This window comes from Brevibacterium sp. UCMA 11754 (assembly GCF_021532275.1).
In the GTDB taxonomy this organism is placed as follows: domain Bacteria; phylum Actinomycetota; class Actinomycetes; order Actinomycetales; family Brevibacteriaceae; genus Brevibacterium.
The window spans coordinates 173,015-230,685 of the sequence record NZ_JACBOT010000024.1; the positions used below are offsets into that span (position 1 = coordinate 173,015).

The 57,671-nt window shown below is 64.1% G+C and carries 48 protein-coding genes and 2 pseudogenes (2 of these 50 running past the window's edge); 7 read left to right on the forward strand and 43 right to left on the reverse strand.

The annotated features are described in order from the left end of the window. The 8 genes from HX613_RS12810 to HX613_RS12845 all read right to left on the reverse strand — a co-directional run. Positions 1 to 964: the 5' portion of a M20 family metallopeptidase gene (locus tag HX613_RS12810; protein ID WP_235345682.1), read on the reverse strand. It extends 383 nt beyond the left edge of the window; only the first 964 of its 1,347 coding nucleotides appear in the window; the start codon lies at positions 962 to 964; the stop codon falls past the left edge of the window. 94 nt (positions 965 to 1,058) lie between these two features. Next, positions 1,059 to 1,859 carry an SseB family protein gene (locus tag HX613_RS12815; RefSeq protein WP_235345683.1) on the reverse strand — a complete coding sequence of 267 codons (801 nt, stop codon included), beginning with the start codon at positions 1,857 to 1,859 and terminating at the stop codon, positions 1,059 to 1,061. Between the two features lie 4 nt (positions 1,860 to 1,863). Beyond that, complete coding sequence (gene priA / locus HX613_RS12820) at positions 1,864 to 2,601, reverse strand: bifunctional 1-(5-phosphoribosyl)-5-((5-phosphoribosylamino)methylideneamino)imidazole-4-carboxamide isomerase/phosphoribosylanthranilate isomerase PriA (protein WP_204232399.1); 738 nt, start codon at positions 2,599 to 2,601, stop codon at positions 1,864 to 1,866. A gap of 76 nt (positions 2,602 to 2,677) precedes the next feature. Beyond that, positions 2,678 to 3,307, reverse strand: coding sequence for an imidazole glycerol phosphate synthase subunit HisH (hisH, locus tag HX613_RS12825; RefSeq protein WP_235345684.1), 630 nt, complete (start codon positions 3,305 to 3,307; stop codon positions 2,678 to 2,680). Continuing rightward, positions 3,304 to 3,906, reverse strand: coding sequence for a hypothetical protein (locus HX613_RS12830; RefSeq protein ID WP_235345685.1), 603 nt, complete (start codon positions 3,904 to 3,906; stop codon positions 3,304 to 3,306). Before HX613_RS12830 ends, hisH begins: the two co-directional genes overlap by 4 nt. After that, a complete protein-coding gene (gene hisB / locus HX613_RS12835) occupies positions 3,903 to 4,499 on the reverse strand; it encodes an imidazoleglycerol-phosphate dehydratase HisB (protein ID WP_235345686.1) in 597 nt (198 codons plus the stop codon). The genes HX613_RS12830 and hisB overlap by 4 nt, the downstream gene beginning before the upstream one ends. Before the next feature lie 101 nt (positions 4,500 to 4,600). Continuing rightward, a complete protein-coding gene (locus tag HX613_RS12840) occupies positions 4,601 to 5,734 on the reverse strand; it encodes a histidinol-phosphate transaminase (protein ID WP_235345687.1) in 1,134 nt (377 codons plus the stop codon). Between the two features lie 9 nt (positions 5,735 to 5,743). Continuing rightward, the gene (locus HX613_RS12845; protein ID WP_235345688.1) at positions 5,744 to 6,076 is read right to left on the reverse strand and encodes a LysM peptidoglycan-binding domain-containing protein; all 333 of its coding nucleotides are present in this window, start codon (positions 6,074 to 6,076) and stop codon (positions 5,744 to 5,746) included. A gap of 234 nt (positions 6,077 to 6,310) precedes the next feature. Here HX613_RS12845 and lexA point away from each other — a divergent pair, with 234 nt between their 5' ends. Continuing rightward, complete coding sequence (gene lexA / locus HX613_RS12850) at positions 6,311 to 7,066, forward strand: transcriptional repressor LexA (RefSeq protein ID WP_235345689.1); 756 nt, start codon at positions 6,311 to 6,313, stop codon at positions 7,064 to 7,066. Positions 7,067 to 7,232: 166 nt separating this feature from the next. On the opposite strand, the gene HX613_RS12855 is transcribed toward lexA, so the two are convergent. Next, complete coding sequence (locus HX613_RS12855; protein ID WP_235345690.1) at positions 7,233 to 9,200, reverse strand: ATP-dependent DNA helicase; 1,968 nt, start codon at positions 9,198 to 9,200, stop codon at positions 7,233 to 7,235. Then, entirely contained in the window at positions 9,197 to 10,672 is a 1,476-nt protein-coding gene (hflX, locus tag HX613_RS12860; protein ID WP_235345691.1) for a GTPase HflX, read from the reverse strand. The genes HX613_RS12855 and hflX overlap by 4 nt, the downstream gene beginning before the upstream one ends. Positions 10,673 to 10,782: 110 nt before the next feature. On the opposite strand from hflX, the gene HX613_RS12865 reads away from it, so the two are divergent. Then, positions 10,783 to 11,397 carry a class I SAM-dependent methyltransferase gene (locus HX613_RS12865; RefSeq protein ID WP_235345692.1) on the forward strand — a complete coding sequence of 205 codons (615 nt, stop codon included), beginning with the start codon at positions 10,783 to 10,785 and terminating at the stop codon, positions 11,395 to 11,397. 48 nt (positions 11,398 to 11,445) lie between these two features. On the opposite strand, the gene HX613_RS12870 is transcribed toward HX613_RS12865, so the two are convergent. From HX613_RS12870 to HX613_RS12925, 12 genes and pseudogenes are all read right to left on the reverse strand, one after another. Next, positions 11,446 to 12,468: a diaminopimelate epimerase gene (locus tag HX613_RS12870; protein WP_235345693.1), complete on the reverse strand. Its 1,023-nt coding sequence runs from the start codon at positions 12,466 to 12,468 to the stop codon at positions 11,446 to 11,448. Positions 12,469 to 12,514: 46 nt separating this feature from the next. Then, a complete protein-coding gene (gene miaA / locus HX613_RS12875; protein WP_235345694.1) occupies positions 12,515 to 13,471 on the reverse strand; it encodes a tRNA (adenosine(37)-N6)-dimethylallyltransferase MiaA in 957 nt (318 codons plus the stop codon). A 12-nt stretch (positions 13,472 to 13,483) separates the two neighbouring features. Next, positions 13,484 to 14,137: a hypothetical protein gene (locus HX613_RS12880; RefSeq protein WP_235345695.1), complete on the reverse strand. Its 654-nt coding sequence runs from the start codon at positions 14,135 to 14,137 to the stop codon at positions 13,484 to 13,486. A gap of 1 nt (position 14,138) precedes the next feature. Next, positions 14,139 to 15,639, reverse strand: a pseudogene (gene miaB, locus HX613_RS12885) (tRNA (N6-isopentenyl adenosine(37)-C2)-methylthiotransferase MiaB). Between the two features lie 39 nt (positions 15,640 to 15,678). Further along, positions 15,679 to 16,425: a regulatory protein RecX gene (locus tag HX613_RS12890; protein ID WP_235345696.1), complete on the reverse strand. Its 747-nt coding sequence runs from the start codon at positions 16,423 to 16,425 to the stop codon at positions 15,679 to 15,681. Continuing rightward, positions 16,406 to 17,524 (reverse strand): recombinase RecA, encoded by a 1,119-nt coding sequence (gene recA / locus HX613_RS12895; protein WP_235345697.1) that lies wholly within the window; start codon positions 17,522 to 17,524, stop codon positions 16,406 to 16,408. Before recA ends, HX613_RS12890 begins: the two co-directional genes overlap by 20 nt. A 326-nt stretch (positions 17,525 to 17,850) precedes the next feature. Next, the gene (locus HX613_RS12900; RefSeq protein ID WP_101619758.1) at positions 17,851 to 18,078 is read right to left on the reverse strand and encodes a DUF3046 domain-containing protein; all 228 of its coding nucleotides are present in this window, start codon (positions 18,076 to 18,078) and stop codon (positions 17,851 to 17,853) included. After that, a complete protein-coding gene (locus HX613_RS12905) occupies positions 18,078 to 18,407 on the reverse strand; it encodes a helix-turn-helix domain-containing protein (RefSeq protein ID WP_143922548.1) in 330 nt (109 codons plus the stop codon). Before HX613_RS12905 ends, HX613_RS12900 begins: the two co-directional genes overlap by 1 nt. Positions 18,408 to 18,603: 196 nt before the next feature. Beyond that, complete coding sequence (locus HX613_RS12910; protein WP_235345698.1) at positions 18,604 to 19,128, reverse strand: CinA family protein; 525 nt, start codon at positions 19,126 to 19,128, stop codon at positions 18,604 to 18,606. Positions 19,129 to 19,132: 4 nt separating this feature from the next. Further along, positions 19,133 to 19,807: a CDP-diacylglycerol--glycerol-3-phosphate 3-phosphatidyltransferase gene (pgsA, locus tag HX613_RS12915; RefSeq protein ID WP_235345699.1), complete on the reverse strand. Its 675-nt coding sequence runs from the start codon at positions 19,805 to 19,807 to the stop codon at positions 19,133 to 19,135. A 127-nt stretch (positions 19,808 to 19,934) separates the two neighbouring features. Continuing rightward, positions 19,935 to 22,857: pseudogene (locus HX613_RS12920) on the reverse strand (DNA translocase FtsK). A 300-nt stretch (positions 22,858 to 23,157) separates the two neighbouring features. Further along, positions 23,158 to 23,703: an ArsR/SmtB family transcription factor gene (locus HX613_RS12925; RefSeq protein WP_235345700.1), complete on the reverse strand. Its 546-nt coding sequence runs from the start codon at positions 23,701 to 23,703 to the stop codon at positions 23,158 to 23,160. 158 nt (positions 23,704 to 23,861) lie between these two features. Here HX613_RS12925 and HX613_RS12930 point away from each other — a divergent pair, with 158 nt between their 5' ends. Further along, the gene (locus HX613_RS12930) at positions 23,862 to 25,151 is read left to right on the forward strand and encodes an MFS transporter (RefSeq protein WP_235345701.1); all 1,290 of its coding nucleotides are present in this window, start codon (positions 23,862 to 23,864) and stop codon (positions 25,149 to 25,151) included. A gap of 234 nt (positions 25,152 to 25,385) precedes the next feature. Here HX613_RS12930 and HX613_RS12935 read toward each other — a convergent pair whose 3' ends face one another. Further along, positions 25,386 to 26,045, reverse strand: coding sequence for a response regulator (locus HX613_RS12935; RefSeq protein ID WP_235345702.1), 660 nt, complete (start codon positions 26,043 to 26,045; stop codon positions 25,386 to 25,388). Next, entirely contained in the window at positions 26,042 to 27,895 is a 1,854-nt protein-coding gene (locus HX613_RS12940; protein WP_235345703.1) for a sensor histidine kinase, read from the reverse strand. Before HX613_RS12940 ends, HX613_RS12935 begins: the two co-directional genes overlap by 4 nt. 142 nt (positions 27,896 to 28,037) lie before the next feature. On the opposite strand from HX613_RS12940, the gene HX613_RS12945 reads away from it, so the two are divergent. Both HX613_RS12945 and HX613_RS12950 read left to right on the forward strand, forming a co-directional pair. After that, a complete protein-coding gene (locus HX613_RS12945; RefSeq protein ID WP_235345704.1) occupies positions 28,038 to 29,537 on the forward strand; it encodes a CitMHS family transporter in 1,500 nt (499 codons plus the stop codon). Between the two features lie 13 nt (positions 29,538 to 29,550). Continuing rightward, the gene (locus tag HX613_RS12950; RefSeq protein WP_235345705.1) at positions 29,551 to 30,012 is read left to right on the forward strand and encodes a universal stress protein; all 462 of its coding nucleotides are present in this window, start codon (positions 29,551 to 29,553) and stop codon (positions 30,010 to 30,012) included. 9 nt (positions 30,013 to 30,021) lie between these two features. On the opposite strand, the gene HX613_RS12955 is transcribed toward HX613_RS12950, so the two are convergent. The 4 genes from HX613_RS12955 to aceB all read right to left on the reverse strand — a co-directional run bounded on the left by HX613_RS12955 (position 30,022) and on the right by aceB (position 35,873). Then, positions 30,022 to 31,407 (reverse strand): heterodisulfide reductase-related iron-sulfur binding cluster, encoded by a 1,386-nt coding sequence (locus HX613_RS12955; protein WP_235345706.1) that lies wholly within the window; start codon positions 31,405 to 31,407, stop codon positions 30,022 to 30,024. 107 nt (positions 31,408 to 31,514) lie between these two features. Continuing rightward, positions 31,515 to 32,735, reverse strand: coding sequence for an FAD-binding oxidoreductase (locus HX613_RS12960; RefSeq protein ID WP_328284962.1), 1,221 nt, complete (start codon positions 32,733 to 32,735; stop codon positions 31,515 to 31,517). Further along, positions 32,663 to 34,123 carry an FAD-linked oxidase C-terminal domain-containing protein gene (locus HX613_RS12965; protein ID WP_235345708.1) on the reverse strand — a complete coding sequence of 487 codons (1,461 nt, stop codon included), beginning with the start codon at positions 34,121 to 34,123 and terminating at the stop codon, positions 32,663 to 32,665. The genes HX613_RS12960 and HX613_RS12965 overlap by 73 nt, the downstream gene beginning before the upstream one ends. Before the next feature lie 145 nt (positions 34,124 to 34,268). Next, on the reverse strand, positions 34,269 to 35,873 hold the full coding sequence (gene aceB / locus HX613_RS12970) for a malate synthase A (RefSeq protein ID WP_235345709.1): 1,605 nt from the start codon (positions 35,871 to 35,873) through the stop codon (positions 34,269 to 34,271). Positions 35,874 to 36,190: 317 nt separating this feature from the next. Here aceB and HX613_RS12975 point away from each other — a divergent pair, with 317 nt between their 5' ends. Beyond that, positions 36,191 to 38,041: an L-lactate permease gene (locus HX613_RS12975; RefSeq protein ID WP_235345710.1), complete on the forward strand. Its 1,851-nt coding sequence runs from the start codon at positions 36,191 to 36,193 to the stop codon at positions 38,039 to 38,041. 157 nt (positions 38,042 to 38,198) lie between these two features. On the opposite strand, the gene HX613_RS12980 is transcribed toward HX613_RS12975, so the two are convergent. The 4 genes from HX613_RS12980 to HX613_RS12995 all read right to left on the reverse strand — a co-directional run bounded on the left by HX613_RS12980 (position 38,199) and on the right by HX613_RS12995 (position 43,760). Then, positions 38,199 to 39,845, reverse strand: a complete 1,647-nt coding sequence (locus HX613_RS12980; protein WP_235345817.1) for a ribonuclease J — start codon at positions 39,843 to 39,845, stop codon at positions 38,199 to 38,201. Between the two features lie 34 nt (positions 39,846 to 39,879). Further along, the gene (gene dapA, locus HX613_RS12985; protein ID WP_198398283.1) at positions 39,880 to 40,803 is read right to left on the reverse strand and encodes a 4-hydroxy-tetrahydrodipicolinate synthase; all 924 of its coding nucleotides are present in this window, start codon (positions 40,801 to 40,803) and stop codon (positions 39,880 to 39,882) included. 166 nt (positions 40,804 to 40,969) lie between these two features. Continuing rightward, positions 40,970 to 41,731 carry a TetR/AcrR family transcriptional regulator gene (locus HX613_RS12990; RefSeq protein ID WP_235345711.1) on the reverse strand — a complete coding sequence of 254 codons (762 nt, stop codon included), beginning with the start codon at positions 41,729 to 41,731 and terminating at the stop codon, positions 40,970 to 40,972. Positions 41,732 to 41,762: 31 nt separating this feature from the next. Beyond that, positions 41,763 to 43,760, reverse strand: a complete 1,998-nt coding sequence (locus HX613_RS12995; RefSeq protein ID WP_235345712.1) for an NADH:flavin oxidoreductase — start codon at positions 43,758 to 43,760, stop codon at positions 41,763 to 41,765. A gap of 149 nt (positions 43,761 to 43,909) precedes the next feature. Here HX613_RS12995 and HX613_RS13000 point away from each other — a divergent pair, with 149 nt between their 5' ends. Continuing rightward, positions 43,910 to 45,205, forward strand: coding sequence for a heparan-alpha-glucosaminide N-acetyltransferase domain-containing protein (locus HX613_RS13000; RefSeq protein WP_235345713.1), 1,296 nt, complete (start codon positions 43,910 to 43,912; stop codon positions 45,203 to 45,205). Here the strand turns inward: HX613_RS13000 and HX613_RS13005 are convergent. The 11 genes from HX613_RS13005 to HX613_RS13055 form a co-directional block, all read right to left on the reverse strand. Next, positions 45,168 to 45,626, reverse strand: coding sequence for a tetratricopeptide repeat protein (locus HX613_RS13005; RefSeq protein ID WP_235345714.1), 459 nt, complete (start codon positions 45,624 to 45,626; stop codon positions 45,168 to 45,170). The genes HX613_RS13000 and HX613_RS13005 overlap by 38 nt on opposite strands. Then, positions 45,626 to 46,375, reverse strand: a complete 750-nt coding sequence (dapB, locus tag HX613_RS13010; RefSeq protein ID WP_235345715.1) for a 4-hydroxy-tetrahydrodipicolinate reductase — start codon at positions 46,373 to 46,375, stop codon at positions 45,626 to 45,628. Before dapB ends, HX613_RS13005 begins: the two co-directional genes overlap by 1 nt. Before the next feature lie 40 nt (positions 46,376 to 46,415). After that, on the reverse strand, positions 46,416 to 47,003 hold the full coding sequence (locus HX613_RS13015; RefSeq protein WP_235345716.1) for a GNAT family N-acetyltransferase: 588 nt from the start codon (positions 47,001 to 47,003) through the stop codon (positions 46,416 to 46,418). Between the two features lie 121 nt (positions 47,004 to 47,124). After that, positions 47,125 to 47,751: a superoxide dismutase gene (locus tag HX613_RS13020; protein ID WP_235345717.1), complete on the reverse strand. Its 627-nt coding sequence runs from the start codon at positions 47,749 to 47,751 to the stop codon at positions 47,125 to 47,127. A 192-nt stretch (positions 47,752 to 47,943) separates the two neighbouring features. Beyond that, positions 47,944 to 49,110 carry an acyl-CoA dehydrogenase family protein gene (locus HX613_RS13025; RefSeq protein WP_235345718.1) on the reverse strand — a complete coding sequence of 389 codons (1,167 nt, stop codon included), beginning with the start codon at positions 49,108 to 49,110 and terminating at the stop codon, positions 47,944 to 47,946. After that, positions 49,107 to 50,834 carry a thiamine pyrophosphate-binding protein gene (locus HX613_RS13030; RefSeq protein WP_235345719.1) on the reverse strand — a complete coding sequence of 576 codons (1,728 nt, stop codon included), beginning with the start codon at positions 50,832 to 50,834 and terminating at the stop codon, positions 49,107 to 49,109. Before HX613_RS13030 ends, HX613_RS13025 begins: the two co-directional genes overlap by 4 nt. After that, entirely contained in the window at positions 50,831 to 52,957 is a 2,127-nt protein-coding gene (locus HX613_RS13035; RefSeq protein WP_235345720.1) for an acetate--CoA ligase family protein, read from the reverse strand. The genes HX613_RS13030 and HX613_RS13035 overlap by 4 nt, the downstream gene beginning before the upstream one ends. A 4-nt stretch (positions 52,958 to 52,961) precedes the next feature. Beyond that, a complete protein-coding gene (locus HX613_RS13040) occupies positions 52,962 to 54,125 on the reverse strand; it encodes a Glu/Leu/Phe/Val dehydrogenase dimerization domain-containing protein (protein ID WP_235345721.1) in 1,164 nt (387 codons plus the stop codon). A gap of 112 nt (positions 54,126 to 54,237) precedes the next feature. After that, positions 54,238 to 54,879, reverse strand: a complete 642-nt coding sequence (locus HX613_RS13045) for a TetR family transcriptional regulator C-terminal domain-containing protein (RefSeq protein WP_235345722.1) — start codon at positions 54,877 to 54,879, stop codon at positions 54,238 to 54,240. Between the two features lie 141 nt (positions 54,880 to 55,020). Beyond that, a complete protein-coding gene (locus tag HX613_RS13050; RefSeq protein ID WP_235345723.1) occupies positions 55,021 to 56,274 on the reverse strand; it encodes a M16 family metallopeptidase in 1,254 nt (417 codons plus the stop codon). 68 nt (positions 56,275 to 56,342) lie between these two features. Then, positions 56,343 to 57,671, reverse strand: partial view of a polyribonucleotide nucleotidyltransferase gene (locus tag HX613_RS13055; RefSeq protein ID WP_235345724.1) — the 3' portion only. It continues 891 nt past the right edge of the window; the window shows 1,329 of its 2,220 coding nt (coding positions 892-2,220); its start codon lies off the right edge, out of view; it ends in the stop codon at positions 56,343 to 56,345.

Consider the following 57,671-nt stretch of genomic DNA (forward strand, 5'->3'; position numbering starts at 1 on the left):
GCTCATCCCATGTCACCTCGACCCCGGTTCCGGTCATGAGCGCCGCTCCCTTCGCCGCATCCTCGACGCGCTCCGAGAGCTCCTTGAGCGTGGCTGGGAACTTCGACCGCACATAGCACTGAACGGTGGCCGATTCGGTGATGATCGAGGGTCTGGTCCCGCCTTCGGCGATGACGGCGTGCAGTCGAGAGATCGGCGGCATCTGCTGCCGGATCAGCCCCAGCCCTTGGTAGAAGAGATTGGCAGCGTCGAGTGCGTTGCGGCCCATGAACGGCTGCGCCGAGGCGTGGGCGGCGACTCCCGTATAGGTGACCTCGAGCAGCCGCCTGCCCAACCACACCTGATCTGCACAGTCGTACCCGTAGCCGTGGACCATGATGGCCGCGTCTATGCCTTCGAAGGCACCCTGGCGAGCCATGACCTCCTTGCCGGAATGCCCCTCCTCCGCGGGCGTGCCCAGCAGCACCACCGTGCCGGGAACTGCTCCAGGATCCTGCTCGCAGAGGGAGTGAAGGGCAAGGAATGCTCCCACCGCCGAGGTGGCGATGAGGTTGTGCCCACAGGCGTGGCCGATCTCGGGCAAGGCGTCGTATTCAGCGAGGATCGCGATCGTGCGTCCCTGCCCGGAACCTGTGGTGGCCCGCAGGGTGGTCTCGACGCCGAAGAGCCCGGTCTCGACCTCGATTCCACGATCACGCAGCACTGCGGCGATGGCGGCGACGGATTCGTGTTCGTCGTAGGCGGTCTCTGCCAGGGAATGGATCGTGTGGAGCAGTCCGTCGAGTTCCGGCTTCGCCTCCGCGAGCCCGGCTGCGATGCTGGCTGCACTCGTTGCAGGGGCTCCGGAGCACGCTGAGGTCCAGGCTCCCACCTGCTCGGCGCGGGCACGGGTCTCGGCAGCGATCTCGTCGACGTAGCTCTCGTCGGGGACGGTGGGACGACTCAGGTCGCGCATCGGGTTCATGGGGACCAAGCATAGAAGATGAGGGGCAAGCGCACATGCCTTTTCCCGCTATCTGGTACCCGACCGAACGGCACGGGCGTGTCGACGCGAACGCTCAGGACTCGGCGAGCTGGAGCGCCATCGAATCCACTCGCTCGACGATGGTCGCATCGGCGGCCAGCGCCGCCTGGAACCGCTTCATCTCCTCGGCCGGAACCTGGGAGCGCACACCCAGCCTGATGCCGACCTCCGGCCCCTCGACGTGCACGCGTGCACTGCCGGGGCTGAGACTGATCTGAGCCACCCACGGAAACTGTTCGGCGATGGCGACGAGCGCCTGCCCCACCTCGGCGTCGGCCCAGGCCGGGGTCCACTCACCGCCCTGAACGAACGCGAACATCGCGGGGCGACGCAGCAGGAACGAGGTCTCGGCTCCCGGGTCGAGGACGACGAGCTGAGAATCGGCTTCGATCGCCCCGAGGACGAGCCGCTCCGATTCGATCGGCACGGGCCGAGCGTCGCGATGCCATGCTGTCAGCGGAGGGATCGAGCAGAATCCGGGGGTGCATTCGCGTCCGTCCTCGGCCTGCAGCCGGACCATCGCCATCTCCGAGGAGTTGTCGACCATCAGCCCGCTCTCGCCGACCTCCTGGTCGACAGCCATCGGAACGATCGGGGCATAGAGACGCGCCTCCGACAGGGCGGTGACGACGTTGCGGTGCAGATTCGGATCCAGGGGGTTCCGGCTCACCGAGGTGAGGGCCTCGAGGAGCCCGGCATCGGCCAGTCCCGAGTCGCCCGAGAACGGATTCGGGCGCAGATCGCGCCCCGACCATGACACTCCCGCCGAGTCGGAGTGGCCGGATGTTTGATGCCTCTCCGGCGACTGGGACCGATCGTCCGGATCCGATGTCACTTCTTCAGCCTCCAGCGACTTCGAGGGCTTCTTCCAAAGTGAACTTTCCGGCGTAAAGGGCCTTGCCCACGATAGCCGAGTCCACACCGAAGGGAACCAGCTCGCGCAGGTTGCGCAGATCGTCGAGGCTTGAGACTCCGCCCGATGCCACGATCGGCTTATCCGTCTTCTCTGCCAGAGACTTCAGCAGCTCCACATTGGGTCCCTGCAGCGTGCCGTCCTTGCGGACGTCGGTGACGACATATCGGGCGCAGCCTGCCTTCTCAAGAGTCGAGAGAACCTCGTAGAGGTCTCCCCCGTCCTTGGTCCAGCCGCGGGCTGCGAGAGTTGTTCCGCGCACATCGAGACCGATGGCGACCTGATCGCCGAAACGAGAGATCATGTCGGCGGTCCAGTCCGGGTTCTCCAACGCGGCAGTGCCGATGTTCACCCGCTCAGCACCGGTGTCCAGTGCGCGCTCGAGGCTCTCGGTGTCGCGGATGCCGCCGGAGAGCTCGACCTTGATGCCGACAGCCTTGACGACCTGGTTGAGCAGATCCGAGTTCGATCCGCGACCGAATGCGGCGTCGAGGTCAACGAGGTGGATCCACTCAGCTCCGCGGCTTTCGAAGTCCTGGGCCGCGTCGATGGGAGAACCGTAATCGGTCTCCGTGCCGGCTTCACCCTGGACGAGGCGAACGGCTTTGCCATCGGCGACGTCAACGGCGGGAAGGAGGACCAACTTGTTGGGGGTTTGAGTCATTGTGACCTTTCTCAAGAGGCTGTCGAGACTGATGTGAACAGATTGGAACAGGTGAAACCAGAGGGTTCGGACAATCCTAGTGGCGAGTCGCGCCCGCTCCGGGGAAAGTGCCGACCCAGTTGCGCAGCAGACGCGCGCCCGCATCGGATGACTTCTCGGGGTGGAACTGGGCTGCCCACGTGGTGCCGTCCTCGACGGCGGCGATGAATCTGCTGCCATGGGTTGCTGTGGTCACCATGGTGTTGGGTGGAGTGTCGGTGGCCGCATATGAGTGGACGAAGTAGAAACGCTCCTCGGCCACACCGTCGAACATCTGTGAGGACCTCGGTGCGCTGACCTGCGACCATCCCATATGTGGAACGACCGGAGCCTCGAGCGCGGTGACGGCGCCGGGCCACAGTCCGATGCCTTCCGTCTTCACCCCGTGCTCCGCTCCGCGGGCGAAGAAGACCTGCAGCCCCACGCAGATGCCGAGCAGAGGCCGCTGGCTTCCGTGCCACGAGCGGATGAGATCATCCCCGCCGACTCGCCTCAGTCCGGCCATCACTGCCGAATAGGCGCCGACGCCGGGAACGAGCAATCCGTCTGCGTCATCGATCATGGCACGGTCTGCTGTGAGCACGACTTCGGCACCGGCCGCTTCCACCGCGCGGACAGCTGAGCGGACGTTTCCTGCCCCATAGTCGAGGACAGCCACCGTGCTCATCTCTTCGCTCCCTTGGTCAGGACGCTGTAGATCCTCCACAGGGAGAAGCCGAGGACGATCGCGCCGAAGGCGGCGACCACCCAGGCCATGGTGTTCCCGCTGAGCCCGATCGTGATGCCGAAGGCGGTGATGAGTCCGGCGAGTACTGCCGCGACGATCCACAGCAGTGCCGTCCGGGCCACGGCGGCCCGGCCAGGAGACATCGTGGCGGCACTGGCCTGCAGCTTCGTCATGGAAGAGGTGGGAATATTGCCCTCGACCTCGTCGGCTGACACGATTTCGAGCAGGAGCTGCTCGAGGACGTCCGGAAGGTTCTTCAGCGCCAAACCTGCCGGCACATCCGATTCGCGGGCACCGTGGCGGAAGTGACCGGCATCGATCTGCTCCTCACTGCGGGCCAAGAGGAGGACCTCATGCTTGCCGGAGAGTTTCGAGATCGCCGCGGCCGCCTCGTTGCCCGCCTGGACATCGGTGTCGGCCAAGACGATCCCGGTGAAGTCCCCGATGGGAACAATGGTTCCCTTGATGTTCGAGAGTACGCATGCAGCGGCCAGCTGCTCGGCAACTCCGAACGGCGTCACGATGACGGTGGTGCTCACAGGACTCCCTTCGTGCTGGGTACCGAGCTATTGCGCTCATCGGGTTCGACTGCCTCACGCAGAGCCCGGGCGAAGGCTTTGAACTCGGCTTCGACGATGTGGTGAGGATCCCGGCCACGCAGCAGGTCGAGGTGCACGGTGAGGCCGGCGTGGAAGGCAATGGATTCGAGGGAGTGCGAGGTCATCGATCCTGTGAAGTGTCCGCCGATGAGGTGGTACTGCTGGCCCTCGGGTTCTCCTTCGTGTACGAAGTACGGGCGACCGGCCACGTCGACGACGCAGCGGGCCAGAGCCTCGTCCAGTGGGACGGCGGCCAGCCCGTAGCGGCGGATGCCGGACTTGTCGCCCAGTGCTTCGCTCAATGCCTGGCCCAGGACGATTGAGGTGTCCTCAACCGTGTGGTGGACGTCGATGTGTGTATCGCCGTCGGCCTTGATCTCCATATCGATGAGTGAGTGCTTCGACAGTGCTGTGAGCATGTGGTCGAAGAAGGGAACACTCGTCGAGATGTCGGACTGACCGGTTCCGTCGAGGTTGATGGAAACGGTGACCGAGGATTCCGAGGTCGTACGGGAGCGTTGTGCCTGCCTCATGAATGGCCTTTCGTAGGAAGGGTGGGTGCCGCCTGAGGACCATTGTCCCCCGACTCGAGCGAAGTGGTGTGACTCAGCGTGCGCATCTCAGCGAAGTCGCCTCAGTTGGAGGACAGCAGAATGCCGGGGTCGGCTGCCAGGATCTCGTCGACTGCGGTGAGGAACGCGGTGGTCTCCTCCTCAGTGCCGGCATTGACCCGTGCGTGGTGGTCGATGCTGATGTCGCGGATGAGTATTCCGCGATCAAGCAGCTTCTGCCACAGTTCATGCGGTGAGGCGATGTTGCCGAACAGGACGAAGTTCGAATCGCTGGGATAGACCCTGAACCCGGCGTTGCTCAGGTGTTCCGAGATTCGGTCGCGAGCGTCGATGAGCCGGTCCACGTTCTCCAGGAGGACGTCTGCGTGTTCCAAAGCGGTGCAGGCCAGCACCTGGGTGATTTCCGAGAGGTGGTAGGGCAGACGCACCAGGCGCAGGACATCGATGAGCTCCGGGGCCGCGATCGCGTAGCCCAGGCGCAGACCTGCGCAGGCGAAGGCCTTGCTCATCGTCCGCGATACGACCAGACGGGGACGACCTTCCAGAAGCGTCATCGCCGAGGCTCGTGCGGGCCTGGAGAACTCGGCGTAGGCCTCATCGACGATGACGATGCCCGAGCAGTTGTCGTAGGCGGCCTCGATGACGTCGAGACCGATCGATGTTCCTGTCGGATTATTCGGTGTGCACAGGAAGACGATGTCTGGATCGGCTTCGGCAACCTCGGCGCCGACGGTTTCTGCATCAAGCGTGAAGTCGTCGCTGCGCGCCGAGGACTGCCAGGTGGCACCGGTGCCCGTAGTGATCAGGGGGTGCATGGAGTAGCTGGGAGTGAATCCAAGGACCGTGCGACCCGGTCCTCCGAAAGCCTGCACGATATGGGAGAGGACTTCGTTCGATCCGTTTGCCGCCCAGATCATGTCGGGACTGAGTTCGACGGTCTGACCGGCTCGGTCGTTGACTCCGTGCAGATAGGTGACCAGATGTTCGCGCAGGTCCTCGAACTCACGGTCGGGGTAGCGGTTGAGTCCGGCGAAGTGACCGTCGACTGCCGACCGCATGCTTTCGACGACCACGCCCGGAATCGGATAGGCGTTCTCGTTTACGTTCAGCTGCACCGGCACATCCAGGTGCGGAGCCCCGTAGGGCTTGAGGCCGACTAGGTCCGAACGCACTGGCAAAGACTCGTTATTTCCCACCGCATCAGTCTAGCGTCGGGGCACATCCAGGGTCTGACCCGGGTGCACCACAGGCGAGGACAGATGGTTGATCTCCACGATCTCGGACACGACATCGCGAGTGTCGCGTTCGATTCCGAGGTTCGACGCGACGGCCCACAGCGACTCACCTTCGCCGACGACGACCGCCTCGGTGTCGATTCCGATGTCCTCTGTCTCTGCTCCGGCGGCGGCCGAGAACGACTGTGTGGCGACGAAGAATGCTCCGCCGATGATGACGAGAGCGCACACCATGGTCCGAAGCAGGCGCATCGCCTGGCGTCCACGAGCAGTGAAACGCAGTTCCTGGTTCTGTGCAGACATCGCTTAACCTCTTCCCTTCGTACGATTCCACCCGTAATAGGTAGAACGTCTGTTCTATTCAACATGCCAATCGAACATATGTCCAGTCCAACTCGAACATTTATGCGACAATGAGAGAGAACCAGCGTTGTTGATTGATCTGAAAGAACCATCTCAGGCGGCACTGACACGAGAATTCTCGACGTGAGGATCCAGCGGTGAGGCCGGCGGGAATAGAACGAAGGGGAACGAGCAATGGTTCAGAACAAACGAGGGAGGGGCCGTCCCCGCAATGAGGACGTCGCCAGCGAGATCGCGGCCGCCCGCAGCGATGACGAGGACGTGTCGATTCCGGAAGGCTCCACCGGCGAGGGCGATTTCCGTCTGACCCCGCGACAGCGACTGGTCCTCGAGACCATCGAACGCGCAGTCGTCACCAACGGCTACCCGCCGAGCATGCGTGAGATCGGCAAAGCCGCCGGACTCGCCTCACTCTCCAGCGTGGCCCACCAACTCTCCCAGCTCGAACGTCTCGGCTATGTCCGCCGAGACCCGAAGCGCCCGCGTGCCATAGAAGTGGTCAATCCCTTCGAAGAGGAAGAGGCAGAGCGCGCCAAGTACGAGGAGCTGGCCAACAACACCGTTCAGGTTCCTGTCGTCGGTCGCATCGCCGCAGGCGGGCCCATTCTGGCCGAACAGGAGATCGACGACGTCTTCTCTCTGCCGACACAGGTCGTGGGCTCGGGTGACATGTTCCTGCTCAAGGTCGTCGGTGACTCGATGATCGACGCAGCCATCTGTCACGATGACTGGGTGGTCGTGCGCAAACAGCACACCGCCGACAACGGTCAGATCGTCGCGGCGCTGCTCGATGGCGAGGCGACCGTGAAGACCCTCAAGCGCAAGGCCGGGCAGCAGTGGCTGCTTCCCCACAACAAGGACTACGAACCGATCGACGGCACCTATGCCCAGATCATGGGTCTCGTCGTCTCGGTCATTCGTCGCCTCTGACATAACCGCCAGGGCCCGAGGATCCTCAGGTCTTTTGACCGCTGAAGTTCCAACGCACTGTGCCCCGTCCGATGTCGGACGGGGCACAGTGCTGTCTGATAGAGCCGAGTGCTGTTAGACGGAGCCAAGTACTGTCGGACGGGGCACAGTGCGTGTCAGACTCCGGTCATTTCTCCGTTGCTGCCAGACGTTTTAGGCTGCTCTTCACGAGTGCCGAATCCGTCGTCGGCCACATCGTCGGCATCGAGTTCACCAGATAGCCGCCGTACCGAGCCGAGCGCAGGCGCGAATCAAGGACCGCGACAACTCCCCTGTCCGAGGTCGACCGGATCAGGCGGCCCGCGCCCTGTGCCAGGCGCAGTGCGGCATGAGTGGCGCTGACGGCCATGAAGCCGTTGACTCCCCGATCGTCGGCGTCTCTCGACCTTGCCTGCATCAATGGGTCATCGGGCCGGGGGAACGGAAGCCTGTCGATGATGACGAGACGATTGGTCCGGCCCGGTACGTCCACTCCCTGCCACAGTGACATGGTGCCGAACAGGCAGGCCTGGTCATCTGCGGTGAACTGAGAGACGAGAGACGGCAGTCCGTCGTCGCCCTGGAGAAGGATCGGAAGGTCCGATTTCGCCCTCAGGTGTTCGGCTGCGGCATTCGCAGCCGCGCGTGAGGAGAACAGCCCCAGCGCACCGCCCTTCGATGCGGTGACCAGTGCCTCAAGCTCATCAAGCGCCTGTTCGCTCAGGCCGCTGCGCCCCGGGCGCGGCAGGTGTGCTGCGACGTAGAGGATGCTCTGCTTGCCATAGTCGAACGGTGATCCCACATCGAGGCTGTCCCATTTGGGTGCGTCGGGACCGAACAGTCCCAGCGACGCTGCGACCGCGTCGAAGTTGCCACCCAGTGACAGAGTCGCCGAGGTGGCCACCACCGTTGACTCTTCGAAGATCCCTGACCGCATGGTGCCGGCAACACTCAACGGCGCGACCACGAGGTTTGTGGTCTCGCGCTCGCGGAAGGTGCTTCGAGACAGCCACACGACGTCGTTCTTGCCCGGGGAGCAGAAGCGCTCGGCGAGTTCGAAGATCTCCTGACAGCGGGCCTTGGCCATCTGACGACCGGCGTCGGAGTCTTCGGTCTTGCCGCCGATGTCGTTGATGATCTGGCGAGCGGAGTCACGAATCTGGGCCAGCGCGAGGGACAGCGCCTCGTTCATGTTCATGATCAGTCCCTCGCCGACACCGCTCTGGGCTCGTTCGAGTGCCGCAGCCGCTGAATCGAGCAGCGCCACGACGCCGTCCTGAACGATGGTGTGCTTGCGCACAGAGCTTGTGGCCGCCGCGAGCATGCTGGTGTTGATCTGACCCGACAGGGCGTTCGTGACCCTGTCCTTGAGCTCATGGGCCTCGTCGATGATGATGACGTCGTGCTCGGGCAGCACCGTGTTCTCGCCGAAGGCGTCGATGGCCAGCAGCGCATGGTTGGTCACGACGATGTCGGCCTCGGCCGCGTTGTTGCGGGCCAGCTCTGCGAAGCATTCCGTGTACAGCGGGCAGTTCGACCCGAGGCAGTCGAAGGCGTTGACAGAGACCTCTGACCACGCCCTGTCGCTGACTCCCGGCAGCAGATCGTCGCGATCTCCGGTGTCCGTGGTCTTCTCCCATGTCCGAATCCGCTGGATCTCCTCGCCCAGGCCCGACCGGTCGCTCTGCTTTCGTCCGGCCTCCGCATCGGCACCGAGGTCGAAGAGCATTCCCTCGCCCTCATCGGGATATCCGCCGGAGAGTTTGTGTTTGCAGACATAGTTGCGTCGGCCCTTGAGCAGGGCGGCCCTCGGCAACGGGTCGAGGGTCTTCTTGACTGCCTTGAACAGTCGCGGCAGATCCCTGTGGATGATCTGTGTCTGCAGGGCCAAGGTGGCCGTGGACACGATGACGCGCTTGCCCGTCCGACTGGAGTACTCGGCCGCGGGCACCAGGTACGCCAAAGATTTTCCTGTGCCCGTGCCGGCCTGAACCAAGAGGTGGATGCCCTTGTCCACCGACGAGGCGACCGCCTCGGCCATCGCTGTCTGACCTTTCCTGGTCGAGCCGCCGATGGCCCCTACGGCGGACTCGAGCAGATCTTCGACGGTGCTCACTCGCCGATGACCAGGTCCGGACGTCGGAAGTCGGCGAGTTCCGCGGCCAGCTCTGCCGGAACCTTCGCCTGCATGGCGGTTCCCTCGGCACCGTGCTCCTCATGCTCGACCGTGCCCAGGGCATAGATCTTCGACACGAGATCGCCCCGTTCATAGGGAACGAGCACTGTGACGTCGATGTTCGGCGAGGGCAGCATCGCCTCGATCGTTTCGACGAGCTCAGCGATTCCTTCTGTGGTCACAGCGGAGACGAATCGCGCTTCCGGGTACTCGGCGTGGAGTCCTGTCACCACTGCTTCATCGGCGATGTCGGCCTTGTTGAAGACGAGGAGTTCGGGAATGTCTCCCGTGTCGACGTCTTTCAGCACTTCCCGGACGGCGTGAATCTGTCCGTGCGGATCGGGGTGCGAGGCATCAACGATGTGCAGAAGCAGATCCGAATCCGAGGCCTCCTCCAATGTCGACCGGAAGGCTTCGACCAATTGGTGCGGAAGGTTCCGGACGAAACCGACGGTGTCTGTGTAGGTGAAGGTGATGCCGTCAGCGGTGCGGGACTGTCTGACGGTCGGATCCAGGGTCGCGAAGAGCGCATTCTGGACCATCACCTCGGCGTCGGTGAGCTGGTTGAGCAGTGAGGACTTGCCGGCGTTGGTGTAGCCGACGATTGCCACCGAGGGGATGTGATTGCGGGCGCGGTTCTTCCGCTTCGTGTCCCTCGACGGGGCCATCCCGGTGATCTGTCGGCGCAGCTTGGACATTCTGGCCCTGATCCGACGACGGTCGAGTTCGATCTTCGTCTCACCGGGACCGCGCGAACCGATTCCGGCACCGCCGGCAACTCGGCCACCCGCCTGTCGGGACAGTGATTCGCCCCAACCGCGCAGGCGCGGCAGGAGGTATTCGAGCTGAGCCAGTTCGACCTGGGCCTTGCCCTCTCGGGACTTCGCGTGCTGAGCGAAGATGTCGAGGATGAGAGCAACACGATCGACGACCTTGACCTTGATGACGTCTTCGAGTCCGCGTCGTTGGCTGGGCGCGAGTTCGGAGTCGATGATCACGGTGTCAGCACCCACGGAGGCAACGATCTCGGCCAGTTCGGCCGCCTTGCCCTTGCCGAGGTAGGTGCCGGGGTCCGGGGTCTCACGTCTCTGGATGATCGCGTCGAGGACCTCTGATCCTGCGGTCTCTGCGAGGGCGGCGAGCTCCCTGATCGAGTTCTCGGCATCGGCCTGCGTCGTATTCCACAGTCCTGCGAGGACGACCTTCTCCAGGCGGACCTGACGGTATTCGACCTCAGTGATGTCTTCGAGTTCGGTGGATAGGCCAGCGACTCGTTTGAGTGCGGCCCTCTCAGCCAGATCGAACTGCGAGGCATCGTCGACGTTTGATTCGTTAGTGCCCAGCGCCTGGGCGCCTCGTGCGAGAACGCGGTCGAGCATCGCGTCCCGACGTTCTTTGTCAGTGGACGTCATTCATTCCTTTGTTCGCTTCCACTCTCTGCGGCACTGCTGCCGCGCGGAGAGTTTCCTCTCGGATCAGAGAGGTGTCCATCAATTCTCCCACAGCCGTCTAGACTGTAACGGTGTCAGAGCACTATTTCACCGAATCGCCCAGCAGCGAGGCCAAAACACGCGAGCTCACACTCGACCTCGCGGGCCGTGAAGTCACGGTCGAGACCGTCTCGGGGACCTTCTCCCCCACCCGCTTGGACCTGGGAACCGCGGTTCTGCTGCGACATCTGCCGGTGCCAGAACCGGGTGACATCCTCGATCTGGGATGCGGCTGGGGCCCCATTTCCTTGGACGCGGCGCTGAGTGCCAAGGACGCCGAGGTCGATGTCCGGGTGTGGGCACTCGACGTCAATTCCCGATCCCTTGAAGCCACTTCCAAAAACGCGAAGCGTCTTGGGCTGAAGTCGGTCCGTCCCGTCACCGCCGAAGAGGTCCCATCCGACCTGCAGTTCAGTGCGATCCGTTCGAATCCGCCGATCAGGGTTGGCAAGGAGGCTCTGCATGAGCTGCTGACCACCTGGCTGCCGCGGCTGGCTCCCGGTGGGCGTGCCGATCTCGTCGTGTCCAAGAACCTCGGTGCGGACTCGCTCCAGAAGTGGCTCATCGAGACTCTGGGAAGTGGATTCAGCGTCGTTCGCACCGGATCATCGAAGGGTTACCGGGTCCTCACCGTCGATCGCGACTGATGGCCGCGTCGGTGTGGCCAGCTGGAGTTCATCGGCGGCTGGCGCGTGTCAGCTGATTGTGCCGCTGGCGACCAGGACTGCCGGACCGGAGAGGGTGACGCTGCCGCGTGTACCATCCTCATTCGGGGTGATGCCGATGCGCAGCTGGCCCCCGGGAACATCCACCCGCCATTGCAGAGGCGATGCTGGACCTGCCCAGTGGTGCGCGGCGATGGCAGCAGCACAGGCTCCTGTGCCGCAGGATCGAGTCTCGCCGACTCCGCGTTCGAACACCCTCATGCGCAGTGCGCCCTCTCCCCCTGCCACATCGCTGCGCGCGGGTTCCATCACGATGTATTCGATGTTCGACCCCTGTGGCGGTACCGGGTCGAGGACGGGTGCGTCCCGCAGCTCAGCGCTTTCGAGCTCAGCCGACTCCGCGAGTGCGACCACGGTGTGAGGGTTTCCTGTCTCGACCCGCATGCCGGGGCGGGGTACTTCGATGCCGGACGTCGAAACCAGAACGTCATCGCTGTCGTCGAGAGACCACTCGCCCATGTCGATCATGTACCAGGCGTCGCCTGCGGAGCCGGGCAACGTCCGCGCTGACGGGGCTGACGGGGCTGACGGGGCTGACGGCGCTGTCGCGATGGAGTCTCCGGCCTGCTTGCCCAATGCCGGGTTGAGGACAGTGCGCACAGTCTTGATGCCATCACGCGTGCCGACGAGGATCTCTCTGGCGTCAGCCGCAACTCGTCCGGTCGTCACGAGCACGTGGGCGAAGACCCGCACTCCGTTGCCGCACATCTCGGAGAGGCTGCCGTCGTGGTTGTAGTAGTCCATGAACCATTCGGCTCCGGCCTCGGCCTGTTCCTGGGCACCGGGAATCCCGCTGCTTGCGGAGCGGACGATGCGGATGACCCCGTCGCTGCCCAGTCCCGACCGACGATCGGCCAGGAGCGCGATCGTCTCCGGATGCATCTCCAGATCGCTGTCATCGTCGGCCAAGAGGACGAAGTCGTTCTGTGTGCCGTGCCCCTTGATGAAGACGGTGTCTGCGATGTCGGCGAATGGTGACTGGGAGGAACTCATGGTCTCATCCTATCGGTGACAGACCCGCACGTGGCACAGTATGCATTCACCTCTCGGGATCTGCCGTGTCTGCGATGGTCGCTGTCGTGTCTGCAAGGACTTCGAGGGCCTTGGCCGCATTGGCCCCATGGTCACCGGCAGTCGCGTCGATCCAAGCGATGCGCGGGTCTCTGCGAAACCACGTGTCCTGTCGGCGGGCGAACTGCCGAGTCCTGATCGTCGTCTGCTCTTGGGCGGCGTCTTTGTCGAGTTCGCCGGCCAGATACTGCTGGATCTGTGCATATCCGATGGCACGGGACGCGGTCCTGCCTTCGGCCAGACCGCAATCGAGGAGATTGCGCACCTCATCGACCCATCCCTGCTCCCACATGGTTCCCACCCGGGTCGCAATCCTTGCGTGCAGCGTCGTGCGCTCGACGCTCAGTCCCAGATGGAGAGTCGGCTCGATAGCCTGGTAGTCGGGTAGCTGAGCGCTGAAGGGGCGTCCGGTCAGCTCGATCACTTCGAGGGCGCGCACGATGCGTCGGGAGTCGTTGGGGGTGATCTTCGCAGCCGCGGCCGGGTCGACCTCCTGCAGATGCCGGTGCCTGCCCCAACGATCGGCTTCGACCTCCGATTCGATCCGCGCCCGCACCTCGGCGTCGGTGCCGGGAAACTCCATCAGATCGGTCGCTGCACGCGCGTACAGTCCTGACCCGCCCACAAGGATGGGCCGTTTCCCCCTGGCACGAATGTCGGCGATGGCCTCACGCGCCTGTCGTTGAAATGTCTGCACATTCGCTTCTTCACGAACGTCGAGGATGTCGATGAGGTGGTGGGCAATCCCGCGACGCTGTCCGACCGGGAGTTTGGCGGTGCCGATGTCCATCCCCCGATAGAACTGCATGGAATCCGTGTTGACGATCTCCCCGCCGAGGTGCTCGGCTAGGTTGAGAGCGAGATCTGATTTGCCTGTGGCTGTGGCTCCGGCAATCGTGATGGTCGGCTGGTCGACTGTACTCAACGCTGGCTCATTTCAGTACGTCCCGGTCCCGCACAGCGAACGAACCTCGTGGACGCGCTCGTCGAACACGGTGGTGAACGAATAGTTGCGACCTCCATGAGCTCGCATGTGCACAACGGCGGCATCGAGGAGGTCGAGATCGGCGTGGACGTCGGCTGCCGCAGCGATCGCAGCAGAGACCGCCCCGATATCTCCGTCTTGGAGTGAGCGAACGATCCTGTCGTCGGCCTCCGCCGCCAGGGGCACGGGGGCCAATGGGGCGTTGTACGAGGCTGCGGCGGACAGGTCGATGGGAACCAGCAGGTCGTCGCTGCTGCCCAGCGGGCCGATTCGAACCCCGGAGGCGTGGGCGTGGAGGAGCGCCACGGCGATGGCAGGATGCGCGGATTCGCAGTCTGCACGGTTGGCAGGGCTGAGTTCGGACACAGCCTGAACCCAGTCCTCGCCTTCGAGCAGCTCATTCGTACGGGTGTCGATGCCTCGATCGATCCCCAGTCCCCCGAGGCCGGCCAAGGGTGGCAGGCCACTTATCGGCAGTGCCCACGACGCCTTGGTCAGCAGAGCGGACTCGATCGACGTTCGCAGCGCCACAGCTGTGGCGGTCTCTGCCAGGTCCACGCCGGCCAGGAGAATCGGGGCCGCCGGGATGATCGCAAAGGAGCGCATCTCAGCTGCGCATGCGGATGGTCGGCATACCTAGGTTGGTTGATCCGCCACTCGTCTGGCCCGGGGCCGGGGCTCCGCAGCTGTCCGCCTGGGCGCGGTCATAGGCATCGCCTGCTCGGGATGATCGCACACCGAAGCCCGAGTCGGCCAAGAGGAAGAAGGGTTTGGCATCTGTCACGGTAGCGGTGACGAAGTCACCGGGACGTGGCATGGACGCTCCTTCGGGGATTCCGACATGGACGAGTCGATTGTCCGCGGATCGGCCGGTCAGTCGTGGTGAGTCATCATGGGGTCTGGTCGTGACGAGGACTTCGACCTCTCGACCGATCTGTGCCCTGTTCTCCTCCCAGGAGATCTCATCCTGGAGGGCCGTCAGTCGTTCGAAGCGTTCCTGCACGATGTGCTTGGGCACCTGATCGTCCATCGTGGCGGCGGGAGTGCCTGGTCGGATGGAGTACTGGAAGGTGAACGCCTGCGAGAAGCGCGCACGGCGGACGATGTCCATGGTTCCCAGGAAGTCCTCTTCGGTCTCTCCGGGGAATCCGACGATGATGTCGGTGGTGATCGCTGCGTGCGGGATCTTCTCGCGCACGGAATCCAGGATGCGCATGAATCTGCTGGTGCGGTAGGACCGGCGCATCGATTTCAGGATCGTGTCGGACCCGGACTGCAGAGGCATGTGGAGCTGCGGCATCACGGTCGGTGTCTCTGCCATGGCATCGATGACATCGTCTGAGAATGACGCAGGATGTGGGCTGGTGAAACGCACCCGTTCGATGCCCTCCACATTGCCCACGGCGCGCAGCAGTTTCGCGAATGCGCCTTTGTCTCTGAATTCTGCGCCGTAGGAGTTCACGTTCTGGCCCAGAAGCGTGACTTCGACGACTCCGTCGGCGACGAGCGCTTCAACCTCGGCCAAGATGTCGCCGGGCCTGCGGTCCTTCTCCTTGCCGCGCAGGCTGGGAACGATGCAGAACGTGCAGGAATTGTTGCATCCGACCGACCGAGATCGACACCCACCCGGAATGCTGCGACTCGCGTCGACTGGGCAGGGTCGAAGGGAAGACGTCGAGGCTCTCGAGGATCTCGACCTGGGCTTCCTGGTTGTGTCGGGCTCGTTCGAGCAGCGCCGGCAGTGATCCCATGTTGTGGGTGCCGAAGACGACGTCGACCCAGGGGGCCTTCTTGACGATCGTGTCCCGGTCCTTCTGCGCCATGCAGCCCCCGACTGCGATCTGGAAATCGGGGTTGCGTTCCTTGACGTGGGCGAGCTGACCGAGGTTTCCGTAGAGGCGATTGTCCGCGTTTTCCCGCACCGCGCAGGTGTTGAAGACGATGACGTCGGCTTGGTCATCGGTGTCTGCAGGAACATAGCCCGCATCATCGAGAAGCCCGGAGAGCCGTTCGGAATCGTGGACATTCATCTGACAGCCGTAGGTCTTCACCTCGTAGCTGCGAGGTGACTTCTCGGTGGAGGCGGGGGCATCAATCAGTTCAGTCATGGCGCAACTATTCTAGCTGTTGTCTGTCATCGGCGTTGTTCAGTCCTCGGTGAGGACTTCGCGTGTCACTTTCAGACAGACTGAGGATGCGAATCCACGTCGGGCGAGCATACCCAGGATTCGACGTTCGCGGACTTCGTAGTCGAGTCCGCGTGTCGATGCCGCCTTCTTCTCAGCTACTTGGCGGGCGAGGTCATCTTCCCCGTCCACATCTTCGACGGCGCCGGAGACGATCTCTGCGGCCAATCCCCTTTTGCTCAGCTCTCGTTTGAGAGCTGACCGGGAGAGCTTGCGTCGTTCCCGGTGAGCGCGCACGTAGCGGTGAGCGAATTCCTCGTCATCAAGGAGCCGGGACTTCTGCAGTTTGGCGATGAGCTCATCGACGGCCGCCGGCAGGAAGTCACGTTTGAGCAGTTTGTCGCGCAGTTCGCCGCTGGCATGGTCGCGCATGGCCAGCATGTTCATGGCCGTCTTCTTCGCCTTCGCGTATGAGGCGTCGAAGTCCTCGGGTTCATCATCATCCTCGAGCGACAGCGCGTCAGCGAATGAAGGAGCATCCGCGGGAGACGTGAGACTCGGGGACAACGAAGAGTCCGGGCCAGAGCTGGCGTCAGCGAAGTACTCCGACTCCCCCTCGGCATGCCGCTGGTCGATCTCGGTGATGGCCTCACGCAGCTTGTCCAGCTTCGCGGTCGGCACATCTGATCTCGCCGAGCTTCCCCCGTGGGGTCTCGACTCGGCGAGATCGCTGCCGCGATCGATCGGGTCAGGAGACTTCGACGTCATCCGATTTCGAGCTCTCTGCTGTGCTGTCTTCAACCTGGTCGGTCTCTGCCCCGGCCTCGGGCTCGGGCTCGTCGACCTTGATCAGACCCATCTTGTGCTTGATCTTGAGTTCGATCTCCTCGGCCAGTCCCGGGTTGTCGCGCAGGAAGTTCCGAACGTTCTCCTTACCCTGACCAAGCTGATCGCCGTCATAGGTGAACCAGGATCCGGACTTGCGGACGATGCCGTTCTCGACACCCATATCGATGAGGCTGCCCTCGCGGGAGATGCCCTGGCCGTAGATGATGTCGAACTCCGCCTGCTTGAACGGCGGAGCGATCTTGTTCTTGACGATCTTGGCACGGGTTCTGTTGCCGACCGCATCCTGGCCTTCCTTCAAGGTCTCGATGCGTCGTACGTCGATGCGCACGGAGGCGTAGAACTTCAGAGCCTTACCACCGGAAGTGGTCTCTGGTGAGCCGAAGAAGACACCGACCTTCTCACGCAGCTGGTTGATGAAGATCGCAGTGGTCTTCGACTGGGACAGTGCGCCCGCGATCTTGCGCAGGGCCTGTGACATCAGGCGCGCTTGGAGACCCACGTGACTGTCGCCCATCTCGCCTTCGATCTCGGCCTTCGGCACGAGGGCCGCGACGGAGTCGATGACGATGACGTCGAGGGCTCCGGAGCGGATGAGCATGTCCGCGATTTCGAGTGCCTGCTCACCGGTGTCCGGCTGAGACACGAGCAGCTGGTCGGTGTCGACTCCGAGCTTCTTCGCGTATTCCGGGTCGAGTGCGTGCTCAGCATCGATGAATGCCGCGATTCCGCCGGTCTTCTGAGCATTGGCGACAGCGTGCAGAGCCACTGTGGTCTTACCCGAGGATTCCGGGCCGTAGATCTCGACGACACGGCCACGGGGCAGGCCCCCGATGCCCAGAGCGATGTCGAGTGCGATGGAACCGGTGGGGATGCAGGCGATCGGTTCGCGAACGCCTTCGCCCAGACGCATGATTGCGCCCTTGCCGTAGTTGCGGTCGATCTGTCCCAGCGCGGCGTCCAGCGCCTTCGACTTATCTCCGCCGGTTGGGATCTGCAGGTTCTTCGGTGTACGAGCCATGGTCTCTCCTAAAAGTTTCGTTTTCCGTTGAGACCAAGGCTAGAAGGTGGCACTGACATAACAACAGAGGAACGAATTCCCCCGTGGATAATCAGCCACTCATGGTCACAGGTCCCGTGATTCATTACCAGCATAACCGACATGGGAACAAGTGTTCTATATGTCGGCGCGTGTCGCACTATTTCGCACCTGGCATCGCTCCGCTCACTGGCCAGTCACCCGGCTCAGGCACCCTGCCCAGGCACCCGCGATATCGCGCTGCGAAGAGGCAGGATTCGAATGATGAGGAACAGTCCTGGCAACGACAGCCCCACGAAAAGACAACCCTAGAAGGGACGTGAACGCGGTTTCTCTTTGCCCAGCCGGTGTGATTCGGGCACACCCGAGGCATCACAGACAGCGATCCAGATGTCGCGGGGTTCGATGCCTGCTCGGAATGCCTCTTCGGCGGTCCGGGAACCCAGGCTGCTCAGCGCGAGGTCCGTGTGCAGCGATGCAGCACGAGCCTCTCCGAACTCCTCGTTCATGAGGACCCAGTAGAGGGTGTGACGCATTAGGGCTTGGCTGCCAGTCGTGGCACCGGGTATCCACCTGGGCGACCGAGGATCTTGTCGGAGAGTTCCTGTGGAATGGTGTCGGGAATCTCGACACCCTCTTCGAGCGCGAAACGATCGGAAACCGATGACAGCAGAGCCGACAACGGCAGATCGAGTGCTTCACAGATCGCGGAGAGGAGCTCCGAGGAGGCTTCTTTCTGTCCGCGTTCGATCTCACTGAGGTAGCCCAGCGATACGCTGGCTCCCGTGGAGACATCGCGCAGGGTCCGCCCCTGGCGCCGACGAACGGAGCGCAGCGCGTCACCGATTTCAACTCTCAGTAGCATTGCGCGTCCCTCCCTTTGTCTCCGTGAACAGTCGTGATGGTGTAGTCAACTTTACAGCCCGGTCGATGCCGAGCGCCAACCTGGGTGCGTGACCTGATGGTTTTGCCAGTCCATTCGAAGGTGCCGGTGCGTATTCTTCTGATTGCCATTACCTGGTCAACTTCGCTGAGGCCGAACTTATTCCGCAGCTGCACCGTCATGATTCTTCGGCGCTGATCGCGTCGGGACCGAACGCCAGCCGGGTGACGAAGTCGTCGAGGTCTGCCACCATGGCCGCGACCGTCTGTGCGCGCACAGTGTCTCGATCCCCGGCGAACTGATGCTCGCTGACCTGTGCTTTTCCGGCGAAGGCTATGGCCGTGTAGACGAGACCGACCGGTTTGTCGTCCTGCGGTTCGGGCCCGGCGACTCCGGTGCAGGCCACCCCGATGTCGGAGACGCATTCCCTGGCCGCACCAGCCGCCATCTGAGCTGCGACGACTTCGTCGACGGGTCCTGTCTCTTCGAGCTGGTCGGCATCGACTCCGGCAAGCCGCGATTTGAGGTCGGTGGCATAGGTGATGAGTCCACCGCGCACCACGGCGGAGGCTCCGGGAACATCGACGAGCGTGGCGACGAAGCGACCGCCGGTCAGTGATTCCGCTCCAGCGACCGAGAGTCCCACCTGCGCACAGGTGGTGATGAGGTGCTGACTTCGGGAGAAGAGTTCGGTCTCGTTCACAGGCTCACTTCGGACTCGGGTCGGAGGCTCCGATCTCGGCAGTCCCGTCTCCCCCGCGCGATTCCTTGGCAAGTTTCGCGGCCTGGAGGCAGTAGTCGATTCCCGTCACGACTGTGACGACGATGGCGGCGACCATGATCAGCCAGGCCAGGATCAGCAATGCGAAGGTCGCGCCTTCCGGGACGATCTGCGCCACGGGGCGAAGGAGGAGGAACAGCCCGATGGCGACGGTCTGCAGCACGGTCTTGATCTTCCCGCCTCTGGATGCGGGCATGACGGCGATGCGGATCATGAAGAACCGCAGCACGGTGATGCCGAGTTCCCGGACGAGGATGATGATAGGAACCCACCAAGGGATCTCAGCAATCGCGGCCAGGCCGATGAGTGCCGCAGCCATCAGAGATTTGTCGGCGATCGGGTCGGCGATCTTGCCGAAGTTCGTGATGAGGTTGTATTTGCGTGCGAGATCTCCGTCGATCTTGTCCGTGGCCATCGCCAGGAGGAAGACGACCAATGCCCACCACCGCATGGTCATGTCCTGGCCTCCGTCGGCCAGGAGGAGGACGAGGAAGACTGGGACGAGCAGGATCCGCAATACGGTCAGGGCGTTGGGAACATTCCACGGGCTGGGCTCTGCCGGTGCGTGTCCCGGGGCGCCGTTCTCTGATCGATCATTCACGTGGCAAGCCTATCGGAGTGATATGTGAATGGCGTGGAGCCGGCCACTCGTTTCAGCGGCCGGCTCCACGCCGTATTCCGATTTTCAGTGCCGTATTCCGAATTTCAGTTCTGCTCTGTCGCTGGAGTCAGCGGCCTGTGAGCGACCAAGCGTCCTCACCGCTGGTCTCGACGACTTCCAACCCCGTCTCGGGGTCGACGTCGCCGACATGCAGGTCTGCGGCATGCCCGACTCCCGTCGCGTAACGATCGTTGGCACCAGAACCTGAAGACCTCGCCGAGGTGTCTGACCCCGAGTCTCCGAAGTCCTCGAACTCCTCGTCGTAGTCTGCCGCTGCCGACTGCGCGCCTGCATCATGCGCCCGGTTGGCACCGTAGCCGGAGCCGTCGTCGTCCGAGCCGTCACCGGCCGATGCCGGGTTCGCGTTCTCGTCCGGCGGGGTCGCCCTTGATGATCGCCAGCGTTCCCGGCAGATCCTCGGGCCGGACGAGCACGTCGCGAGCCTTCGAACCCTCGGAGGGTCCGACGATGCCTCGTGATTCCATGAGGTCCATGAGACGCCCGGCCTTGGCGAAGCCGACGCGCAGCTTGCGCTGCAGCATCGAGGTCGAGCCGAACTGGGTGGTCACAACCTGCTCGGCCGCCTGAAGCAGAAGTTCGAGATCGTCGCCGATCTCCTCGTCGATCTGCTTCGTCGGCTTCTCCACCGCAACGTCTTCACGGTAGTTCGGCTTGAGTTCGCCCTTGACGTGTTCGACGACCTTCTCGATCTCCGACTCGTTGACCCAGGCGCCCTGGACACGCATCGGCTTGGCAGCACCCATGGGCAGGAAGAGTGCATCACCCTGTCCGATGAGCTTCTCCGCGCCCGGCTGGTCGAGCACGACGCGGGAGTCGGCCAGGGATGACGTGGCGAACGCCAGACGTGAAGGCACGTTGGCCTTGATGAGGCCGGTGACGACGTCGACGCTGGGTCGCTGTGTGGCTAGGACCAGGTGGATGCCGGCCGCACGCGCCAGCTGGGTGATGCGCTGGATCGAGGCTTCGACATCGCGTGGGGCGACCATCATCAGGTCGGCAAGCTCGTCGACGACGACCAGCAGGTAAGGGTAGGGCTGGAGCACCCGTTCCGATCCTGCAGGAACCTGGACGCGGCCCTCCCGGACGGCCTTGTTGAACTCGTTGATGTGCTTGAACCCGTAGTTCGCGAGGTCGTCGTAGCGAGCGTCCATTTCGCGCACTACCCATTCGAGCGCCTCGGCGGCCTTCTTGGGGTTCGTGATGATCGGGGTGATCAGGTGCGGGATGCCTTCGTAGATCGTCAGCTCCACGCGCTTGGGGTCGACGAGGATCATGCGCACCTCGTCGGGGGTTGCACGCATCATGATCGAGGTGATCATGGAGTTCACGAAGCTCGACTTACCGGCACCGGTCGCACCCGCGACCAGCAGGTGGGGCATCTTAGCCAGGTCGGCGACGACGAATCCGCCTTCGACATCCTTACCCACACCCATGACCAGGGAATTCTCGGTCTTGCGGGCGGCCTTCGAGCGCAGCACATCGCCGAGGGAGACGTTCTCGCGGTCGGAGTTCGGAATTTCGATGCCGATGGCCTTCTTGCCGGGAATCGGCGAGAGGATGCGGACATCGGCACTGGCCACCGCGTAGGCGATGTTCTTCGACAGCGCCGTGACCTTCTCGACCTTGGTGCCCGATCCCAGCTCCACCTCGTAGCGGGTGACCGTTGGGCCACGTGAGAAGCCGGTGACCTGTGCGTCGATCTTGAACTGCTCGAGCACGTCGCGCAGCGCCTCGACGACACGGTCGTTGGCCTCGGAACGCTCCTTTGCGGGCGGGCCGGGGGTGAGGTTGTCCGAGCTCGGAAGCGTGTAGGTCACGTCCCCGGCCAGAGTGAGCTGCTCGACGCGTTCGGGCAGCTGTTCAGTGGGTGGGGCCACCGGAGCGTTCGTGACAGGCACCGGCGCCGAGGCGTCACCCGGTGTGGCCTTGTTCGTGACCGTGGCGGCATCATCGTCCATGCCGATGGTTTTCTTCAGCGCGGCCGTTTCCCGCTCGGCCTTCGTCGGTCGACGCTCGCCCGGCTTGAATTTCGGCCGTTCGATGACGGTGGTGTCGGCTTCTTCATCGCTGACATCGTTTTCATGGATATAGGCCTTGTCGTAAGCCTTGGTGGTCGTGTCATCGTCGGCACTGCCGCCATCGGCCTCAGAGCCGTCAGTCTTCTTCTTCTTCGACCGGCGCTTTGTACCCATGACTGGTTTGAGGGTGGAGGTGCGCGCGTTCTCAGCGACTAGGTCGGTCGAGTCCTGCCCGTCCTGCTTCTCGGAACTTGGGCGCGCTCCCCCGGTCAGACGCAGGTAGAGATCCATCAGGCGCTTGGGGATCGAACGCACGGGTGTCGCGGTGATGACCAGCAGGGAGAAGAGTCCAAGCAGAATGAGCAGCGGGACAGCTACAAAGTTGGTGGTGGCGACGACCAGAGGCGAGGAGATGACGAAGCCGAGCGCCCCTCCCCCGTTGGCCATGGCCTCACGAGAGTTCGCGAAGGTGGGGTTGCCCGCGGAGATGTGGGCCAGTGCGGATGCGGAGAGCAGCAGGAGGATGATACCGATGAGGATCCGGTTATTGCCCCGATTATCGTCCCCGCGCAGGAACAGTCGAATCGCGTAGCAGGTGAAGATCACCGGCAGCGCGAGTGCCACCCTGCCGAAGGTGCCTTCGACGACGTTGCGGACGACGTCACTGATGGCGCCGGGGATGTTCCACCATTCGAAGGCTGCGATGATGATCGAGAGACCGATGAGGAAGAAGGCAGTGCCGTCTCTCTTGGTCGGTGACTGATCGCTCGGTTCGTCACTGAGGATCTTTCGCGCACGGTTTCCGGCCATGTGGGCCACTCCCCTCCACGCACCGGTGACAACGTTTGTCCCGGGGTCTTCCTTGGTCCCCGCTTGCCCGGTCCGACCAGCAGTTTTGCGCGCTGTGCCTTTTCCTTTACCAGAAGCGGGGGAAGTCGTTCTGGTCGCCATGCCTCTTATCTTAGGGCGATTATGCGCTCCTGCCCAGTAAATCCGCAGGGTTCGGCGCGCCGTCAGCCTGTTTGTGCAGCCGCGCTAGATGGTCGTTCTGGGCTGATCCGCCCGAGGATTTTCAGCCCGGAATGACCACCTAACGCACCTGGTTCAGACTTTCCGCATCCCGCATCCACCGCCGAGGTGGCTCCGCGCTCCGCGACCATCGCCGCATAGGCCTCGAGGTCGTCCCGCTCTGGCCCCTCGGAAACATCGTAGATCGCCGCGCAGCGCGCGTCTTGTAGCTGTCGCTCGTTGTTATTCGGGTGCGTGGCTGCTCGGGTGCATGGCGATGAACAGTCCCCACTGATTGGCTTCCGGCTTCTTACGGCGGGAGCGGAACTCTTCGAAGAGGGCACCGATACGGCCGCGGAACTCCTCAACCTCGTCATCGGTGAGCATCGCCGCCATCCGCCCCATCGTCCGCTCCTCGTAGGGAGCCGCAGTGAATTCGGCGGTGAAGGCCTCGATCATCGGGTTCGTCACGTCGCCGACATCGATGTACCAGCTCTTGCCCGTCGCTAGGTACGGGATCTCCCGCGCACCTCGGCGACCCCGCCTCGACTCCTGCGCTTCGAGGAAACCAGTGTCGGCGAGCATCCGCACATGGTGAAGCGATGTCGCGGGGTTGAGGTCGGCCGCCTCGGCGATCTCGCGATTGCTCAGCGCCTCGTCGAGGCACAGCCGCAGGATGCGAATGCGCAGACTCGAGGCCAAGGCCTTCGCTTCAGCGTCGGTGGCATCACGGCGTTCGACGGCTCGCGCGACGGTCCGCGCTGTATTTTCGGCGCGCTCAGCATTCATACCTCAACGCTAACGAGGGATCGGGAGAAGTCAATTGGTCACCTCGCAGTGATTGACTTAACTCAATCACTCCTGACAGACTTGCGATTGAGAGATCTCAATCACTCCTGATCTGCTCTCCCCCATCAGATCACGACACCCCGACTCAAGGACGAGCCATGGTCACATCCGGCACCGCACGCTCGGGACGCTCACCCCTGTGGACCCATCGCGACTTCATGAAACTGTGGGCGGGCGACACCGTCTCGGTGTTCGGTTCTCAGCTCGTCTTCTTCGCACTACCCCTCATCGCCGTCAGTCTCTTAGACGCGAACGCCTTCCAGATGGGGCTTCTCGCGACGCTGGAATCGGCAGCTTTCCTCCTCATCAGTCTGCCTGCGGGTGCTTGGATCGATCGGCTGCCGAAGAAGATCGTCATCGTCTCCGGCGACATCGTGCGCGCTGCCATCCTGCTGACGATCCCGCTGGCCTGGGCGCTCGGCGCTCTGAGCATGTTCCAGCTCTATCTGGTGGCAGCAGGAGTCGGGATCGTCACCGTCTTCTTCGACATCGCCAATCAGTCGTATCTGCCCGAACTCGTCGATGGCGCATCCATCGGAGACGGCAACGGCAAGCTTCAGGCCAGTCAGCAGACAGCGGGAGTCGTCGGACCGACCTTGACCTCAGGACTCGTCGCCGCCATCGGAGCCCCACTGACAGTGGGCCTGACCAGTGTCTGCATGGGCCTGTCGAGTCTCTTCGTCAGCAGAATCCGCCACCATGAAGCACCGCCGGAACCGGCGACCCGCACCGGCTTCATCTCCGAGATCCGTGAAGGACTCGGCTTCGTGCTCGGGCACAACCTGCTGCGCCGGATCACCGCCTGTACGGGCCTCACGAACTTCGCATCCTCGGGCATCTTCGCCCTTCTGGTGCTGTTCGTGCTGACGACACTGGGACTGAGCCAAGTTCAGCTCGGTATCATCATGTCGGCCAGTGCGATCGGGGGAATCCTCGGTGCCCTCAGTGCCGCCTCGGTGCAGGCACGACTCGGTGAGGGAACGAGCATCTCGGTGTCCGCAATGCTCGGTGGGTTGAGCTTCTTCGGGATGCCTTTGGCCACGTTTCTGCCGGCCTTCCCGACGATGCTCGCAGCCAGTCTTGTCACCGGCTGGGCGGTCGTCGTCTACAACGTCGCCCAGGTCAGCTTCCGCCAGCGCCTGTGCCCGAAGCCGCTGTTGGGACGCATGAACGCTTCGATTCGGTTCCTCGTCTGGGGGCCGATGCCGCTGGGTTCATTGCTCGCCGGGATCCTCGGTGACAGGCTCGGCGTGTCCACGACGATGTGGATCCTCGCGGCCTGTTCGCTTGCCGCGTCGATTTCCGTGCTCGCCTCCCCGCTCCTGCGGATGCGGACTCTGCCGCGCGAGCTGGACCTGCTTGGTGCCGCCGGGGACGACCGGGAATAGCCCAACCAACTTGAATGGTTCGTGATTCCAGAATCCGTTGCGAAACGTGACGACGTCTGACCTGAGTTCGAGCGTGCTGTATGCCGGCACCTCGGTCATCGAGACACCGAGCAACTTTCCTCTCCCGAAATACCGGACACCGACGCCGATCCGGATCCTGATCCTGATTCTGTCGTTCATACTCACACTTTCCTCGGTGGAACGGTCGGGCGTGCGATCGGGACCGCTGACCCCTCAGCCCACACCGTAGAGGTGTTCGGGCCTGCCGGTGCTTCCGTATTGGAGTGAGACGGTGACTGCTCGGGACTCGGCCAGCTTGGCCAGGTGGCGCTGGGCTGTCGCGCGGGAGGTGCCCACGACGTCAGAGACCTCCATCGCCGTCAGCGAACGATCCGCGCCTTCGAGCGCCTCGAGGATCCGACCGCTGGTCGACGACCCCGATCCGCGGGCCGGTGCACTCCCCGGCGAGGAGACGTCATGCAGACTGCGCAGCTGACGTTCGAGCTCCGGCTGGCTGACCTTCTCGCGGTCCCAATAGCGCCGGAAGCGGGCATAGCGCCTGAGGAAGTCCTGCAGTTCCTCGGCAGCGAAGGGTTTGATGATATAGGTCATCGCTCCCGCCCGCAGGGCCGAGCGCACCACGTCGGGATCGGCCACGGCCGAGAGCACGATGGCATCGACATCGGTCTCACGGATGAGTTCGACACCGTTGCCTTCGGGCAGGACGTAGTCGGCCAACAGCAGGTCCACATCTTCCTCGGCGATGATCGTGCGCGCGGAACGCAGATCTCTGACCGGTTCCAGGGCGTGGAATCCGGCAACCTCGTTGATGTACCGGCAGTGGATCTGTCCCACATAGAAGTCGTCGTCGAGAACCAGAACGTTGACCATCATCTCTCCTTGTCGTCCGCGGAACTCTCGTCCGCGGAACTCTCGTCCGTGGAAGTCTCGTGGGCAGGAATGTCGTCTTCGTGATTGCCACCTATGGAGACGTCGTCATCCGCATCTTCACTGAGCACATCGGGCAAGCCCATGGCGAAGCCGGCACCGCCGAGGTCCGGATCGTGACCGCTGAGCAGCCACACTCTGCCGTGGTGTCTCCGAGCGGTCCTTCGGCACAGCGCCAGACCGATGCCGTGGCCATGTTCTGGGTCGAGACCGTCGGCGCTGCTGATCCCCTCGTCGAAGATGGACTCCGCATCATCGTCATCGACTCCCCCACCGGAGTCGGTGACGACGGCATGCAGCTCCGGACCCGAGCCGAGCAGCGTCACCTCGACTCTGCCGAACACCTCGTCGGTTCGAGATGCACCGTCAGCACCGCTGCCGCTTGCATTCGTCACCACCGCTCGCACCGCATTGTCGATGAGATTGCCGAGGATGAGCGTGACGTCCTCGGGCTCCTTCACCCGCCCCAGCACCAAGGAATCCGGGGTGACGGCAAGGGTCACACCCGCCTCGGCGGCGGTGGTCCCCTTCGCCTCGAGCAGCGCACGAAGGTACGGGTCGGTGATCACCTCGATGCCTTCGACGGGGGTCGCGATCGGTCCGGTCCGCAGGATCGTGGCGAGGTAGTTCCGTGCCTCATCGGTGGCACCTGTGTCGACGAGGCCGAGGACAGTGTGCAGCCGGTTGGCGAACTCGTGGCGCTGAGTGCGCAGGGCCCGGGCCATCGATGTCACCGATTCGAGCTGACGGGCCATCGTGAGCACCTGGGTCTCATCGCGCAGGGTGACGACCCCGCCGACCGAGACCCCATCACGGCTCACCCGGACAGCCGTGGCCAACAGGATCCGATCGCCGACGGTGACTCGCCGACGCAGAGCACCGTGATCGGGTGCCTCGAGCATCATGCTCCTGATCACCTCAGGCACGTCCGCCTGCGAGGCGCTCGCCGGTCCGCCCGTGACCGAGGCCGTGGAGTCCTCGCCTGTGTCGACATCGTCCTCGTCGGCATCGACATGGGCGATCCCGAGCAGCTCTTCGGCCGTCGCATTGCTCAGGGTCGGCTCTCCGGATGAGCTGAAGGCCAGGACACCGTCGTCGAGGCCGCGCAGCACTGCGCCCTGATCACGTGCCATCTCCGCGAGTTCTTCGGGACCCACGCCCAGAGTCTCGCGGCGCAGCCTGCGTCCCAGAGCCAGCGAGGCGATCACGCCGATGACCAGGGCGAGGACGGTGACAGAGCCGAGAACGAGGAATTCTCGTCGCAGGTCGGCATCGAGCACCGAGGCGTGAATGCCCACGGAGACCTCCCCGACGACACTCTCGTCATCGGAGGAGGAATAGATCGGCACCTTGGCGCGCACCGTCTCACCGAGGGTGCCTCGCTCATGCGTGACGGACTCCCTGCCCGCCAGCGCTTCATCCGGGGAGGTCGACACCCGTTTGCCGATGTTGTCCCGGTCCGGGTGGGTCAGTCGGATGCCCCGGTCATCGGTGATGACCGCAAACACGATGCCCGAGGAGTCACGCAGGTCATCGGTGATCTCGAGCAGCGGAGTGGTGATCGCCTCCTCGGCTTCCCCCGCAGGCTGTGCCGAGGCCTGGGTCGAACCCTTCCTCACCTCGGGATCGATCGCCAGCGTCCGTGCCGTCGCCAGTGCCTTGGTCTCGGTAACCTCGGTGACCGAGCGCGCACCCATCCACGCGAAGACTCCGGTCACCAGCGCCAGCGTCACCACAATGACCGCGAGCTGGCTGAGCAGCACACGGCGTGAGAAGGATCGGGTGGGACGTCGCACCGACCCACACTAACCACGCATGAGCGAAATGCGCAAAAGGTGCCAAAAAGGCAGAACGTGTTCAGTGCACACAAACGCGCGCCGCGACAGAACGCGATCTAGGGTGTATCGGGCATCACATCCGCCTTCGAAGGAGAAGTTCGTGCTCGTAGTTCTCGGTTTCGCAATGATCATCGTCTTCATGACGCTGATCATGACGAAACGACTCTCACCGATCCTGGCGCTGATCATCGTCCCGACCGTGTTCGGGCTGTTCACGGGCGCAGGCTTGGGAATCGGCGAAATGGTCATGGACGCCATCGCAGACATGTCCTCGACGGCAGCGCTGCTGCTCTTCGCCATCATCTACTTCGGCATCATGATCGACGTCGGACTCTTCGACAAACTCGTCGAGTTCATCCTCAGGGTCGCAGGCCACGATCCCGTCAAAGTCGTCATGGGCACCGCCCTGCTGACCGGGGCGGTCTCCCTCGACGGTGACGGGTCGACGACGTTCATCGTCGTCACCGCCGCAATGCTGCCGATCTACCAGCGCCTGGAGATGTCGCCAGTGGTACTGACCTGTGTCGCGGGTCTGATCAACGGCACACTCAACATCGTCCCCTGGGGCGGTCCGACGGCACGCGCCTCCTCGGCCCTGCAGATCGATGCCAACGAGATCTTCGCTCCGATGGTCCCGGCTCTCGCTGCGGGCCTGCTGATGTGCTTCGTCTTCGCCTACTTCCTCGGCATCTCCGAACGACGCCGCCTTGCCAAGAACGGTGTGGCCTGGGTCGATGAGTCCCGTTCGGGATCGAAGCGCTCCGAGCTCGTCGGTGCCGTGGCCCGCTCGAGCACGGGTTCAGCCTCGGGTTCAGATTCTGGTCCCAGCACCGGGTCGACGTCGGGATCCGATCACGACGCAGCAGCCTCGGCGGGATCATCGCCCGCGGAGACCGCGGGTGCCGATGACGGCTCGGAAGCCAGTTCCGGCTCCGGTTCCGCTCTGACCGACACCGCACTCGACCCCAACCGAGCGACGCTGCGTCCCAAGCTCTTCTGGTTCAACCTGACGCTGACCGTGGCCGTGATGGTCATGCTCATCGCCGACCTGCTGCCCCTGCCCTACCTGTTCATGATCGCCATGGTCATCGCCCTCATGGTCAACTTCCCGAATATCAAGGCACAGCAGGAAGAGCTGGCTTCGCATGCCTCGGCGATCATCGCCGTGGTCGCCATGGTCATGGCCGCCGGCGTGCTCACCGGCATCATGAGCGGAACCGGCATGGTCGACGCCATGGCCGAGTGGCTCGTCGATGTCATTCCGACATCCATGGGCCCCTACATGGCCGTCATCACCGGACTGCTCTCGATCCCGATGACGTTCTTCATGAGCAATGACGCTTTCTACTTCGGCATCCTTCCCGTGTTGGCCGAGACCGCCGGTCACTTCGGCATCTCCGCGGCCGATATGGCCAGAGCCTCCATCACGGGCCAGCCGGTGCACATGCAGTCACCGCTGGTGCCCGCGATCCTGCTCCTCGTCTCACTCTCGGGAGTCGAACTCGGAGACCACCACAAGAAGGTCCTGTGGCGCGCCCTCATCGTGTCCCTGGTGATGCTGACCGTCGGCGTCCTCATCGGCGTCATCGCAATCGGATAGGAATACGACCGACATGACTGATTTCTACTCAGCCCCTCGTCACCGCTTCCCGGCGCCCTCGTTGCGGGCAGCGGCCTCAGCCGGCATCGACGATGCCCAGGCCACGGTCATCCTGGCCTACCGGTCGGACTCCTCCACGGCACTCATCGAGCAGGCGATCGCCGGCGCACGGCGAGAGGATGCGGCTGTACGCGCCGTCCACTTCGAATCGGATACGACGACAGCTCCGTCGACCGGTGCCCTGTCTCAGACGAAGGAGCTGGCCGATCGGCTCGCCGAGGCGGACCTCGAGTTCGAGATCCAACGCGCCGATTCCGATGTGGCCTCCCAGATCATCGACCTCGCCGAGGCGTGGCAGGCGAAGCTCATCGTGTTGCCCTCCAAGCGCCGCTCCCCCGTGGTCAAGCTGCTTCTGGGTTCGAGCACTCAGAGGGTGATCCTCGAGGCCGAGTGCCCGGTGCTCATCGTCAAGTAGAGCCGTGCCTCACCGTGCCAACAGGTCCCCTGCCCCTGCACCCGTGAGTGAGGCGTCGAGGAGTTCGATCGTGTGTGCCGTCGGCAGTGTGGCCTCTCCCTGTCGGCGAAGCGCGTCGGTGACCTGCAGCAGACAGCCGGGATTGCCGGTGACGACGAGATCGGCTCCGGTGGCGGCGATATTCGTGGCCTTCTTGTCTCCCAGTTCGCGGGCCGCCTCTGGGCGCACCAGGTTGTAGATTCCGGCCGAGCCGCAGCAGGTGTCGGCATCCTTGATCGCAGCCAGCTCGACCCCGGGGATCTGACCCAGCAGCTCACGTGGAGGGTTGCGCACACCTTGGGCATGGGAGAGGTGGCAGGCATCGTGGTAGGCCACACGCAGCCCACCGCGGGCCACCGGGTGCCGTGGGGCGCTGGGTCCGAGTTCGACGAGGATCTCGGTCACGTCCCTGACCTTGTCCGCCAGCTCCTTCGCGCGCTGAGCGTAGGCGGGATCATCGGCGAGGATGTCGGCGTACTCCTTCATCGTCGATCCGCAGCCTGCGGAGTTGACGACCAGATAGTCCACGTCCGCCGAGGTGAATGTGTCCACGATTCTGCGTGCGAAGTCCTCGCCCTCTTCGCTGCGCCCGGCGTGGACGGACAGGGCACCGCAGCAGCCCTGTGACTGGGGCACCACGACCTCGCAGCCTTCCATGTTGAGAACACGCACCGTTGCGGCGTTGACCTGGGGGTAGAAGGTTCGCTGCACACATCCCAGCAGCATCCCCACTCGCGACCGGACAGGCAGGCTTTCGCCCTCGGCCGTGCGTGGCGGGTTCGACGCTGGAATGGTGACCGTCTTGGTCACCGGTGGTGCGATGGCCTCCATCGTGGCCAGAGTCGGTGAGAGCTTCTCGAGGATCTTGGACCTGCGGATGACCGATGACAGTCCCGTCCGCTGGTAGAGCTTGAGAGGTGCCAACATGGTCCTCAGACGATCGGGGTACGGGAACAGCTGGAAGATTGCCTCCCGCAGCGCCACCTCGCCGCGACTGCGATGCTGCTTGCCGTTGCGTTCGACCTGTCCGCGGGTGGCTTCGATGAGCTTGTCGTACTGGACTCCGGACGGGCAGGCGCTGACGCAGGCCATGCATCCCAGGCAGGCATCGAAGTGCTCAACCATGGACGCACTCATCGGCCCCTCCTCCAGGCCCTTCTCCATGAGGTAGATGCGTCCGCGCGGTGAGTCCTCCTCATTTCCCCACAGCTGGTAGGTCGGGCAGGCGGGAAGGCAGAAGCCGCAGTGGACGCAGTCGGCGATGAGACTCGGGTCCGGCGGGTTGAAGACGTCGAAGGCCGAGTGGTCCATGGTCGGCGGAGCCATCTCCATCGTTGCCTGACCCCCGGTCGCCATCGTGGCCTCCAACCCCGTCGGTCCAGAAACCTGGCCCGGAACACCACCGCCCTGGCTTGGCGCTCCGCCGCCTTGGCAGCCTCCTGCGCCACCGCAATCGCATGACATCACAGTCCTCCTATTCCACGTCCGGGTGAGAGCAGACCGTTCGGATCGAACTGGTCCTTGATGGTGGCCATGAGCGCGAACCCGGGGATCTCGCCCCAGGCGTCGATCTCGTTCCACACTGCGGGCGGTGCGCACAGCAGCGTCGCGATCAGCTGCCTGCGATCCCAGGTCCGCAGGTGCTCGAGGACCACCCGTGTTGCGATCGCAGGGTCCATGTCGGGTGCGCCGACGCCGAGGTCGAATACTCCCATGGCGCTGCCGCGCAGCTGGATCGGGTAGCCGATGGCGTCTTCGAGTCGGGCGATCTGAGCCACCAGCTCCGGCACCAGCGCCGGTGAGACCGAGGCCCGTATCGTCACGGGGGCCTGAGCCCGCCGTGCCCACCAGCTCGGCTCGATACCCGCCTTCGCACCAGGGTAGGCTGCGATGATCTGCCGGGTTCGGGACTCGACCGACTCCGGGAGTCCCTCGACCATGACGACGGTCGTGGACTCTGCACCCGGCGACCGGTCGATTTCGACTGCCGCCGGCGCGATCTGGGAGCCGAGGACTCCCAGCGCAGCCTCGGCGCCGGGAATCTCGACGTAGCCCTGGGTTTCCGGCTTCGGGTACAGCCGGATCGCTGCGCTGGCGATGATCCCCAGCGTGCCCCAGGACCCGGTCATGAGCTTTGACAGGTCGTAGCCGGCCACGTTCTTCACAACCTTGCCACCGGCCTTCGCGATGGTGCCGTCGGCGAGGACGACGGTGACGCCGAGGACGACCTCACGCAGCGGCAGACGGCCGATTCGCCGTGGCCCCACGGCTCTGGTTGCGATGGCGCCTCCCAGCGTCGACCCGGAGTCGACCCGGTCCGCAGGAAAGTCCGAGAGGAGTTCCTGGGCACCGGTTTCGGCGACGTCCTTGAGAGCAGCGATCGTCGCACCTGCCTCGGCGACGAGAATGAGGTCCCCAGGAGAATGTTCGATCACCCGGTTGAGTCCGCTCATGTCGATGAGGAGACCAGGTGTCTCACCCGGCGGGTGATCATCGAGGGCCGTCCCGCCGCCGTAGACGGCGACGCTGTGTCCGTCCCGGTGTGCATTCGACATGATCTCGGAGAGCTCCTCGACGCTCTCGGGTCGAGCGAATCTGGGAAGTTCCTCGGTCAAAACAGCTCCGCCTTTCCTGCTGCCTGGAGGGGATGTTCCCCCGATGTTCGCCGAGGTGGTTCCCCGCACAGTCGTGGTGTCGGGAAGACCTTTCCCGGGTTCGACAGATAGTCCGGGTCGAAGGCGCAGCGCAGGATCTGCATCGTGTCCAGATCCTCATTCGTGAACATGCGCGGCATGAACTTGGCCTTGTCGGATCCGACCCCGTGTTCGCCTGTGATCGAACCGCCTTCACTCAGGCACAGGTCGAGGATCCGACCCGAGGCGGTCTCGGCCAACTCGGTCTGGCCCTCGATGCTGCCGTCGAAGAGGACGAGCGGATGCAGGTTGCCGTCGCCAGCGTGGAAGACGTTGGCGACGCGCACGCCGCATTCCTCCGCGATCGTCGAGATCGACGCCAGCACGGGCCCGAGCCGCGACCGTGGGATGACTCCGTCCTGGACGATGTAGTCGGGGCTGATCCGACCGACGGCGGCGAAGGCCGATTTCCGGCCCTTCCAGATCAGACCGCGTTCGACATCGTCGACGGCGACGCGAACCTCACCGGCACCGTGGTCCTTCGCCCTGGCGATGACCGTCTCCCGCTCGAGATCGACGTCGATGGCCGGTCCGTCGAGTTCGACGACGAGGACGGCACCTGCACCGTCTGGATAGTTGCAGGCCACGGCCTTCTCTGCGGCCTCGATGGCCAACGCATCCATCATCTCGATGGCGGCGGGCATGATCCCCGCGGAGATGATGTCGCTGACCGCCTCTCCTGCTGCATCGGTGGACTCGAACCCGATGAGCAGCGTCTCCACGGCTTCGGGCAGCCGGGTCAGACGCACGGTCACCTCGGTGACGATCCCCAGCGTCCCCTCTGATCCGCAGAGCACGCCGAGGAGGTCGAAGCCGGGGTATTCGGGGGCCTGTCCTCCGATTTCGACGACGTCGCCCTGGGCGGTGACGAGGGTGAGGCCGGTGACGTGGTTGGTGGTGAAACCGTATTTGAGGCAGTGGGCGCCGCCGGAGTTCTCTGCGACGTTGCCTCCGATCGAGCACACGCTCTGGCTCGAGGGATCCGGGGCGAAGTAGTATCCGTGCGGGTTGGCCTCATTGGAGAGGTTGAGGTTGATGACGCCTGGCTGCACGATCGCGCGCTGGGCGGCAGGGTCGATGTCGAGGATGTCCCTCATCGTCGACATGACGATGAGCACGCCTTCTGCGTGCGGCTGGGCCCCACCGGAGAGCCCGGTGCCCGAACCGCGGGCGACGAAGGGGACGCCGAACTCGTGGCAGGCACGCACGGTCAGGGCCACCTCGGCGGTGGAGGTGACGCGGATGACCAGCGCTGGGACGGTCCTGTGCACGGCCAGACCGTCGCACTCGTAGGTCTTGCGCTCGTTCTCGTCGGTGACGATCGCCCCTGGTGGCAAATGTGGTTCGATCCGTGTGAGGACCGATTCGATTCTGCTCATGTCCACTTCCGCCTCCTTGCGTCGGTGATGTCGAGCTTAGCGAAGAACGCCGCCGAAAATGTGCTCCGCGGCACATTTTCGACGGCGTTCTTACGTGGTGAGACTCCTGACCCGCGCAGACTCAGGGCCTGCACGGACCTGCCTGTCAGGGCATACGTGCGTAGGCCGGCAACGTCAGGAAGTCGACGTACTCGTCTGCGACGGCCACGGACAGGAATGTGTCGGTGGCATCCTTCCAGTCCGACTCCTGACCTGGCAGTTTCGCGACCTCTTCGGTCACGACCTGGCGCACGAAGTCGGCTGTGACGGTGACTCCGGTGTCGAGTTCGACTCCGGCGTCCATCCACTGCCAGACCTGGGACCTGGAGATCTCAGCGGTCGCGGCATCTTCCATGAGTCCGTTGATGGCGACGGCGCCGTTTCCTTCCAACCAGGCGCGCAGGTACTGGATGCCGACGGAGACGTTGGTCCGCAGACCCTGCTCCGTCATCGATCCTGGGGTCGACTTGACGTCGAGGAGCTCGGCTGCGGACACGGAGACGTCATCGCGCTTGTTCTCGATCTGGTTGGCGTTGGCACCCAGCGTCTCGGTGAAGACCTCCTTGCACAGTGCGACCATGCCGGGGTGGGCCACCCAGGAGCCGTCGAAGCCCTTGCCGGCCTCACGGGACTTGTCCTCGCGGACCTTGTTGAATGCGGCCTCGTTCGCCTCCGGGTCCTTCGCCGGCACGAAGGCGCTCATGCCGCCGATGGCGTGCGCGCCGCGCTTGTGGCAGGTGTGCACGAGGAGCTCGGTGTAGGCGCGCATGAACGGCACCGTCATCGTCACGTCAGAACGGTCGGGCAGCAGGAAGTCAGCACCGCGGGCGCGGAAGTTCTTGATCACGGAGAAGATGTAGTCCCAGCGGCCGGCGTTGAGACCTGAGGAGTGCTCGCGCAGTTCGTAGAGGATCTCTTCCATCTCGAAGGCCGCGGGGTAGGTCTCGATGAGCACGGTGGCGCGGATGGTCCCACGGTCCAGACCGAAGGAGTCCTCTGCGTGGTCGAATACCTGGTTCCACAGACGAGCTTCGAGATGGGATTCCATCTTCGGGAGGTAGAAGTACGGGCCCTTGCCCTTCTCGATCTGGAGCTGTCCGGCGGTGGCGAAGTAGAGCGCGAAGTCGACGAGCGAGCCGGATGTCTCCTCGCCGTCGACGAGGATGTGCTTCTCCGGCATGTGCCAGCCGCGGGGACGGACGACGATGGTCGGCAGCTCCTCGTCGGGGGCCAGGGTGTAGCTCTTGCCCTCGGGCGAGGTGAAGTCGATCTCGCGGTTGAGTGCGTCGAGCAGGTTGAGCTGTCCGCCGATGACCGAATCCCACTGTGGGGTGTTCGCATCCTCCTGGTCAGCCAGCCACACCTTGGCTCCGGAGTTCAGGGCGTTGATCGTCATCTTCTTGTACGTCGGTCCGGTCATCTCCACGCGCCGGTCCTCGAGACCTGGTGCCGGTGGTGCGACCTGCCAGCTGGGATCGTTGCGGATCTCGGCGGTCTCGGGGAGGAAGTCGAGGTCAGCGCCGGCGGCAATCTGAGCCTGGCGCTCCTTGCGAGCCTCCAAGCGTTCGAGGCGGGCGCCGTTGAACTTCCGGTTCAGCTCGACGATGAGCTCGAGGGCCTTGGGGGTGAGTACCTTCTCTGCCCCGTCCGGCAGTTCGCCGGTGATCTCCATGCCTTCTGGAATGTCCAGATTCTCGATATGAGCAGTCATCGGTGGTTCTCCTTAGTCGGCACTTTCACTAGTGCATCGCTTATCGCTGGCAACGGGGTTTAGCCTGCGAAACTTTTCACATCGTGAAATTTATTGTTCACACAACGAAAAGAATAGGAGGTGATGCACATCTCGTCAAACGCTTCCCTCGAGGTGAGACAGACGAATCCCTTGACGGTACAACACACCACCAGGCACGATGAACGCAGGTACTTCGTTTGCAGAGTCGGCACCATATCGTCTGCTGGTCAACCGATCAGAGGCACCGGGTCGGGCTCCTCGACCAAGCGGCAACGACGCCGCGGATCGGATTCACGATGGACAACCTCGCTGTCGCAGCGCTTCTGGCGCTCGCCCCCATCCTCCTGGCAGGAATCCTGCTCATCGGATTTCGCTGGCCCGCGAAGTATGCGATGCCTATCGGGCTGGTCGCCGCCGCACTCGTCGCGAACTTCGCGTGGCAGATCGACTGGGTGACGATCAGCGCTTCGGTGGTCCAAGGACTGTTCACCGCCATCGGGCTGCTGTGGATCGTCTTCGGTGCCCTCCTGCTGCTGGCCACCGTCACGCGCTCGGGCGCGATCCAGACGATCCGCGCCGGCTTCGTCTCGATCTCTCCCGACCGACGCGTCCAGGTCATCATCATCGCCTGGCTCTTCGGTTCCTTCATCGAAGGCGCGGCAGGGTTCGGCACTCCCGCCGCGGTGGTTGCACCGCTGCTGCTCGCCCTCGGCTTCCCAGCCATCGCCGCGGTTCTCGCCGGTCTCATCATCCAGTCCACACCGGTGAGCTTCGGCGCTGTGGGAACACCCATGGTCGTCGGAATCGGCACCGGGCTGTCGAAGGAAGACGGCAGCATGTCTGCCGATGTTGCCGCGAGAGCCTCCGAACTCGGTCTCAGCCAGTCGGAATTCATCGCCCACACGGCCACCCAGGTCGCTCTCATGCACGCCGTCTGCGGAATTCTCATCCCGCTGCTGCTGTCCTGCATGCTCACAGGCTTCTTCGGTCGCACCAGGCGCTTCGCCGACGGCCTGGCGATCGCTCCGTTCGCCATCTTCTCGGCCCTGGCCATGATCGTGCCCTACCTCCTGGTGGCAAATCTGCTCGGTCCCGAATTCCCCTCGCTCATCGGCGGTCTCGTCGGATTGGCGATCGTCGTCACCGCCAGCAAGGCCGGTTTCCTCATGCCGAAGAAGACCTGGGACTTCGCCCCACGCGAGATGTGGCCCAAGCACTGGATGGGCACCGTGGACCCGGCCGATGAGGCGGCGGAGCTGACGAAGAAGATGTCGATGATCCGAGCATGGTCGCCCTATCTCATCGTGGTCGCGCTCCTGCTCTTCACTCGCAATGTGCCTCCGGTCAAGGAATTCCTCACCGGGCCCGCCGTCATCAAGATCAAGGAGATCTTCGGCACCGCAATCAGTTCGGATATGGACTTTCTGTGGTCCCCGGGCTTCATCTTCGTCATCGCCTGCCTGTGCACCTACCTGATTCACCGGATGAGCGGTTCGCAGATCGCCGGTTCGTGGAAGATCGCAGGTTCGCAGATCGCCGGTGCCGCAGTGGCGCTGCTGTGCTCACTTCCCTTGGTGCGTGTGTTCATCAACTCCGGCAGCGACTACAATGCCTCCGGCCTGGACTCGATGCCGGTCACCCTGGCTGAGGCGGCCGCGAGCACGGTGGGCAGCGGCTGGCCGCTGTTGGCCCCCTTCGTCGGAGCCCTGGGCGCATTCGTCGCCGGTTCGAACACGGTCTCGAACATCATGTTCTCGCAGTTCCAGTTCTCCACCGGAACGGCGATCGGGGCGGCCAGTCCCGAAACGGTCGTTGCCGCCCAGGCCGTGGGCGGTGCGGCAGGAAATATGGTCGCCGTCCACAATGTCGTGGCCGCCTCTGCCACGGTCGGTCTCATCGGACGCGAGGGCGAACTCATCAGACGCACCTCCATCCCGATGCTCGTCTATTCACTCACCGCCGGTGCCTTGGCATTCATCGGCATCAATGGACTCGGGTTCAATGCCGGAACCGTGGTCTTCGGAGCAGTGCTCGTGGGCCTGATCGCGGCCGTCCTCCTCGTCCGGAGATCGCCGGGCAAGGAGCTCGTGGCGCCGAGCCGCGACAGCGAGAAGCCGACGCCGAAGGCCCAGTCCTCTGAGTCCTGAGGTGTCGGCACGCCGCCATTTCACCGCATCGGCACCCTGAACCTGCAAAAGCTCCCCACATGTGGGGAGCTTTTGCAGGTTCAGGTATCTGAAGAAGACTCGACAGTCGCCGAGGCGGTGCGCGGCGGTCGGTCTGTGGGGGCTTTGTCGAACGAACTCAGACGATGACGACCATGGGGACGATCATCGGCTTGCGACGCAGCTTCGAGGACGCCCAGCGTCCCACAGTGCGGCGCACGACCTGCTGCAGCTGGTACTGGTCGGTGTTGCCGTCCTTGAGCGCATCCTCGACGGCCTTCGTGACCTTCGGCATGATCGAGTCGAAGACAGAATCGGACTCGGCTACACCGCGGGCGTGGATCTCGGGGCCGGCGATGAGGGACTTGGACTGGCTGTTGATGGCCATGAAGATCGTGACGAAGCCTTCGCCGGAGAGCACGAGACGGTCCTTGAGGTCCGCCTCGGTGATCTCACCGACCGAGGAGCCGTCGACGAAGACGAAGTTGCAGTCGACTGCACCCACAACCTCGGCGTGGCCGTCCTTGAGGTCGACCACCCAGCCGTCGTCGGCGAGGACGATGTTGTCCGGGTTCACTCCGGTCGCCTCGGCGTGCCTGGCGTTGGCCAGCATGTGTCGCCATTCGCCGTGAACGGGCATGACGCCGCGGGGCTGGACGATGTTGTAGCAGTAGAGCAGCTCGCCCCCGGAGGCGTGTCCGGACACGTGAATCTTGGCGTCGGCCTTGGAGATGACGTTGGCACCCAGCTTCATCAGTCCGTTGATGACCTTGAACACGGAGTTCTCATTGCCGGGGATGAGCGAGGAGGCGAGGATGACGGTGTCGCCGTCGCCCACCTCGACGCGGTGGCTGCGGTTGGCCATGCGCGACAGGGCAGCCATCGGCTCACCCTGGGAACCGGTGCACATGAGCACGACCTGATCATCGGGCAGCTTGTCGACCTCTTTGATGTCGATGAGCGCACCCTTGGGCACCTCGAGGTACCCGAGATCCTCGGCGATCTTCATGTTGCGCACCATCGAGCGGCCGACGAGTGCGACCTTGCGGCCGTGTGCGTCTGCGGCGTTGAGCACCTGCTGGACGCGGTGGATGTGCGAAGAGAAGGAGGCGACGATGATCCGGCGCTCGGCGTGGCCGAAGAGGTTCTCGAGAACCGGCCCGATGTCCTTCTCCAGAGCGGTGAATCCAGGGACCTCGGCGTTCGTCGAGTCCGTCATGAACAGGTCGACGCCTTCCTCGCCGAGGCGGGCGAAGGCGCGCAGGTCCGTGATCCGGCCATCGAGCGGGAGCTGGTCCATCTTGAAGTCGCCGGTGTGGAGGATGTTGCCCGCGCCGGTGCGGATGAAGACTGCGAGAGCATCGGGAATCGAGTGGTTGACGGCGACGAACTCGAGGTCGAAGGGGCCGAGCTGATCGAGGTCGTTCTCCTTGACCACGCGGGTGATCGGCTTGATCCGGTGTTCCTTGAGCTTGGCCTCGATGAGAGCGATCGTCAGGTTCGAACCGAGGATCGGGATATCGGCCTTGCGACGCAGCAGGTAGGGCACGGCTCCGATGTGGTCTTCGTGGCCGTGGGTGAGCACGAGGCCGACGATGTCGTCGAGGCGATCGTCGAGGTAGGCGAAGTCGGGAAGGATGAGGTCGACGCCTGGCTGGTCCTCTTCCGGGAAGAGGACGCCGCAGTCGACGATGAGCAGCTTGCCGTGGTACTCGAACACGGTCATGTTGCGGCCGACTTCGCCGAGGCCGCCGAGCGCCACGATGCGGACGGCTTCCGGGTCCATCTTCGGCGGAAGCTTCAGTTCTTGAGTCAATGCATTATTCACTGAGGTAACCACTCCTGGTCAATTGGGCGGTCACGAGGGCCATCTGCTCATCATCTGCTGGGAGCAGCGGCATTCGCGTACCGCGGTTGTCAAGTATTCCTTGGGCCTGTAGTGCGGCCTTGGCCGAGATGACTCCCGGCATGTGGTTCATGAGCGCGTCGACCATGTCTGCCGTTTCATGGGCAATCGCGCGAGCGGTGGTGAGGTCGTTGTTCGCCACGGCGTCGACCATGTCGGCGAACCGCGGTGTGCAGACATGGCCCGCCACGGAGACGACACCGAGGGCACCCAGAGCCAGCAGCGGAAGGTTGAGCGCGTCCTCACCCGAGTAGTAGACGAGGGAGCTGCGGTTCATCACCTGCGCCGAGGCGAAGAGGTCGCCCTTGGCGTCCTTGACCGCGAGGATGTTGGGGTGATCGGCCAACTCGAGGAGAGTCTCCGTCCGAATCGGCACTCCCGATCGTCCCGGGATGTCGTAGAGCATGACGGGAAGGTCGGTGGAGTCGGCGGCTGCGCGCATGTGGGCGGCAATGGCCGGCTGTGTCGGCTTCGAATAGTAGGGCGTGACGATGAGGATTCCATCCGCACCGGCCTCGGCCGAGCGCTTGGACAGATCGATGGTGTGCGAGGTGACGTTGTTGCCAGTACCCGCAATGATCTTCGCCCGGTTGCCGATGACACCGCGGACGACCTTGAGCAGTTCGATCTTCTCGTCATCGGTCGTCGTCGGTGATTCGCCGGTGGTACCGGACACCACGAGCATGTTGTTGCCGAGGTCGACAAGGTGGTTCGCAACCTTCTCCACGGCAGGATAATCAATGGTTCCGTCGTCCTTGAACGGCGTCACCATCGCCGTGCCGACCGTACCGAACGCATCAATTGCAGCGGCTGCTGCGCTGTCACCGAGAATCGCCATACGAAAAGGATACCGCGCACAGCTCATGACTGCGGCAGTGGCCTTGCGCGCGCCACCAGTGCATTTCCTCATCGCCTGCTGTCACCCGTGGCCGCATGCCGCTCATCGGCGGTGTGCGAGACAGTCAGCTTGGGCCACTCATGGCGGTGAGGCCACGAGAGACAGATCACACCGACCGGGTTCTGACCCTTGCACCTGCTGCGGCGTTGCCAGTGGTGGCTGCGGCGCTGCCAGTGGTGGCTGCGGCGCTGCCAGTGGTGGCTGCGGCGCTGCCGGCGGTCGCAGCGCCGGCGTCACCGTCACCGGCTGCGACCGTGTCGTCGATGCCCAGCAGCCGTCCGGCAGTGAGTTCGAGGGATGCCGCGATCCGATCGGACGTCGCGGCACTGCGACCAGCGGCCACGCCGACATCGTAGCCGTCGATGACCGCGATGAGTGTGTCGACGATGAGATCCACATCGGCGTGCGGCCGGAAGCTCCCGTCGTCGGTGCCGATGGCGATCAGTCCCCGGAAGTGGGCACTCCATGTGTCGAAGATCGCGTCGACCGAGTCTCGCAGGTACTCGTTGCGGGGCGAGGCGGCGACGAGTTCGATCCACACCCGCGAGCGCCGCTGCAGGTCACCGATCCTCGGGACGGCGCGCAGACTCGACTGCAGCCTTTCCCACGCTGTCCCCTGCTCCTGCGTGAGGCCCACGATGGCGTCGACGACTGTGCTGCTGTGGGTCGAGAATGCGTGGTCGAGCAGGGACTCCCGGGACCCGAAGTAGTACTGCAGAGTACCCACGGACAGCTCCGCCGCCTCGGCGATGTCCTTCATCCGCACGGCTTCCGGACCGTGCTGGGCAATCTGGTCAAGGGCAGATTCGACGATGGCGCTGCGCCTGGATGCGACCTCGACAGCGGAGTGCTGAGGACGCGGGCTCACCGGAATGCCGTTCTCACGATGCTCCCGATGCTCACGAGACGGCCGCCAAACTGCTCGCGGCCTGCAGCCCTTCGAAGACCGCTTCCTCCACCGTCCGCGGCGCCACGGCATCCCCGATGGTGCGAACGCTCGCGGACCCGAAATCGAGATCTGGGATCACGGACTGCGGTGCGCCGGAGACGATGGTGGCTGCCACGCCGTCGACCTCGTGGACGACCTCGCACAGCGTCGACTGCAGGTAGCCGGTCGACGCATCGACTCCGACGAGGCGGGCGTCGTTGAGGAAGTCGACTCCCTCCCGCAGAGCCTGGGACATGAGCAGTGTGCGTGTGTACTGCTGGATTGCGGCTCCGGCGAAGTTCGCCGCGGTCGCCAGTGTCACCGGTACGCGGGCCTGGGCCAGACGCAGGGCGATGCCCAGACCGATCCAGTCGCCCTTCCAGTCGGTCACGAGCACACGGCCTGAAGGCAGACTCGGCTGGGTGCTCAGATAGTCGCGGGCACCGACGACGAAAGCCTCATCGTCGACCTCAAGTCGTGGCATACGCGCCTTGGCCCCCGTCGCGACGATCACGTGATCGGGGGCAACCTCGGCGAGAATCTGCTGGGTCACCGGCGTCGACGTTCGAATGTCGACTCCCGCGCGTCGTGCCTCGGCGCTCAGGTTCGTCGCCGCTCCCCCGAATTCGGACCGGTAGGGCAGCTCCTGTGCCAGCAGCACGGCCCCGCCGAGGTGGGGCTCGCGTTCGCAGAGGACGACGTCATCTCCCTGTTCCGCCGCCACCGCTGCCGCCTTGAGTCCGGCGGGGCCTCCCCCGATGACGAGCACTCGACGTCGGGTTCTCACCCTAGGCCGAGGCAGGAACGTCAGCTCCCGACCCGATTCGGGGTATTGGATGCAGGAGATGGGCACGCCCATCTGGAAGTGCCCGATGCAGGCCTGGTTGCAGCCGATGCAGGCTCGGATCTCGTCCACGGCGTCGTGCTGGGCCTTGTTGGCGATCGCCGGGTCGCAGATCATCGCCCGGGTCATGATCGCCATGTCGGTGCGGCCGTCGGCGATGGCCTTCTCTGCTTCGTGGGGCTGGTTGATCCGGCCGGCGACCATGACCGGTCGGTCGGTGATCTTCTTGACCTGTTCGGACAGGCTCGCGGCATAGGCCGGGTCGATCTGCATCGAGGGGACGATGTGCACCGCTCCCTGCAGGGTCGAGGAGTCTCCGGCGGTGATCGAGAAGTAGTCAAGGCAGTCCATCTGCTCACCGGACCCATTCGCGACCTTCATCGCGTCGAGGTGGCCGATGAGGTCGAGCACCTCGGTGGCGACCAGGCCGTCCTCGGTTTTCTCCTCTCCCGAGATCCTCAGGCCCACCACGACGTCTGGGCCCACTGCTTCGCGAACCCCGGCGACCACCTCGGCGAGGAAACGACGACGATTGGCCGGGCTGCCGCCGTATTCATCGGTGCGCGTGTTCACTCGCGGGTTGAAGAACTGAATGGGCAGGTACCCATGGCTGGCCACGATCTCGACGCCGTCGATGCCGGAGTCGGCGATGCGCTTCGCGGCGCTGGCATACCCGGCGATGATGTCCTTGATCGCGGAGGTGCTCAACGTCTCGGGGACGACCTTGAATCTCTCCTGTGGTTCGTCGCTGGGAGCCACGGCGCGAGGTGCCATGCCGCGCTCGCCGTCCATGACCTCACGGCCGGGGTGGAAGAGCTGGGCGAAGATGGCGGCACCGTGTCGGTGGACCGCCTCGGCGACGGCCCGGTATCCGGGCACCGAGGAATCGTCGGTGGCCATGAGCACATGGTTCGTGTAACGGGCGGTCTCGTGGACGCCTGAGACCTGGAGGACGATGAGACCGCAGCCGCCCCTGGATCGCTCTTCGTGATAGGCGACAAGATCGTCGCCGATCATCCCGTGGTCATCGAGTACGGTGTCGTGGCCGGAGGACACGATGCGGTTGCGAATGGTCTTCGCGCCCAGCGTGATGGGTTCGAAGAGGTGAGGGAACAGTGAAGACATGATCGTCCTTGATGCATGCGGGGTAGGTCCTGACACGTAATTCATATCACGGTATTAATAACGATGGAAGGCCCAAGTGCTCGGTTCAGAACACCCAAGTGCTCGGTTCAGAACAACCGGGATGTGCCTGACCATGTGAGAATCGAGGCATGAGCTCACACCGCTCCCCCACCTCGGCGACTGCTGGCAGCACAACGACTGATGACAGGACAACGGTCCGTGATCGCCTCAGCCCCGCCGGGCGACTCATCGGCCTCGACGCCGCTCGCGGAATCGCCCTGTTCGCGATGATGGTCACGCACATCTTCGCCTTGTCCGATCCCGAGGGCCTCCCGACCTGGGCCGCCGTGTTCGCGGGGCGTGCCTCGGCGCTGTTCGCGGTCCTGGCCGGCTGTTCGCTGGTGCTCTCGACTCGGTCGCGGATGGCAGCTTCGGGACGTCTGCGCGATGCCGTGCCCAGTGTGCTCATCCGGGCGGGAGCGATCGTCATCATCGGACTGTGCCTGGGGTCGATCTCGTCGCTGCTGGCTGTCATCCTCGTCAACTACGGGGTCATGTTCGCGATTGCGATGCTGTTTCTGCGCCTGCGGGCCAGCACACTCTTCGTCATCGCCGGTGCCTGGATGGTCCTCAGTCCTGTGCTCTCGATGCTCGTCCGCAGCCAGTTCGGCCTGGAGCCGATGTATTCGTCGATGTCATGGTTCGATTTCGCGACCCCTGGGACGATGCTCCACGACCTGGTGCTCACCGGCTATTACCCGATTCTGCAGTGGCTGTCCTACATCCTATTGGGGATGGCGGTCGCGAAGGTCGATATCGGCAGGCACCTCATGTCTCTCTTCGCCGCCGGTCTGGGACTGTTTCTCGTCGGCAAGGGAGTCTCCTGGCTGCTCATCAACTTCGCGGGAGGCGGTCCTGTGCTGGTTCGGGTGTCCGAGCTGTATGGGACCGATCTCAATGCGGCGCTGTTCACCGGCAGCTATGGGGTGACGCCGACGACGTCGTGGTGGTGGCTGGCGATCGCGGGCCCGCACTCAGGCACGCCCTTCGACCTGCTGTCCACGGCCGGGACCGCGCTGACGACCATCGTCGTCTGTCAGTCGCTGGCGATGCTGCTGGGGCGCAGCACCTGGGTGCTGGCGCCGTTGACGGCTCCCGGCTCAATGCCCTTGAGCGTGTACTCCGCCCATGTCGTCCTGCTCGAGATCACTCGTCCCTGGATCGAGGCCAATCCGATGCTCGGTGGTGAGGCGATGTCACCGCAGGCCGTCGAGTTCGGTCTGCATGCTCTCGTGTTCATCGGCTTCGCTCTGATGTGGAAGCTGGCGATCGGTGCCCATGGCCCGCTTGAGGGTGGGGTCGCGGCGATCATCCGATCCGCGTCGCCGGTTCCGGGGCCCGGGCCGGCTAGGAATTCTGCTTCACACCCGCCCGATGCATCGTGACGGCCTTGCGCATCGTTGATCGGGCGCGCTTGCGATCTCCGCACGCGTCGTAGGCACAGGAGAGGCGGAACCATGAGCGCCAGTCCTCGGGTGCGGCCTCTGCCTCGGCCTGGTACTGGCCGAAGGCTTCGTCGGCGGATTCGCGGATGATCCTCCCGCCCGGAGTTCGCGGAAGATCATCGACGGGCAGTCCACCCTCTGATTTGAGGATGCGCGCCAACTTCTCGGTCCGTGCACCGAACATGAGTTCGACGATCAGCGTCCAGGCTCCGATGAGGGGCAGGACGAAGAGGGCGATGCCCATCAGTCGTGGAATCAGATCGGGTTCCCTGACTAGAACCCATGCTCGATGCCCCATGAGGACGAAGTAGAAGACGAGCACCACTGAGACGACGATCGCCCCGATTTTGCCTTTGGACATCAGAGGTCGAGCATATTCTCGAGGCCGTGCAGAAGGCCGGTGTAGTCGGAGATCGACCGCACTGCGGTGACGATTCCCGGCATGAACGCCGAGGTGGAATGTGAGTCCGTCCGGATCGTCAGGGCCTCGCCGCTGGAACCGAAGTGGATCTCCTCCGAGGCTGTCATGCCCTGCTGCCGGATCGCGTGCACGTGGATGCCGTCGACGACTGCGCCGCGAGCACCGTTGGGATCGATTTCGGTGGCGTCGGGTACCGGAGGCAGGCCGGCCTCGTTCCGGGCTGCCGCGATTCGCTGCGCGGTGTGGTTCGCCGTTCCCGACGGAGCGTCGAGCTTGCGTGGGTGGTGGATCTCGACCACCTCGGCGGAGTCGAAGTACGGTGCGGCCAGCTCAGCGAAGCGCATGGCCAGAACCGCACCGATCGAGAAGTTCGGGGCGATGAGCACGGCGGTGTCAGCATGCTTGGCCAGGAGCTCTTCGAGACCGGATAGCTTCTCAGCGTCCCAGCCGGTCGTTCCGACCACGGTGTCGATGTCGTGCTCGACGAGGAAGCGCACGTTCGCCTCCGTCGAGGCGGGAACTGTGAGTTCGACCGCAACATCGATGCTCGTCTCGAGCAGGCTCTCCAGGGAGTCTCTGCTGCCCAGGGTCGCAACGAGTTCGAGGCCCTCGGCCTCGGTGATGGCGTCGACAGCTTGGGCGCCCATGCGGCCCTGTGCTCCGATGACGGCTACCCGAATCGCATTCATAAGTTCGTAACTCCTTGCTCGACGATCTCCGCAGGCCAGTCTAACGACTCACGGCGCTGTCACCGTCATCAGGTGGTGGGGTCGAGGAAGCAAGGATCGGCAGCCGAGTACCCGAGACTCGTTGATCGCCGCACAGGCGGGCACACACCACGGTGTCGAACCGGAACCCGTCGTAGAGAAGGCGTTCGCGTTCTCTGCCCTCGACTGCAAATCCTGCGCTCTTGGCGACTCCGCCCGATGCGGGATTGTCCACGCGGTATCCCAGTTCCAGGCGATAGACGTCCAGTTCGTCATGGAGACGGTCAACGAGACTGCGCAATCCGGCCGCGGCCAGTCCGTGACTGCGAACACTGGGATCGAGCCAGTAGGAGATCCAGGCCGTCGAATGGCGCTGCTCGATGGCAGTTGCCATGACATTGCCGACCGGAGTCAGGTCACCGGCCACGATTGCGTAGGCCGCCGCAGTCCCCTCATCCTCGGCACTGCGGATCCTGTCGAGCCATGCCTGCGCACCTGCTGGTGAGCGGTCGTCGGGGATGTTGCTGAGAAGGTCGGTATCGGCTCGGGCATAGATGTCGGCGAGAGCGCCCACATCATCGCGGCGCCAGCGTCTGAGGAATTCGACCATGGCCCCAGCTTAACGAGGGCTCGGGTGCAGCCTGTCACGGTCTGCAGGCCAGTCCCCGGACATGAAAACGACGGCCCCGCCGCGATGGGTCGGAGCCGCCGTCTCAGGGTCTGTACGGCTATCAGCCGAGCAGGAGTCCCCTGGTCTGAGCCACGGCGCGGTCGAAGCGTGCGCCTGCATCTGCCCAGTTCACGATGTTCCACCAGGCCTTGACGTAATCAGGCTTGACGTTCTGGTAGTCGAGGTAGAAGGCGTGCTCCCACATATCGAGCTGGAGAACCGGGGTTCCGCCGAGCTGGATGTCCGACTGCTGGTCCTTGAGCTGTTCGATGAAGAGGTTTCCACCGAGCTGATCGTAGACGAGCACGGCCCAACCGGAGCCCTGGATCGTGGTGGCTGCCGTGGTGAAGTGCTCACGGAACTTGTCGAAGGAGCCGAACTGGTCGTCGATGGCTGCTGCGAGTTCGCCGACGGGCTTGTCGCCGCCGTCTGGAGACATGTTGTTCCAGAAGATCGAGTGGTTGACGTGTCCACCGAGGTTGAACGCGAGATCGCGGGTCAGCTTCGGCACGTTGGCGAGGTTCCCGCTTTCGCGAGCTTCTGCCAGCTGTTCAACAGCGGTGTTGGCACCCTTGACGTAGGTTGCGTGGTGCTTGTCGTGGTGCAGCTCCATGATGCGAGCCGAGATGTGCGGCTCAAGTGCGGAGTAGTCGTAGGGCAGTTCCGGAAGGACGTACTGCTCAGCCATGAAATTCCTCCTGAAGAGAATTGATGTCCGCCAGAGTCGGCGGCTTCATTTCGACCCTATAGCAGGGTCTCATCTCGAACAACACGGTAATCGTGAGGACTATTCCAGATGACGCCAAGTGACCTCGGAAAAGATCGCGGCGCCGCACGAATGCATCCTCACGAAATGACCCACAGGAAGTCACCCACAGTGTCAGGGCAGATTCCGCGAGATGAGCAGCCGCATGATGTCTGAGGTCCCCTCTTCGATCTCTTCCAGCTTGGCATCACGCATCCACTGCTCGACGGGGTGCTCGCGCGAGTAGCCCCATCCACCCAGGGTCTGGACTCCGGCCCAGGTGCAGAACATCGCCGTCTCCGAGGCACCCAGCTTCGCCATGGCCGCCGCGGCGGTGACCTTCTCCCGCGGCACGCCGTCACCGGCATCGATCATCCGGGCCGCATTGAGGACCTGCAGCCAGGCGGCATCGATGCGCGCGGCCATGTCTGCCAGCCGGAAGGCCACGGACTGGTGTTCGATGATCGCTTTGCCGAACTGCGTGCGTTCGCGCGCATAGTCGCGGGCGTATTCGTAGGCTGCTCTGGCTGTGCCCAGTGCCGCGGCGCCGAGGACCACACGAGAGATGTCGAAGGTGCGCATCAGTCCGTAGAAGCCCTGCCCCTCCTCGCCGAGGCGGTTGTGGGTCGGCACGAACGCGTCGGAGAAGAAGATCTCCCTGCACACGATCGCCCGCTGGCCCATCTTCTTCATCGGGGCCCCGAACTCCATACCCTCGGTTTCCCTGGGCAGGAGGAAGGCGGTGACCCCACGTGAGCGCTGCGCAGGATCGGTCTTGGCGAAGACCACATAGCCCTCGGCGAGTCCGGCGTTCGAGATCCAGACCTTCTGCCCGTTGAGCAGGTAACCGCCGTCAACAGCCTCTGCCCTCGTGGTGATCGAGGCGGAGTCGGATCCAGAACCCGGTTCGGTCGTTGCCAGAGCCGTGAAGACCGGGTCTGGTCCGGTCAGGGGACGCAGCCAGGTCTCCTTCTGCTCTTCGGTACCCAGTGCCAGGATCGGATCGGCGAAGAAGCCGTTGGAGCACAGCAGGTTGCCGATGCCTGGGTCCCCGAAGCACAGCTGCTCTTGGACGAGGCATTGGGTGAAGACGTCGGTGAAGCCGCCGCCCCCGTACTGCTCGGGGATCATGAAGTCGGTGATGCCCACGCGTGCCGCCTCGCGGAACAGCTCCACCGGGGACTCGGTGTCCGCTTCGTCGACGCCGGGGCCTGCGGGTCGGATCTTGTCCTTGGCGAAGGTGGCGCAGAGCTCGATGATGTCGTTCTGCTCATCACTCAGCGGCCAGGGTGTATAGCTCATGTCAGGTCCTTCTTCTCGTGCGAACTCTGTGTCGCCTCATGCGAACTCTGTGTCGACTCGTGCGAACTCTGTGCCTGCCGGGCCGCACCCAGCATGTCCGTAGCCGCGCGGGAGTCCTCGGTCATGTGGATGAGGGTGGGTCCGGCGAAGTCCTCGGCCTGCTGCAGTGCCGTCGCCAGCTGCTCCTGGGTCTCGACGTGGAGACCGCGAGCGCCCATCGACTGAGCCAGGGCCGGGAAGTCGGGTCCCAGCAGTTCCACTCCCGCAGGGGTATCGCCGCGGTCGGCCATCTCGTTGCGGATCTCCCCGTACCCGCCGTTGTCGACGATGATGAGTGACAGTGATACTCGCGCCTGCACTGCCGCGGCGAGTTCGGCGATCGTGAACATCGCTCCCCCGTCGCCCTCGATCGCCACGACCCTGGCTGCGGGCACGGCGAGTTTCGCACCGATTCCTGCGGGCAGACCGTACCCCAGGGTTCCGGCGCCTGCCGGGTAGAGGAAGCGATCACCTCGGCGTGCCATCCATCCGGTCTGCACACCGTAGTAACAGCACATCGTGGAATCCGCGGCGACGATGACCGGTGATATCGCCGAGGTGGTGTAGTCGTTGAGCCCGCCGCACAGCTGCGCCCAGGGTGCTCCTTCATCCTTGGCTGCGGCCGTGATCGTGTCCTGCCAGCCGCGCAGCCACTCGACTGCGGCCCGTGAGCGGCTGGTCGACCTGGTCTGGTGCAGTTGGTGCGTCAACGCGATCGTCGCGTCCGTGGCATCGGCTGGGATGGGGTGGGTGACGCGGGCATTGCGCAGCATCTGCACCTCGTCGAGGTCGATGCGCACAACCGTGTGCGGCAGCGGCATCGGTTCGGGCCAGAAATCGCTGGGAGCCAGTTCAGTGCCGATGGCCACCACAGCATCGGCAGCACTGAGCACCTCCGGCAGGACTTCGAGGACTCCGATGGCGCCGAGGTTGTTCTCGAACTCATCGTCGATCGTGCCCTTCGCGTTCGAGGACAGGATGACCCCGGCCCCGAGCACCCGGGAGAGCTCTTCGATCTCGACTCCGGCGCTGCGGGCCCCGGCCCCGACGATGAGGAGGGGACGCTGGGAGTCTGCCAGCGCCTCGGCGGCGGACTTGATTGCCGAGGGCTCGGGGCTCGGATGGGGACGGGCCACCGCAGGGTGGGCCCAACCGGGACCAGTTGCTTCGATGAGGTCGAGGGGGATCTCGATGTAGGCGGGGCGAGCGCGCCCTGTGCGCATGCGCGACAGGGCCTGTCCGATTGCCAGGGACACCTCACCGGGGCTTGTCACCCGATGGCCGTCACCGAGGACTGCTTCGATCGCCTGGCTCTGGTTGCGGACCTCGTGGAGGAGTCCGTTGCCGCGTCCCGGGTGGGTCAGCGGCATGCCGGGGCTGATGAGCAGGACTGGAACCGAATCGGTGAAGGACTGCAGCAGCGCGGTCAGCGCGTTGAACACCGCCGGTCCCGTCGTCGTGACGACGACCTGCACCGCGCCGGTGACGCGGGCAGCACCGTCGGCCATGTACCCGGCTCCCTGTTCGTGGCGAGGTGAGACGATGTCGATGCCCTCGGCCGCCAACTGGGCGAAGATCTCAAGGTTGTGGGTGCCGGGGATTCCGAAGACTCGTGTGATTCCCTCGGCTGTCAGCGCCCGGGCCAGGTGTGCACCGCCCGTGATCTCTGACTGTTCCTCTGTCATCGTGACTCCTTATCGCCATTGCCATCATCGTCGCTGTCGGGGCTGTCAGTGATTCCACTGCTGTCGCTGTCGTCATCGGTGCTGCCATCGTCCTCCTCGTCTCGGTTGGTCACGACGAGTGCATCGACGGCGAGCGCTCCATCGGGGGTGACGCGCACCGGGTTGATCTCGACCTCTTGGATCTCATTGCTGCCAGCGACCAGACGGGAGACCGAGACGATAATCTCGGCCAGTTCGTCAAGGTCCGCCGGACGCCGTCCACGCCACCCTGTGAGCAGCCGATAGCACGTGAGTCGGGACACCATGTCGAGTGCTTCCGCATGCGTCACCGGTGCCAGCTCGAGCCAGGTGTCGCCGTAGAGTTCGGTCTCGGTTCCTCCGGCTCCCACCATCACGATGGGCCCGAAGTTCTCGTCCTGTCGGCCACCCACGAGGATTTCGACGGCCTCACCGCGGGTGTCCATCTCCTCGACGATGTACTCGCCCTCGCCGAGGCGGGCCACCATCTCCGTATAGGCGTGTTCGAGGGCTGTGGCATCGCTGAGGCCCAGCGCGATCGCCTCGAGTTCCGTTTTGTGTGCGGGCCAACCGGCTTTGAGCACGAACGGCGGAGTCAGGTCCGAACCGGCCATCGTCTCGGCGAGTTCGGTTCCGCGCCTCACGGTCAGAGCCTGCGGCACCGGCACCCCAGCTGCCGAGATCGTGTCCCGCGCCGCCGTGTAGCCGGTCCCCCAGGGGGTGACCGGACCCGAGCGTTCCAGAGCTTCGGTGATGCGCCCGGCGTGTGAGGCGTAGAAGCTTGCTCCGGCGACGACGCGCATGACCGATTCGATCGAGGTGTAGACGGGTATCGAGTTCTCCCACAGCGCGGCGACGGCGGGCGAATCGGCGCTCATCGAGTGGACGATGAGCGGCTTGCGGTGCGAGCGTACGGTGTCGCCCAGCTGCCCCACCTCGGCCAGTTCTGCGTCGAGGAGAGAGGGGATGTCCTCGCCGTAGCAGCCGAAGTATCCGCTGAGGATGACTGCGTCGATGGCCTCATCGGCGAGGAGCTCAGCGACGAGACGCGAATGCACCGACAGGTCCGCCTCCCCTGCCCCGTCGAGGTCGATCGGGTTGTCGATGTGCCCGGCCTGCGGCAGGTGTTCTGCGATGCGGTCACTGGTGGCGGCGTCGAGGACGTTGACGCGCAGTCCGTGGGATTCGGCTCGGTCTGCCGCGATCGCGCCCTGTCCGCCGGAGTCGGAGATGATGGCGATCCGCTTCCCTGCAGGCAGCCACGAGGTGCCGAGGAAACCGGCGAGTTCGACCGCCTCACCGGGTGTCGAGAGTCGGATCGCACCGGCGGCGCGGCAGGCGGCATCGACCGTGTCCATCGCCGAGGTGAGTGATCCGGTGTGCGATTTCGCGAGCCTGGCGCCGGCGTCCGATTGGCCCGTGGTGAGGATCATCGTGGGTTTTCCGGCCGCGCGCAGTGCCTGCATGGCCGAGACCAGGGCACTGCCGCCGGTGAAGGATTCGAGGTAGAGAACGACCTGTGTGGTGTCGGCATCGTCGACGAGGGTGTTCAGGATCTCTGCTGCCCGGACGTCGGACTGTCCGCCGATGGAGGCGAAACGTGAGATTCCGAGTCCGCTGCGCGCGGAGAGGGTGGCGATCTCCGTTCCCAATTGACCGCTCTGCGTCACCACGGCCAGAGAGCCTGGGGTGAAGTTCCCCCAGGCCAGAAGGAGGTCGTTGCCCGAATCGACGACGCCCAAGGATGAGGGCCCGATGAGACGTGCCCCCGCAGACACGATGCGCTCTGCCAGGTCGGCGGCGCCGGGAACCCTGGACGAGATGATGAGGAAGGCCGTCACGCCAGCGGCAAGCGCCTCGCCCACCACGGCCGCAACCCCCGTGCCTGGGATCGATATGACCAGAAGTTCCGGGGTCTCCGGCAGGTCAGCGAAACTCGCGAACGTGGGCTCGGACTGGATGGAGGCGACTCGGGAATTGATGAGGTAGACCCGACGCCTGCCGGTGCCTTGCAGCGCACCTGCGGAGAGCCAGAACCCCCATTTCGCCGGGTCGTTCGAGGCTCCGAGGATGGCGACGCTGCCGGGGTCGAAGAACCGGTTCATGGTTCTAGCGATCTGCCATCGAGTCGGCCCGGAGGGCTTCGAGGTTCGCGTCGACCCTCGCCTGCGCTGCCTGCCTGGGGGTGATGTGCTGCCGGCCGGCATCGCCCAGCACTTGTGTCGTGAGTTCGCGCAGAGTCTTCGTCACGAGCGACCTGCTGGTCTCCCAACTGCCATCGACATCGCCGAACGTCACCCACCACCACCATGCATTCGTCGCAGAGTTCGCCAGGAAATCGGGAACAACCGTGACCCCTCGGGCCTGCAGGCGGTCTTCTGCATCAGGCAGGACGGGCATGTTCGCGGCCTCGACGATGAGCCCGGCGGTGATGGTCTCGCAGTTCTCAGGCGTGATCGCGTAGCTGACAGCGGCGGGGACCAGCACATCACAGTCGGCGGCCAGCCAGTCTCCACGGTCACCGTCCAGATCCTCGGGCCGCAGTGCGGCCCGGTCGATGCCGCCGAAGGGATCCCGTGTCGCCAGCAGGGCCTCGACGTCGAGGCCGGCCGGGTTGGACACGAACCCATCGGCATCAGCGATGCCGACGATGGCCACCCCCGCCTCGGCGAGGAACCGGGCGCTCGCGCCGCCCATCGATCCGAATCCTTGGATCACTGCGCTCGAGTTGGCCGGGTCTCTCCCCTCGGCTTCGAGTGCAGCGATCACCGAGGTGGCCACTCCGAGTCCACCGACGAGTTCGTCCTGTCCCACACCGTCGACAATCGTGGAGAAGGCCGTCGCGGCTCGCTCTGTGGCGGCTTGCGGGTCTGTGAGCAGTTTCTCGACGGCTGCCAGCCCGCTTCCGAGCTCACGTTGTGCGAGGATGTCGTCGATATCGCTTTGGCGCACGCCCAGGTCTTCGCCGAGGGCCCAGTAGGCGCGCATGATCGGGTTCATGGCGACGAGGAAGCGTTCGAGGATGTCTCTGGCTCCGGGGGCACGTGGGTCGAAGTCGATGCCGCCCTTCGCACCGCCGACGGGAACGTAGTGCCGGCCCGGCCGCAGATGGATCGCCTCCTTGCGCGTCATCCCCTGAGCCAGTCCCCGCACCTCTTCGAGGGTGCATCCCTGACGCATTCGCAGACCGCCCGAAGCGGTTCCCCTCACCAGCGTGTCGATGACGACGAAACCGTGTGCGCCGGTGACCGGATCCTGCCATGTGATGTCCATGAACATGCTGCTCCCCATAATTTTACTGAACCGCCATTCAGTTAGCTTCAGACCATCAGTCTGACCGTCGGAGGCCTGCCGCGTCAAGAGCGATTCGGGGTAAGTGCGAAGCTCAGTCCAATTCGCGTGCGACGAAGGCATCGACCCAACCGGACAGGGTCGTAGGCGACACGGATCCAGGGTTGATGATGAGTTGGACTGCGAGCCCGTCGAGGTACGCGAGGATCCTCGTGGCGCAGTCATCTGCCAGCTCTGCGACGGTGGCGCCTGTGGGTCCGTTCGCGGACGCTTCCGTAGCCATTCGGACGTGGCTGAATCGGAATTCCTTCGCCTCGAGCCCAGCGACGATGAGCTCGGACAGTATCGTCTTCCACTCTCGGTCGAGGGTGGAGAACGTCGACCTCATCCCATCGTCGAAGAGTCCGGCAGACCACCCGTCGATCCAGATCTTCCAGCTCCTCGTCGAGCCTGTCGGCATGTACCACTGGACGACGTCTCTGAGCCGCTGCGATGCTGGCTTCTGCGTCGCGGCGAGTCGACGGGCGCGATAGAGGTCGTTCTCCCCGGCGTGTGCGAAGGCTGCGGCGACGAGTGCTTCCTTCGTCACGAAGTGGTAGATGACCAGGCTCGGGCTCAGCCCCAGCCGTGCGGCGACATCGGCGACCCGGAGGGTGCGCAGGCCGGTGGCCTCGATCTCCTCCACGGTCGCTGCCAGGATCTCCTCCCGACGCACCGATGCTCTCTTTCGCGGCATGAACCTCTCCCCCACACAGACAGAAATGGCTGTACAACACGAATCTTGTTGTACAGCCATTCTAGATGCTCACGGTTCGGAGCCTGCGGGCATCGCCTCAGGCCGGCGTCATCTCATCCTCAGACCAGCGTCATCTCATCCTCAGCGCAGAACGACGTCAGCCTGCGGTCCCACGAGGGACAGCGACTTCGGGCGACCCATGAGTTCTCCTGCCATTGTCGACACCTGCTCAGCCGTGACCGAGCGGACGCGTTCGATGAGGTCGAGCGGAGATTCGAGTGGGATTCCGAAGATCTCCGAGCGGGCCAGTCGATTCATCCGTGCGGCCGAGGATTCGAGTCCGAGGACCATCGAGCCCGAGAGCTGGGAGACGATCGCGTCAAGTTCGGTGCGACTTGGCACCTCCTGCGCCAGACGGTCCCATTCGGCCAGTGCCAGGTCGACGACAGCCTGGCCGTTCTCCGGTGTGCAGCCGGCGTAGATGCCGAACGTTCCGAAGTCGGTGAACTGGCTTGCCATGCAGTTGACGGCGTAGGCGAGACCGCGTTCTTCTCGCACGCTCTGGAAGAGTCGGGAGGACATTCCTCCGCCGAGCATCGTCAGCAGCACCGAATAGACGAAGCGATCCGGATGGCCCTCTTCGAGACCCTCGCAGCCGAGCAGGATTCCCAGCTGTTCGGTGTCTTTGACCGTGTGTGAGCGGCCTGAATGGAACGTCGGCACCTCACGTGCGCTGCGGTCGGGCACCCGGCCTGCTGTCGCGGCGGGGCTGTCCCAGGTGTGTGAGCCGGTCTGTGAACCGACGCCAGCCTGAACCAATGCGTCATCGACCATGCCCAGGACTTCCTCGTGGGTGGCACCGCCGGCGGCGGCGACGACCAGACGCGGGGGAACATAGGTCGTCGAGTGGTGTTCGAGAAGCGTGTGATGGCCCAGCACGCGGATCTGGTCCTTCGTCGCGCCGACCGGACGTGCCAGAGGGTGGTCGCCGAAGATGAGCTCGTCGAAGTCATCGAAGAGGACGTCGCCGGGGTCGTCGGCGGACATCGCCAGCTCTTCGATGATGACGCCGCGTTCGCGTTCGAACTCCTCGGCGTCCAGGTTCGAGTTCGAGACCATGTCGACGAGCAGCGAGGTGATGTCCGACAGGTCCGTGACCAGGCAGCGCGAGTAGTAGCAGGTGAGTTCCTTGGCCGTGATGGCGTTGGAGTCTCCCCCGGTCCGGTCGAAGGCTGCCGCGATCGTCTTCGCGTCCTTCGTCGGCGTTCCCTTGAAGAGCATGTGTTCGAGGAAATGGGTCGATCCGGCGGTCTCGGTCAATTCGTCGCGCGAACCTGCCGCGACCCAGATGCCGATGGTCTCCGAGGCCAGTCCGGGCATGTGTTCGGTGGTCACTGTCAAACCACCGGGGAGGACAGACCGATCGATTCGGCTGCCCTCCCCGGTGTGAGAATCTCTGAGTATCAGTTGTCTGATTCCTCTTCTGCTTCTTCGTCATCGTCGCTGACAGGCGAGAGTGACAGCTTGCCGCGGTCGTCGATCTTCGTGATCTCGACCTGGACCTTCTGTCCGACCCCGACGACGTCTTCGACGTCCTCGACGCGCTTGCCATCGTTGAGCTTACGCAGCTCGGAGATGTGCAGCAGTCCGTCCTTGCCCGGTGTCAGGGAGACGAATGCGCCGAAGCTCATCGTCTTCACGACGGTTCCGAGGTAACGTTCGCCGACCTCGGGCACCTGCGGGTTGGCGATCGCGTTGATCATCGAGCGGGCGGCATCTGCGGCTGCTCCGTCGGCGGCACCGATGAGGACGGTTCCGTCGTCTTCGATGCTGATGTCAGCGCCGGTGTCTTCCTGCATCTGGTTGATCATCTTGCCCTTGGGTCCGATGACCTCGCCGATCTTGTCGACCGGGATGTTCACCGAGATGATGCGCGGAGCAGTCGGAGCCATCTCTGCCGGAGCATCGATGGCCTCGGCGATGACGTCGAGGATGACCATGCGGGCTTCCTGCGCCTGCTTGAGTGCGGCACCGAGCACCGAGGCGGGAAGGCCGTCGAGCTTGGTGTCGAGCTGGATCGCAGTGATGAAGTCACGCGTACCGGCAACCTTGAAGTCCATGTCGCCGAAGGCGTCTTCGGCACCGAGGATGTCGGTCAGTGCCGCGTATGCGGTCTGGTCACCTGTGTCGGTGGAGATCACGTCGGAGACGAGTCCCATGGCGATGCCTGCGACGGGAGCCTGCAGCGGCACACCAGCCGAGAGCATGGCCAAAGTCGATGCGCAGACCGAACCCATCGAGGTCGAGCCGTTGGATCCGAGTGCCTCTGAGACTTCGCGGATGGCGTAGGGGAAGTCCTCGCGCTTGGGCAGAACAGGCACGAGTGCACGTTCAGCCAGTGCACCGTGTCCGATCTCGCGGCGCTTCGGGCTGCCCACACGACCGGTCTCTCCGACCGAGTAGGGCGGGAAGTTGTAGTGGTGCATGTAACGCTTCGTGGTCACAGGCGACAGAGAGTCGATGTGCTGTTCGAGCTTGAGCATGTTCAGCGTGGTGACACCGAGGATCTGGGTCTCTCCGCGCTCGAAGATGGCCGAGCCGTGAGCGCGTGGGATCACGTTGGTCTCGGCGGTCAGCGGACGGATGTCCTTGAGGCCACGACCGTCGATGCGGATCTGCTCGGTGAGGATGCGCTTGCGCACGACCTGCTTCGTCAGAGCGTTGAGGGCTCCGGCGATTTCCTTCTCGCGGCCGGCGAAGCGTTCGCCGAGCTGGTCGAAGAGCTCAGACAG

Bases quoted from the DNA above. Each gene is read 5' to 3' on its own strand.
- hflX (WP_235345691.1), bottom strand. From the start codon at position 10,672: ATGACGTCCACTGACAAAGAACGTCGGGACGCGATGCTCGACCGCGTT.
- hisB (WP_235345686.1), bottom strand. From the start codon at position 4,499: ATGAGGCAGGCACAACGCTCCCGTACGACCTCGGAATCCTCGGTCACC.
- HX613_RS13000 (WP_235345713.1), top strand. From the start codon at position 43,910: ATGAGCTCACACCGCTCCCCCACCTCGGCGACTGCTGGCAGCACAACG.
- HX613_RS13025 (WP_235345718.1), bottom strand. From the start codon at position 49,110: ATGAGCTATACACCCTGGCCGCTGAGTGATGAGCAGAACGACATCATC.
- HX613_RS12955 (WP_235345706.1), bottom strand. From the start codon at position 31,407: ATGGCGACCGGGGGTCAGGCAACGATGGAGATGGCTCCGCCGACCATG.
- priA (WP_204232399.1), bottom strand. From the start codon at position 2,601: ATGACTCAAACCCCCAACAAGTTGGTCCTCCTTCCCGCCGTTGACGTC.
- recA (WP_235345697.1), bottom strand. From the start codon at position 17,524: ATGGCTCGTACACCGAAGAACCTGCAGATCCCAACCGGCGGAGATAAG.
- HX613_RS12890 (WP_235345696.1), bottom strand. From the start codon at position 16,425: ATGACGTCGAAGTCTCCTGACCCGATCGATCGCGGCAGCGATCTCGCC.
- HX613_RS12900 (WP_101619758.1), bottom strand. From the start codon at position 18,078: ATGCGTCACACCCTCTACTGGGTCCTCATGAACGAGGAGTTCGGAGAG.
- HX613_RS13040 (WP_235345721.1), bottom strand. From the start codon at position 54,125: ATGGACATCACATGGCAGGATCCGGTCACCGGCGCACACGGTTTCGTC.
- hisH (WP_235345684.1), bottom strand. From the start codon at position 3,307: ATGAGCACGGTGGCTGTCCTCGACTATGGGGCAGGAAACGTCCGCTCA.
- HX613_RS13015 (WP_235345716.1), bottom strand. From the start codon at position 47,003: ATGGTCGAATTCCTCAGACGCTGGCGCCGCGATGATGTGGGCGCTCTC.
- HX613_RS13020 (WP_235345717.1), bottom strand. From the start codon at position 47,751: ATGGCTGAGCAGTACGTCCTTCCGGAACTGCCCTACGACTACTCCGCA.
- HX613_RS12905 (WP_143922548.1), bottom strand. From the start codon at position 18,407: ATGCTACTGAGAGTTGAAATCGGTGACGCGCTGCGCTCCGTTCGTCGG.
- HX613_RS12880 (WP_235345695.1), bottom strand. From the start codon at position 14,137: ATGCGCTCCTTTGCGATCATCCCGGCGGCCCCGATTCTCCTGGCCGGC.
- HX613_RS12925 (WP_235345700.1), bottom strand. From the start codon at position 23,703: ATGAATGCTGAGCGCGCCGAAAATACAGCGCGGACCGTCGCGCGAGCC.
- HX613_RS12980 (WP_235345817.1), bottom strand. From the start codon at position 39,845: ATGGACCCGGAAGCCGTCCGCATCGTGGCGCTCGGCGGCCTCGGCGAA.
- HX613_RS13005 (WP_235345714.1), bottom strand. From the start codon at position 45,626: ATGTCCAAAGGCAAAATCGGGGCGATCGTCGTCTCAGTGGTGCTCGTC.
- HX613_RS13045 (WP_235345722.1), bottom strand. From the start codon at position 54,879: ATGCCGCGAAAGAGAGCATCGGTGCGTCGGGAGGAGATCCTGGCAGCG.
- HX613_RS12995 (WP_235345712.1), bottom strand. From the start codon at position 43,760: ATGTCTTCACTGTTCCCTCACCTCTTCGAACCCATCACGCTGGGCGCG.
- HX613_RS12845 (WP_235345688.1), bottom strand. From the start codon at position 6,076: ATGTCTGCACAGAACCAGGAACTGCGTTTCACTGCTCGTGGACGCCAG.
- HX613_RS12950 (WP_235345705.1), top strand. From the start codon at position 29,551: ATGACTGATTTCTACTCAGCCCCTCGTCACCGCTTCCCGGCGCCCTCG.
- lexA (WP_235345689.1), top strand. From the start codon at position 6,311: ATGGTTCAGAACAAACGAGGGAGGGGCCGTCCCCGCAATGAGGACGTC.
- HX613_RS12930 (WP_235345701.1), top strand. From the start codon at position 23,862: ATGGTCACATCCGGCACCGCACGCTCGGGACGCTCACCCCTGTGGACC.
- HX613_RS13035 (WP_235345720.1), bottom strand. From the start codon at position 52,957: ATGAACCGGTTCTTCGACCCCGGCAGCGTCGCCATCCTCGGAGCCTCG.
- dapA (WP_198398283.1), bottom strand. From the start codon at position 40,803: ATGGCGATTCTCGGTGACAGCGCAGCAGCCGCTGCAATTGATGCGTTC.
- HX613_RS12870 (WP_235345693.1), bottom strand. From the start codon at position 12,468: ATGAGTTCCTCCCAGTCACCATTCGCCGACATCGCAGACACCGTCTTC.
- HX613_RS12975 (WP_235345710.1), top strand. From the start codon at position 36,191: ATGGACAACCTCGCTGTCGCAGCGCTTCTGGCGCTCGCCCCCATCCTC.
- dapB (WP_235345715.1), bottom strand. From the start codon at position 46,375: ATGAATGCGATTCGGGTAGCCGTCATCGGAGCACAGGGCCGCATGGGC.
- HX613_RS13030 (WP_235345719.1), bottom strand. From the start codon at position 50,834: ATGACAGAGGAACAGTCAGAGATCACGGGCGGTGCACACCTGGCCCGG.
- HX613_RS12965 (WP_235345708.1), bottom strand. From the start codon at position 34,123: ATGAGCAGAATCGAATCGGTCCTCACACGGATCGAACCACATTTGCCA.
- HX613_RS12935 (WP_235345702.1), bottom strand. From the start codon at position 26,045: ATGATGGTCAACGTTCTGGTTCTCGACGACGACTTCTATGTGGGACAG.
- aceB (WP_235345709.1), bottom strand. From the start codon at position 35,873: ATGACTGCTCATATCGAGAATCTGGACATTCCAGAAGGCATGGAGATC.